Consider the following 57,671-nt stretch of genomic DNA (forward strand, 5'->3'; position numbering starts at 1 on the left):
CCGATGCCGCCAGGTACGGTGACGACCGGCGCTCGCCGCTGGTGCAGCGCGAAGCCGCGCAGGCGCTGGACGAAAGCGCGCTGGTCGCCAGCGAACCGGTCACGGTAGTGCTGAGCCAGAAGGGCTGGATCCGCGCGGCCAAGGGTCACGACGTCGATGCGGAGGGCTTGTCCTATCGTGAAGGCGACAGCCTGCTTGCCGCCGTGAAGACCCGTACCACGCAACAGATCGCGGTGATCGACTCCACCGGCCGCAGCTACTCCACGCCCGCGCACACCTTGCCTTCGGCGCGCGGTAATGGCGAACCGCTGACCGGCCGCTTCACGCCACCGGCCGGTGCCCGCTTCGATGCGGTCACCGCTGGCGACAACGACACGCGCCTGGTGCTTGCCACCGATTTCGGCTATGGCTTCGTGACTCGTTTCGAAGCGCTCACCGGTCGCAACAAGGCCGGCAAGCAGATCATCGCGCTGGGCGATGGCGCCCGCGTGCTGATACCCCAAGTGAGCGCCGATCCGGCGCGCGACCGGATCGTGGTGGTGACCACCGAAGGTCACCTGCTGATGTTCTCGGTGGCCGAGTTGCCCGAGTTGGACAAAGGCAAGGGCAATAAGCTGATCGAGATTCCGAAAGCCAAGCTGAGCAGCGGTGACGAGCGCGTGGCAGGCATCGCGGTGGTTACCGAGGGCAAGGGCGAGATCTCCCTGTTCGCCGGCCAGCGCAAGCTCACATTGCGCTGGTCCGACCTGGTCGAGTACGGCGGCAACCGCGCTACCCGCGGCGGCGTATTGCCGCGCGGCCTGCGCCGCGTTGAGCGCATCGAGACGACGGGCTAGCGGAATCAACATGGGTGAGGCGCACGTGCGCCTCGCCGCCGTGCTTGCGCTTTGCTCTCCACCAACCGGCAAGGTTGAAAGGAACTTCGGCCGGCCGCAGCTCATCCAATGGCCATGTCCACGGCAACACCTGGTCGTGCGTTATGCATCTCGCCGACCCGCTTCACGTCCCCGGAGCATCTATGAACAGACGAGCCATCACCGCCCTGGCGACGAGCCTGCTGGCTACCGCGGCATGGGCGCAAACGGCCGGTCAGCCGTTGAACCTCAAGCTGCCGGCCAATGGCAACTATTCGGCGACAAGCGCCAGCGCTGCGCAGCCGGCGCACTCGTCCACCAGCGTGCCCAACCCGAGCGCGGTAACGATCAATGGTGCCCGTCCGGCCACCGGCCCTGCGCCCGGCGTCTACTACGGCGACACCAGCGGCGCGCGCGGCAATGCCGAAACCGCATCGACAGCTTGCGACGATTCCACCTACAACAAGCCGCAAGTGCATGGCGACGTTGGCATGGGCGTCGTCAGCGGCAGCCATATCGGCACCGGCACCTACAATTCGGGCGACGTCAGCGTGACGCAGAACATGGGCAGCTGCGACCATCCTACTGGCAGCATGGGCATCTCCATCGGCGTCAGCCGCTTCGGCGGCTTCAACGGACACTGACGAAACCGCACGCTTTCGCGCTACGCAAGCTGCGAAAGCGCCTGGAAAGCCTCGCCCCACAGACTGTCGGACCGCTCCGCCCTCCCGTCTGCCGCAGAGGCTTCCGTGATCCAAAACGTCGAATTCCGCTTCGAGGGCGGCCGCTGCGGCGTCCTGCTTATCCACGGGCTGACCGGTACACCCACCGAGATGCGCCTGGTAGGCAAGGGCCTGAGCCGTGCCGGCTTTAGCGTGTACGGCATGCAGTTGGCAGGCCATTGCGGCGATGTACCGGACTTGCTCGCCACCGGCTGGAAAGACTGGTACGCCAGCGTGGAGGCGGCGGCGGAAACGTTCCGGCATGAAGTCGACCACCTGTTCGTGGCCGGCCTTTCGATGGGCGCGATCCTGGCACTGAAGCTCGCCGCCGAACGACCCGAATGGATCCGCGGCGTGGGCGTCTATGGCGCCACGTTCCGCTACGACGGCTGGGCCATTCCGTGGTATGGCCGGTTTTCCTTCCTGCTGCCGTTCCTGCATCGCTTCGGCATCGGCAAGCACCGCATGGTGCACGAGAACGAACCCTATGGCTTGCGCGACGAACGGCTGCGTGCGCAGATCAGCGGCCTGATGCTCGGTGGCGATAGTGCCGCGGCCGGCCTGCCGGGTAATCCGTGGCCGTCGCTGGCCGAGATGTATGACATGGCCAGAGTGGTGCGGCGCGAGCTGCCCAAGGTGACCGCGCCGTGCCTGGTCGCACACGCCACCGAGGACGATGTGGCCAGCGTTGAAAATGCCCACCTGGTGGCACGCTCGGTATCCGGTCCGGTCGACATGCTGTTGCTGGAAGACAGCTACCATATGATCACCATCGATCGCGAACGCCGCACGCTGATCCATCGCTCCGCCGAATTCTTCTCCCGGATCGCCGCCAGTTGCGCGCCCAGTGCGCGTGCCGTGGCCTGACCCTCGCAAATCACGCCGTGTCCCCGCTCATCACCACGCTGTGGCTGGTCAACGTGACGCTCGATACCGGCGGCCAGCTGGCCTTCAAGGCTGCGGCCAGCGACCAGCGTGCCGGCGATGGGCTGGCGCGCTGGCGCTATATGGCAAGGCGGCCCTGGATCTGGCTGGGCATCATGGCCTATGTGGTGCATCTGCTGTCGTGGATTGCCTTTCTTTCGCTGGTGGATCTTTCCCAGGGCGTCCTGCTGGCTTCGATCAATATCGTGGTGATCATGCTGGCCGGGCGCCTGCTGTTCCGCGAGCGACTGACGCCGCTGCGGGTCGCCGGCATCCTGCTGGTCAGCGCGGGAGTCGCCATGGTGGGGGCGAGCGGATGAGCGGCTCGCCGCGCGGCTGGCGCTTTTATTTTTTCGGCTTCGGGCTATTGCTGGCGTTCGACACCGTCGTGCAACTGAGTTTCAAGCTGACCGGCGAACACGCATTTCCACCCGAGGCAAGCTGGTCCTGGGTCGCGCGCGTGTTCGCCCATCCGTGGATCTACATCGCACTGATCGGCTACGTCGGCAACTTCATCACCTGGATGAGCCTGCTCAAGCATGCACCGATCGGGCCGGCGTTCGCCGCCACGCACCTGGACGTGATCAGCGTGATGCTCGCCTCGGCATGGCTGTTCCACGAAGCGCTGACGCCGATGCGACTGCTCGGTGCCGGCGTGATTCTGCTGGGCATCACATGCCTGGCCTTCGCCGAGGACGGAGCGCATCCGGAACACGACGCGCCGACTGAAGCCAAAGGCGCGCTGGGCGTCGCTGCCGGCGACTGAACAATTCGCGTACTGCCAGGTTCACGTATCACAGGCCACGCTGTTTGCCGTTAACGGTGCGCACGGAATGGTTGCGCGCAATACGCCAGTCCGGCGAAGAGCGCCACGGGATGATGCCTCCGGGCTGCGCTGTTCTTCATCTGGACAATATCCAGGCGCTTCGTCAGGCTTGTGGCGACAACGGGGGAAGGCTCATGAGCAAGGTGCAGCAGGAAGTAACCCAGATCATCAGCAAGCAGGCGAAGATCGATCTCGAAACCATCAGGCCCGAATCCACGCTCAAGGATCTCGGCGTCGCTTCGCTGGATGCCATCGAGGTGATCTTCGACATCGAGGAACACTTCAATATCAACTTGCCCAACGAAGACACCGATTTCGATCACGGCACGGTCGGACACCTGGTGGAAGCGGTGGAGCGCCAGCTCGCGCAAAAGCCCGCCAACGGCTGAACGCATGCGTCGCATCGCGATCACCGGCATGGGCGGCATCTGCGCGCTGGGCCACAATGCCACCGATATCTGGCGCGCAATGGCCGAAGGCCGCAGCGGTATCGGTCCGGTTCGTCGTTTTGACACCAGCTCGCTGCGCACCGAGCCGATCGCCGCCGAAATCAAGGATTTCGAACCGCGCGCCCATATCGATGAAGCGCGCCTGCCATTCCTGGATCCGCTCAGCCAATACGCCCTGGTCGCGGCAGAAGAAGCCATCGGCCAATCCGGACTGGACTTCCGCAACGAACGCGCCGCACGCACGGCAGTAGTGATCGGAGTCGGCGTGGCCGGTGAAGAAACCCGCGAGGGGCTCTATCGAAAGCTGTATGGCGAACAGAACGGACGCTTTCATCCGCTCGGGATCGTGCGCATCATGGGCAATGCGCCGCCCAGCCAGATCAGCATGGTGCACGGCATTACCGGCCCCACGTTCACCGTGGCCAGCGCCTGCGCCTCATCCAATCACGCATTTGCGCAAGCGGCCTTGATGATCCGCGCCGGATGGGTGGATGCCGCGGTCGTGGGCGGAACGGAAGCCTGTCTCACGCTCGGGCTGATGCATGCCTGGGAAGCGATGCGCGTGCTGGCACCCGATACCTGCCGTCCGTTCAGCGCCAACCGTCGCGGACTGGTGCTCGGCGAGGGCGCAGCCATGTTCGTGCTGGAGACGCTGGAAGGCGCGCAGGCGCGCGGCGCCACCATCCTGGCCGAACTGGCCGGCGTCGGCATGAGCGCCGATGCCGGTGACATTGCCGCGCCGTCCGATATCGGCGCGGCGGCGGCGATGCGGGCCGCCTTGCAGGATGGTGGAATGCACCCGGAGCAAATCGACTACATCAACGCGCACGGTACCGGTACCGTGGCCAACGACTGCACCGAAACGCGCGCCATCCACCATGTGTTCGGCGAACACGCGCGCCAGCTCGTCGTCACTTCCACCAAGCCGATGCATGGCCATGCGCTGGGCGCGGCAGGTGCGTTGGAAATGCTCGCGGTCATCGGTGCATTGCGCGAAGGCATCGTGCCACCGACCCTCAACTACCTCGGGCCCGACCCGGCCTGCGACCTGGACTACGCGCCGCACGCCGCGCGTGTCATGCCGGTGCACGCCGCGCTCAGCAATTCCTTTGCCTTCGGCGGCCTCAATGCGGTGCTGGCGGTGCGCCAAGTTTCGTAGTGCCGTTTGTGGACAACGCCTGGATCATCGCGGTCGCCGATGATCGAGGCGACTCATTTCCTGTTGGGCGCCGTGGCCCTCATAACCGTGTGAATGCCCATGACTGCATGCGTCCGTCCCGGTAGGGCATCACGCCATGGAACGGACGCGGGTCGCCATCGAACACCAGCGGCAGGAAGTGACGATCACCCTCCCACATCGGCAGTTCCATCAGTCGGTCCACGTCGACCCACTCCAGGGTACCTTCGGGATTCTCGGTGTACGGCTCGCCGATGAAAGCGTCAATGATGAAAATGAAGCCGAGCCAGTCTTCGCCCTGCTTGCCAAAGCCTGGCCAGTTGAGCGTGCCGCGCAGCTGCATGGACGCGCATTCGAGCCCTGCTTCTTCGCGGATTTCGCGGCGCATGCATGTGGCGATGTCCTCGCTGGGCTCCATTTTTCCACCCAGGCCGTTGTATTTGCCCAGGTGCTGGTCATCCGGCCGCGCATTGCGATGGATCATCAGTACCTTGCGACGATCCGGCGAAAGCACATAGCCAAGCGTGGCAACGATGGGGGTGTAGGGCATAAGGCAACGGGGCAGGCAAAACTGAAGTTTAAGGCAACACCGATCATGTATCGCCGGCGCTCCATCCGGTCTGTTCGCAGACCATAGGGCCCGCGGGTGCACTCGGCTTTGAGGAGCGAGGAAGGTATGTGGACAGGCAGTCCGGGCTCCAACGTGTTGAATTTCAAGTGGCGGGGTGAGGCTTGGAAGGCCCGTAGGCCGCGCCGCGCGGCCTGTGCGGGAGCGGCCAGGGATGGCCGCGTTTGAGCAGCAAAGAAGACGGCCAGTCTTCCCTGCGCCATGCACCGCACCCTGCGAGCCCTCCAGTCATCATGGCGACGGCGATACCTGGTCAGTGTTGCCTTCGGCGCCAAACCGGTGCCGGTGGTCTTGCATCTAGCGTGGCAAGGCGGCGACCATCCACGGATGTTGCCGTCTACGTTCACCCTTCGGTTGCGCCGCAAGCTGGCGCTGCACCTGTTCGCAGTGCTCATCGTGCTTGCGCCTTTGGTCGGCTGTAATGACCAGGCGCAGCCGATGGAAAGCCGCGAAGTGAGTTTCCAGGGCCAGGACTTCACGGTGGTAAGCCTGGACCTGCACCGCGAATCGCTCAGCCTGCACTGGAAAAATCCCGACACCGGCCAAGCCTTCAGCGATATCCAGAGCTTGCGCGAATGGGGAGCGGCCAACGGCAAACGCTTGATGTTCGCGGCCAATGCGGGCATCTATGATCAAGCGTTCGCGCCGCTGGGCCTGTACGTGGAGCACGGCAAGACCCAGGTACCGTTGAATCTTTTTCGCGGCAATCCGGCCGCCGGCAATTTTTCGATCCAGCCCAACGGCGTATTCGCGATCTATGCGGACGGCCACGCCGCGGTGCGCACCAGCGTGGATTTCAAGGCCGACAAGAAGCCCGCGGACTGGGCCACGCAATCGGGCCCGATGCTGGTGATCGACGGCCAGATCAACCCGCAATTCGTCAATGACTCCAGCAGCAGCAAATGGCGCAGCGGGGTATGCGCGCGCGAGCCTTACCAGGTGGTGTTCGCGGTGAGCGAATCGCCGGTGAACTTCCACACGTTCGCCCAGCTGTTCCGCGACAAACTCGGTTGCCGCAACGCGCTTTACCTGGATGGCAGCATTTCGCAGTTTTATATCGATGGCAGCGGTTACACCGGCGCCCCCACCTTCATGGTCAAGCCCTACGCGGGCATCTTCGCAGTGTTTGTCGACCAATGACCACGCAAGCTCGCTTTCGCTGGCTCCGGGCCCTCCTGATCCTGGTGCTGATCCTGGCGAGCGGCCTGTTTGCAACAGGCTGGTGGTTGCTGGCCGGCAGCCGCGCGCAGCTCGATGGCGAACTGCAGGTAGCCGGCCTGGGGCACGCTGTCACGATCAGGCGTGATGCACTGGGCACCGTCACCATCGACGGCCAGTCGCGCGATGACGTTACCTTTGCGCTCGGCTATGTGCATGCGCAGGAACGCTTCTTCCCGATGGACCTGATGCGCCGCATGGCGGCGGGCGAATTGTCCGAACTGGTCGGCCCGGCCGCGCTGGACACCGACCTCAACCATCGCCGCCATCGCCTGCGCGCGGTGGTCCAGGCCGCGTATGCGGCCTTGCCGCCCGACCAGCGGCACACGCTGGAGATCTACCGCGACGGCGTCAATGCGGGGCTCGCCCATCTGCGCGAGAAACCATGGGAATACCTGCTGCTGGACACGCAGCCGCAACCTTGGCGTCCGGAAGATACGCTGCTGGTGATCGCCGCGATGTACCTGGATCTCCAGGGTGATGGCCGCAATGAGCGTGAGCTGGATATCGCGCAGATGCGCGCCACCTTGCCCGGACCATTGGTCGATTTCCTGCTTTCGCCCGATCCGGTTTGGGAAGCGCCACTCACCGGCCACACCTCGCCTTCTCCGGTGATCCCGGCGGCGGACGTTTACGATCTGCGCCGCGCGGGCATGCAGGCCAGCGCTGAAAAAGTGGCCCGGGCGCCAACGCATTCGGTAGATATCGCCTATCCCGGCAGCAACAGCTTCGCGGTGGCTGGCACTATTTCCCGCTCAGGCTCGGCCATTCTCGCCAACGACATGCACTTGGGCCTGCGGGTGCCGAATATCTGGTCCCGGGCGCGCCTGCGCTACCCGGACCCCACGGCGCCCAAGGGCCAACGCGATGCCATCGGCGTGACCTTGCCGGGTACGCCGGCCTTGGTGGTGGGTTCGAACGGGCAGATCGCCTGGGGCTTCACCAACAGCTACGGCGATTGGATGGACTGGGTGCGCGTGCTGCGTGATCCGCATGATTCCAGCCGCTACAAAATACCCGGGGGCTGGGCCACGCTCGAAAAGCACGCGGAAGTGATCCGCATCAAGGGCTCGCCAGCGCACACGCTCGACGTCGAGGATACGCGCTGGGGACCGATCCTGGCCAAAGACACCGACGATACGCCGCTGGCGCTTGCATGGATCGCCGACCAGCCCCGCGCCTACAACCTCACCCTGATGCAACTGGAACATGCCTCCAGCACGTCCGCGGCGCTGGACCTGGGCGCCCAGTTGGGGATGCCGCCGCAGAATCTGGTGGTGGCCGACAGCGCGGGCCACATTGGCTGGACCATCGCCGGCAACAGCATTCCGTTGCGCGCGGACTTCGATCCGTCACAGCCGGCCGACTGGTCGCAGCCGGATACCGGCTGGACCGGCTGGGCGGCCGCCTCGCGCTATCCGCGCATCGAAAACCCCGCGGACGGGCGACTGTGGACCGCCAACAACCGTACCGCCGACGGCGACGAACTCGCCTTGCTGGGCGACGGCGGCCACGACCTCGGCGCACGCGCGCAGCAAATCCGCGACGACCTGCGCGCGCGCGCCGATTTCGGTCCCGCCAATCTGCTCGACATCCAGCTCGACGATCATGCGGTATTCCTCACTCGCTGGCAGCGGTTGCTGCAAACCACTTTGTCGCACACCGACGACGCGGCGCTCGATTCGTTGCGGCAGCTCACCGCAGCGTGGCGCAATGAAGCGGCGACCGACAGCGTGGATTACCGGCTCGTGCATGCGTTCCGCGACGAAGTGCATAAGCTGGTGCTCGCGCCGTTCGCTGCGCAAATCGAGCAGCGCTTCGCGGATTTCGAATGGCCCGGCCCCGGCAATCAGGAGGCGGCGGTGTGGGCGATGCTGCAGCAGCAGCCGGCCAACCTGCTCGATCCGGGCTATCGCGATTGGCATGCACTGCTGCTGCAGGCGGCGAAGAATGTCGCCGCGACACTGGGCAAGTCATCCGGCGGATTGGCCGCGCGCAACTGGGGCGAGATCAACCATGCCTCCATCGATCACCCGCTTGCGCGTGCCCTGCCTGCGTTCCTCGGCCGCTTTCTCGACATGCCGGACGACCCGTTGCCCGGCGACCACAACATGCCGCGCGTTGCCGCACCGGGTTTTGGCGCATCCGAACGTTTCGACGTATCGCCCGGACATGAAGATGAGGGCATCCTGGAAATGCCGGGCGGACAGAGCGACAACCCGCTATCGCCGTTCTACGGCGCCGGGCACGAGGATTGGGTCAAGGGCCGTCCCACCCGGCTGCTACCGGGCAGCGACCGGCATACGCTGACGCTGCTGCCGGCGACCTAGCCGGGCAGCGGAGCCGGGGATCCTGTGCGCCTGCTCAAGGGTGCGAAGGATCAATGCAACAACATGCGCTCGCAAACCGCCTGGTACAAATCCGGCAGGCGATCCAGTTCGGCCATTTCCACGCATTCGTCGACTTTGTGGATCGTGGCATTGACCGGTCCGAGCTCGACCACTTCCGCACCAAGCGGTGCGACAAAGCGACCATCGGACGTACCGCCGCCAGTACTCTGTTCCGGTTCCATACCGCACAGGTCGCGGCAGACCGCCACGACCACTTCCCGCAATCGTCCGCCGGCGGGAGTAAGGAACGGTTCGCCGGAAAGATTCCACTCGAGCGTGTAATCCAGGCCATGCTGGCTGAGGATGGCTTCGGTGCGTCGGCGAAGGTCCGCCTCGGTGCTTGCCGTGCTGTAGCGGAAATTGATCAACGCCGTGAGGGCGCCCGGAATCACGTTGGTCGCGCCGGTGCCTGCGTTGAGATTGGACACCTGGAAAGAGGTCGGCGGGAAATCGGCATTGCCATCGTCCCAGCGCTCCGCCGCCAATCCGCTCAGCGCGGGCGCAAAGGCATGGATCGGATTGAGCGCCTTCTCCGGATATGCCACATGGCCCTGTATCCCGCGCACGGTCAACGTGCCGGACAACGAACCCCGGCGGCCGACCCGGATCAGGTCGCCGAGTTTTGCCTTCGCGGAAGGTTCGCCCACCACGCACCAGCTGATGCGTTCGCCGATCTCGCGAAGATAGCCGGCGACGCGACGCACGCCATCGAGATTGGTCGGACCTTCCTCGTCACTGGTCAGCAGCAGGCCGACCCGGCCAGGATGGTCCGGATGGGCGATGACAAAGCGCTCGAGCGCAACCACCATCGCCGCCACCGCACCCTTCATGTCCGCGGCGCCACGGCCGTATAGACGGCCATCGCGCATGGTCGGCTCGAACGGCGGGCTCTGCCAGGCATCTTCCGGGCCGCTGGGCACTACATCCGTATGCCCGAGGAAAACCAGCAAGGGTCCTGCCCCGGGCGTGTTGTTCGCACCGTGCGTCGCCCAGAAATTGTCTACCTCGCCGTAGCGCAGGTGTTCGATGTGAAAGCCCAGGCGCGCCAGCCGCGCCCCGATCACCGGCAGGCAACCGGCGTCTTCCGGAGTGACCGAACGGCGGCGGATCAGGTCGATGGCAAGCTCGCTAACCTCGGACATGGCAGTCAGTGCCCGAACAGTTTTTTGAAGCCGTTATCGGTAAATCCCACGCTGACGGCACCGTCGGGTTGCACCACGACGGGCCGGCGGATCAGCGCGGGATATTCTTTCAGCAACAGCGTCCATTCCGGATCGCTGGCGGGGTTCTTGCGCTGCGGCAGCAGGTTGCGCCAGATGGTACCGGCCTTGTTGATCAGCTTTTCCCAGCCGCCCAGTTGCTGCGCCCAGCTTTTCAGCGTAGCGGGCGGCACTGGATTGGCGCGGTAATCGACGAACTCGTGCGCGACGTCGAAGCGGACAAGCCAGTTGCGCGCCTTCTTGCAGGTGTCGCAATTTGGAAGGCCATAAAGCATGGGCATTGTCATCAATGTCGATCCCTCTTCGGTTGCTGCCGGCGCAGCATCTGCACAACAAAAAAGAATGCGGCCGCCGCGGCGAGATGTTTGAGAGTATGCCCGCTGATGACGCCAGCAGTCGCCTGGAATAGGGCAAGGTCGAGTTTTTCGCACCCCAAAGCCACGGCGTAGCAGGCCAGCGCCAGCCACAGCCTGTGGCGTTGCGTCCAGGGCGTCGGCAGCAGTGCCAGCGCGAGCAGTATCAGCAGGATCGAGCCGCCCTGGGCAACCAGGTACGGCATGAGGTTGCCGCTGCATGCCCAATAGATCACGCTACCCAAGCCAAGCAGGGTCAGCACGATCAACGACCCGTCCGAACGCCAGCGCAAACGTTCGGCATAGGTGGCCGCGAGCAAAGGCATGAACACCACCGTCATCGGCAACCGATCCCATACCAGGCGGCCATCCGAAGGCGCCCAATGGTAGAAACCGGAGCCGAACGCGGTGAACACCAGGCCCAGGAACATCAGCGCGTAGGCATGGCGCGGCGCGGCATCCATGGCTCGCACCGCGGGTGTGCGCATTGCAAATAGCCCCGCCAGGCCCGCCACCAGAAACATGATATTCGACGCTACGTTGCCGTAATTGGGAATTCCCAGCCATGCGCGACGGTCGGCAAAATCATGGTAGCCCTGCGGTTGCGCGAAGGGCGGCAACACGAAGGCCAGCACAACCAGTACCGCCGCCAGCAAGGCTAATGCCCAGGCACGGCCGCGCATGGGTCTGGATGCGATTGCCATCAGCATTTCTCCGTGAAGACGGTTGATGGTCCTGGCGTTATCCGCATGGCCCTGCGCCGGCGTGCCTGGTTTCCAATCCATCTCCGGCACGCGGAACACCGGACCCGGGATGCGTGGCCTCAGTCACCGCTGCGCAAGAGTTCATTGATGCCGGTCTTGCTACGGGTTTTTTCATCGACCTGCTTGACGATGATCGCGGCGTAGAGACTATGGCTGCCATCCTTCGCCGGCAGGTTGCCCGCGACAACCACGCTGCCCGCAGGTACGCGGCCGTAGCTGATCTCGCCCGTGGCGCGGTTATAGATGCGCGTGGATTGGCCAAGGAATACGCCCATGCCGATCACGCTGCCTTTCTCTACCACCACACCCTCGACCACTTCGGAGCGCGCGCCGATAAAGCAGTTGTCTTCGATGATGGTGGGATTGGCCTGCAATGGTTCCAGCACGCCGCCGATGCCGACGCCGCCGGACAGGTGCACGCCGGCGCCGATCTGCGCGCAGGAACCCACCGTAGCCCAGGTATCGACCATGCTGCCTGCGCCAACGCAGGCACCGATGTTGACGTAGCTGGGCATCAATACAGCGTCTTTGGCGATATGTGCGCCACGGCGCACCAGCGCACCCGGTACCACGCGCGCACCCAACTCCTGCAGTTCCGCATCGTTGCCGTGCGCGAAGCGCAGCGGCACCTTATCGAACGCCGCTGCCGCACCGCCGTCGACCACGCGATTGGCGTGGATGCGAAAGTAAAGCAGTACGGCCTTTTTCAACCACTGGTTGACCACCCAATCGCCCTTGCCGTCGGGTACGGCCACGCGCTGCTCACCCGCTTCGAGCAGATCGAGCACTTGTTCCAGCGCCGGACGCAGGTGGGTTTCGATTTCGCTCTGGCTGAGGTCGTTGCGGCGCTCGAAGGCGTCGTTGATCAGGCTTTCGATAGATTGCATGGGAAGGCTCGTATTCGGATCAATGCTGAAGATTACGCATAGGTTCCGCCCTTCTCAAAGGAAAAGCGGAAGCAAGGTTCACATCAGCGCGAGTATGACGGGAAACGCAACGCCCGCCAGCAGGAGCAGGCTTATCAACACGCGCCGGCGCGTGTAGCGAAAGGCCATGTAGATGCCGATCACCGTCGACACGAACAAGGCGAACGACACGAAGGCGCAAAAAATCTTCAGCGGCAGCGGATTCCTCGCCTGCATCGGTGCTGCCAGCGGCCGCGCCGGCAGGGTTTCGGCGCCCGGGCTCGCGCCCTGCGCTGGCGTGGCAGCGCGACCGTCGCCCTCCATCGGCCGCGCCTTGTGTACCGGCACTACCGTCGTCTGCTTTTTATGCAACTGCGCAAACGTCACCAGCCATGCCGGCGGCTTATAGTCGCTGCCGCGGGAGGCTTCGTGCAGGCCGAACACCTGCAGGCCGCCGGTGAATGCGAAGAACAACAGGGCGGGCGCGATGAACACGCCGACGAAGAGATGGACTTGCCGGGCGATCTTGAGAAATGCATGGGACGCGGACATGGTTTTGCAGCCTTCTTGGCAGAGTCAGCCAAACGGAGAAAAGGGATGGACGATGACAGGCCGCTGACGCGGCCGCGCGGGAAATCATCCCCGGCCAGCCATGACATAGCCGCTTCGCATGCTCGGGCTATGCAGACAGGCTCTGTGGTCCGATCCGCTCCACCAAAGCCTGCCACAGACGCTGCTGCTGTGTCTCGCCCAGCGGCGCATTGCGGCGGTCGGTAAGTTGGAAAAAATCTTCGACGCGCTCGCCGAACGTGGCAATGCGGGCGTCATGCACACGCACTTCGCACGCCATCAGTACCTGCGCTACGGCGGCCAGCAGGCCCGGCCGGTCGCTGCATACGAGCGCCATCTGGGTGCGCCCGTCGGCGTGCTGGAAATCGATGCGCGGCATCATCTGGAAATGCTTGAGGTGCCGCGACATGCTGCGCCGCGGCGGCATGATCGGCGCCGGCTGCGCCAGTGCGCGATGCAGCCTTTGCTGGAGTTCTTCAGCGCGTTCCGGGCTGGCCGGTTTCTGGGTGTCCGCTTCCAGCAACAGGAAGGTGTCCATGGCCTTGCCATCGGGCGAGCTGAGCACGCGCGCTTCCATGACGGAAAAATGCAGGCGGTCGAGCATGGCGGTGACGTTCGCAAACAGGCCATCGCGATCGGGCACGTACACGAACAATTCGGTACTGCCGCGCACCGACAGTGGATTTACCGCAATCAACGGCAGCTTGCCCTGCCCGTGCAGGATCTCCGCGGTCTGCCAGGCAATCTGCTCGGGACGATGGCGCAGGAAACTCGCCATCGGGAACGTATCCCAGAGCCGGGCCACCGCCGCGGGATCGTCGCCGTCGCTTCCTAGTAACGCCAGCGCCTGCTCGCGGCAGGCCCGAGCCCGTGCGGCCGCCCCGGACGACGGCTTGGCATCGCGGCGCAGGGCATAGCGCGTGGAGGTATACAGATCTGCCAGCAAGCGGTCTTTCCAGGCGTTCCATAGGCGCGGACTGGTGCCGATGATGTCGGCAATGGTCAGCAGGTAAAGCTGGCCCAGGCGCTCGCGCCCACCGACGATGTCGGCAAAACGATGCACCACCTCCGGATCGGTGATGTCTTGCCGTTGCGCCGTGGTGCTCATCAGCAAATGCCAGCGCACCAGCCAGGCTACGCGCTCGATATCCTCTTGCGGCAAGCCGAGCTTGTGGCCGAACGCACGCGCATCTTCCTCGCCCAGCGTGGAGTGATCGCCGCCGCGCCCTTTCGCGATGTCATGGAACAGCGCCGCCAGCAACAGCACTTCCGGCCTGGGCAGGGTCGGCCAGACTTCGCAGGCCAGGGGAAATTCGGCCTGGGTCGCCGGATCGGCAAAACGCGCCACGTTGCGCAATACACGCAGGGTGTGTTCATCGACCGTGTAGACATGGAACAGGTCGTACTGCATGCGGCCGAATACCTTGCCGAACGCAGGCAGGATCGCGGCCAGCAGGCCATGGCGGTTCATGCGCCAGAGCGCGTCCACAGCCGGCGCGCCATGCCGTAGCAATTGCAGGAACGATGCCAGCACCTGCGCATCGTCCGCCAGCATTCCGTCCAGGGTCGCGGTGGCCTGGTGGATGCGGCGCATGGTATCGGCGGTGAAGCCGATCAGGCCCGCCTGGTCCAGGCGCGCGATGAAGATATCCACCAGCGCGGCCGGCCGCCGCATGAAAAGATTGGGATCGCGCACCGCCAGCCGCGCGCCGTAACGGATGAAGTCCAGGCCGACCGCCTGCGCTTCGCTCGGCGGCTCAAGCATTTCCACGAAGCGCTCGGCGATCTGGATGCCCAGGCGCTCGACTTGACTGGCGGCCCGGTAATAGCCCTGCATGAATTGTTCGACGCCGAGGTTTTTCTCGTGCTCGTCCTCGAAACCGAGGCGCGCGGCGATGCCTCGCTGGTAATCGAACAACAGGCGTTCTTCCGGCCGGCCGGCCTCAAGATGCAGCGCAAAACGATAACGGCGCAGCGTAGCCTCCGCTTGCAACAAGTTGTCGCATTCGGCGGGATCAAGCAGGCCTTCCGTCACCATGTCCGGGAAATCGGTCGCATGCGCCAGGCGCTTTCCCAGCCAGCGCAGCGAATCGAGCGTGCGCAGGCCACCGGGGCCGTCCTTGAGATTGGGTTCGAGGTTGTAGGCCGTGTCGTCGTAGCGCGCATGCCGCGCGTTGCGCTCGGCAAGGCGCGCGGCCAGATAATCGTGCGGCGGCCACATGGCTGGCGCATCGATGATGGCGCGCAGGCGCGCATCGAGTGCCGGATCGCCGGCCAGGCGCCGCGCATCGAGCAGGCTGGTGAACACGCTGGCTTCCGCCGCGGCCAATGCCTGGCACTGCATCGGATCGCGCACCGCGTGTCCCACCTTGAGGCCCGTATCCCACAGGGTCGCGAAACATTGTTCCAGCGCGCGCAGGCGCGAGGCATCCGGCTGCTCGACCAGCGCCAGCAAATCGATATCCGAATAAGGAAACAGCAAGCCGCGCCCGAAGCCGCCTATCGCGAACAACGCCGCGTCGTTGACGTCGCCCAGGCAAGCCGTCCATACGTGGGCCACGATGCGTGTGACCGAATCGCTGCGACGGCGCGCGAGATCGGTGGCGTCGACACCTTTGCGGAAGGCCACGGCAATGGCGCGATCCAGGTCGCCCAGCAATTGCCGCAAGGCACGCCGGGCGTCGCCGGATACGCCAGAGCGCGGTACCGCGACAGGCAGTCGCGGCAACGGTGGAAGTGAGGGGGAAGCCTGGGTCATGGGGCTTGCGTCGAGGCGCGGGTCAACGCGCCATCATGGCCATTGAAGGGTGGAGATCGAGTCGCGGGAACACCGGTCCACATGCTCTTTGCCCCTTTGCGAATCGCTCCTCAGGCATCCGGCCAGGGCGTGAGAATCTCGAAACCGTCGTCGGTGACCGCGATCGTGTGCTCCCACTGCGCCGACAGCGAGTGATCCTTGGTGACCACCGTCCAGCCATCCGGCAATTGCTTGGTCTGCGGTTTGCCGGCATTGATCATCGGCTCGACCGTGAAGGTCATGCCTTTCTGCAGCGCCACGCCGGTACCGGGCTTGCCGTAGTGCAGGACCTGCGGTTCATCGTGATAGACCTTGCCGATGCCATGGCCGCAATACTCGCGCACCACCGAGAAACCCGCCGCCTCGGCATGCTTCTGGATCGCATGGCCCACGTCGCCCAGGGTAGCGCCGGGACGCACCGCCTGGATGCCGCGCATCATCGCCTCGTGCGTGGTTTCGACCAGCCGCCTGGCCAGCACGCCAGGCGTGCCGACGTAATACATGCGGCTGGTATCGCCGTGCCAGCCATCCTTGATGACGGTAACGTCGAGATTGATGATATCGCCGTCCTTGAGCACCTTGCCCGGGCTTGGGATGCCGTGGCAAATCACATGGTTGACCGAGGTGCACAGGGTCTTGGGAAACCCGTGGTAGCCCACGTTCGCCGGGATCGCCTGCTGCACGTTCACGATGTGCTCGTAGGCGAGCCGGTCCAGCTCTTCGGTGGTAACGCCGGGCTTGACGTGTTCCTTGAGCATGGCGAGCACCTCGGCCGCCAACTGGCCGGCGACGCGCATTCCTTGGAGGTCTTGGGCGGATTTAAGGGTAATGGCCATGGTCCTGGATTCATGTGGCGGCAAAGTTTCCCGAAAAACCAGCAACTTGCCGCGAAGCGGTGGCCCCGGCTATACTTTCCGGGTTTTGCAGACCGCTTCCGGCCATCTGATGGCCCACACGGCGCAAAGCGAAGCGGGATTGTAACCGCGCCGCGGTACAAGCCCAACCAACGCCACACACGTATCGGCACCGTCTTCGGGGTGCTGCGCTGCCCTGCTCTTGCAGGCATTGCGGTCGAAGCCGGGATACGTGGAGGTCCCAACCCCCCGGGCCATTCGAAAAAGGCCCATCGCAGGAGTAACACCATGGCTCAAGTCACCATGCGTCAGATGCTGGAAGCTGGCGTGCATTTCGGTCACCAGACCCGCTACTGGAACCCGAAGATGGCCCCGTACATCTTTGGTGCGCGCGGCAAGATCCACATCATCAACCTCGAAAAGACCCTGCCGCTGTTCACCGACGCGATGAACTTCCTGTCGGGCCTGGCGCAAAAGCGCGGCACCGTGCTGTTCGTCGGCACCAAGCGCTCCGCCCGCGAGGCCCTGGCCGAGGAAGCCTCGCGCGCCGGCATGCCGTTCGTGACCGCCCGCTGGCTCGGCGGCATGCTCACCAACTTCCGCACCGTGAAGCAGTCCGTCGCCCGCCTGAAAGAACTGGAAGCGGCCGAGACCGATGGCAGCTTCGACAAGCTGGTCAAGCACGAAGTGCTGGCCCGCCGTCGCGAGCGCGCCAAGCTCGAGAATTCACTGGGCGGCATCAAGAACATGAACCGCCTGCCCGACGCGCTGTTCGTGGTCGATATCGGCCATGAAAACATCGCCGTGCTGGAAGCCAAGAAGCTGGGCATTCCGGTGATCGCCGTGGTCGATACCAACTACAACCCGGAACTGGTCGACTACGCCATCCCGGGCAATGACGACGCCATCCGCGCGATCCAGCTGTATGCCCGCGCCGCGGCCGACTCGATTCTGGAAGGCAAGGCTGCCTCGCCGGCCGCCGCCCAGGGCGACGCCAATGAATTCGTCGAGCTCGACGAAGAAGGCAACCCGGTCGCCAAGGACGAAGATCGTCGCGCCGCCGCCCCTCGCCGCAATGCGCCGGCCAAGAAGGGCGCACCGCGTGGCGACCGTGACGGTGGCCGCGGCGGTCGCGGTCGTGGCGGCCGTCCGCAGGAAACCGCTGACGCCGAGTAAGTCTTAACCGCAGCCGGGGCCGCCACATGGCCGGCCCCGACCGCCTCCAAGTTTCCCGAGGATCCCATGAGCAATATTTCCGCCCAACTGGTCAAGGAACTGCGCGAGCGTTCCGGCGCCGGCATGATGGAATGCAAGAAGGCACTGGTCGAGAACAATGGCGACATCGACGTCGCCATGGAATGGCTGCGTAAGTCAGGCCTGGCCAAAGCCGACAAGAAGGCTGGCCGCGTGGCCGCCGAAGGCCGCATCGTCACCGCCCAGGGCAACGGCAACGCCGTGCTGGTGGAAGTGAACTGCGAAACCGATTTCGTGACCAAGAACCCCGACTTCGTGAAGTTCAGCGACAACGTCGCGGACATCGCGCTGAAGTCCGGCGCCAAGGATGTCGACGCGCTGAAGTCGGCCGCCTACCCGGCCGGCGGCACCGTCGAGGAAGCCTCCAAGGCGCTGGTTGCCACCATCGGCGAGAACATCCAGGTTCGCCGCATGGCCCATGTGGCCAACGGCGGCGTGATCGGCAGCTACGTCCACGGCGGTCGCATCGGCGTGCTGGTGGCGTTGAAGGGCGGCTCCGAAGAACTCGCCAAGGGCATTGCCATGCATGTGGCGGCGATGAATCCCGCCTACGTGCGCGCCGAAGATGTGCCGGCCGATTTTCTCGCCAAGGAAAAGGACATTGCGCTCAGCCAGATGTCTGACAAGGAAAAGGCCAAGCCTGCTGAAATCCTTGAAAAGATCGTCGGCGGCAAGGTCAACAAGATCATTTCCGAAGTCACGTTGCTGGGCCAGCCTTACGTGCTGGATACCAACACCACGGTTGCCGAGGTGTTGAAGAAGGAAGGTGCCGACGTGATCTCGGTGGTTCGCCTGGCAGTAGGCGAAGGCATCGAGAAGGTGCAGGACGATTTCGCCGCCGAAGTGATGAAGCAGGCGGGCCTGGCGTAATTGCCAGAAGGCGCTTGTACGAAAGGGCCGCGGGAAACCGCGGCCCTTTTGCTTTTATGAGTTGCCGCTTACTGCCTTCGCGATAGGCGAAAGCGGAAGGACCATGGATCCGCTTCAGGTTCCTGGAGGCGCTTGTTTCGAAACGGAAGCAGTCCTGGGCTGCAGCAAATCCCATTTGTTGCCATAAAGATCCTCGAACACCGCCACCGTTCCATAGGGTTCTTCTCGCGGCCATTCGAGAAAACGCACGCCACGGCTGCGCATCGCCTCGTAACGCGCATGGAAGTCATCGACATGCAGGAACAGGAACACCCGCCCACCCGCCTGCTCCCCAACGCAAGCGTCCTGTTCGGCCGTATCTGCCAGGGCCAACAGCAAGCGCGTTTCGCGCGCCCCTGGCGGCGCAAGCAATACCCATCGCTTGCCGCCGCCCAGCGGCGTATCCTCGATCAGTTCGAAATCCAGGCATCCGGTATAGAACGCGATCGCCTCGTCATAATCGCGCACCAGCAATGCAATGGCGGCGATAGCGTGCTGCATGACCCACTCCTGGCGGTGACTACAAGGTGAAGCATAAAAGCATCGCGCACTGACGTCTGTGGTGCGCTCCGCTACAATGCCGCCGTTTTGCCTGGATGCTCGCCCGAACCCGGCAACCCGCATCCGGCGATGCGCCGCTCGCGTTCAGCCATACTCAGTGCCTGACCGGCGCTCGAAACCCGGCCCTGGCCGATTTTTCGGCATTTTTTCACACCACCCACCGGAGCCTCCATGAGCGACATAAAGTACCGACGCATCTTGCTCAAACTCTCCGGCGAAGCCCTGATGGGCGATGCCGACTATGGTATCGATCCCAAGGTGATCGGCCGGCTGGCCGACGAGATCATCGAGGTGCAGCTGACCGGCGTACAGATCGGCGTGGTGATCGGCGGCGGCAATATCTTCCGCGGCGCCGGACTGGCGGCTGCCGGCATGGACCGCGTCACCGGCGACCACATGGGCATGCTGGCGACCGTGATGAACGCGCTGGCCATGCAGGACGCGATCGAAAAGAGAGGCGGCTTCGCCCGGGTGATGAGCGCCATCCAGATCCACGAAGTGGCCGAGGATTTCATTCGTCGCCGGGCCATCCGGCATATCGAGAAAGGCCGCATCGCCCTGTTCGCGGCAGGCACCGGCAACCCGTTCTTTACCACCGATTCGGCGGCCGCGCTGCGCGCGGTCGAGGTAGGAGCGGACCTGCTGCTCAAGGCCACCAAGGTCGATGGCGTCTATACCGCCGATCCGGCCAAGCATCACGATGCGAAGCGCTTCGAGCAGCTGACCTATGATCAGGTGATCGAGCGCAAGCTGGCCGTGATGGATACGGCCGCCATCGCCCTGTGCCGCGACCATGGCATGCCGCTGCGCATCTACGACATGACCGTGCCCGGCAACCTGATGCGCATCATGCGCGGCGCGGCGATTGGAACGCTGGTCGGCGCGACCTGAGGCGTGGCCTGACGGCTGGATGGACGCCGGCCACATTGCTCGTCCATCCCTCCCCGCACCCCCCTGCTATACTTGGCGGCTTGCACGCCAACGGGTGATTCTTCAATGCTCAACGACATCAAACACGATGCCCAGACCCGCATGGGCAAGAGCATCGATGCCCTCAAGCACGACTTGTCCCGCCTGCGCACCGGCCGTGCCAGTACCTCGCTGGTGGATGGCATCAAGGTGCCCTACTACGGCTCGGACATGCCGTTGAACCAGGTCGCTTCGATATCGCTGGCGGACGGCCGCTCCATCGTCATCACGCCCTTCGAAAAGAATATGGTCGCCCCGATCGAGAAGGCGTTGCTGGGCTCCGACCTCGGCATCACGCCCACCACGGCCGGCACGGTCATTCGCCTGAACATGCCGCCGCTCACCGAGGAGCGCCGCCGCGAACTGGCCAAACACGTATCGCACGAAGGCGAAAACGCCAAGATCGCCATCCGCAACGTGCGCCGCGACGCCTTGCAACACGTCAAGGACCTGCTCAAGGAAAAGCAGATCACCGAAGACGAGGAGCGCCGTGCGGACGAAGAAATCCAGAAGATCACCGACCGCTTCGTCAAGGAAGTCGACACCGTAGCGAAAGCCAAGGAAGAAGAACTGATGGCCATGTAAGCCATCGCCACCAGGTCCGGCAGATCGGCGGGACACGATGCATTCCATACGCTTTCTGCCGGGGAGAAAGCAAAGGATGAGGGACTGACCTTGCATAATCGCCGCATCCAAGCGGGTTCCAGGCCAGACCGGCCAAGCCCGCCCCGCGCCTCGGCTTCCGCTCCGAAAAGGCGGGAGCATGATCGCAAATGGCCTTTTTTTGCTGACGATTACATTTTCTGCGTCCCTGCCGGCGAGGCGATCATCGTCGCCCTCGCTACCCTTCATTCATGACCACCAGCCCGAACAATTACGTACCACGCCACATCGGCATCGTGATGGATGGCAACGGCCGCTGGGCCAAGGCACGCCATCGTCCGCGCAGCTTCGGCCACAACGCCGGGCGCAAAGCCGTGCGCGAGGTAGTAGAAGGTTGCCTGCGCCATGGCGTGCAGGCGTTGACCTTGTTCGCATTCTCCAGCGAGAACTGGCAGCGTCCGGAAGAAGAAGTCGGCGCCTTGCTCGATTTGTTCGTGCGCGCGCTGGACAAGGAAGTGGACGAACTGCACGGCAACGGCGTGCGCCTGCGCTTCATTGGCGACCTGGATGCCTTCGAGAAGCCGCTGCAAAGACGGATGCTCGAGGCCATGCGGCGCACCGCCGGCAACGATAAGCTGCACATGAACATCGCGGTCAACTACGGCGGGCGCTGGGATATCGTGCAGGCGGCCCGCAAGGCCGCCATGGCGGTTGCGCGCGGCGACCTGGCCATCGAGGCCATCGACGAAGCAGCCTTCGATCGCTGGACCAGCTTGTCCGAGGTGCCGCCGCTGGATCTGTTCATCCGCACGGGCGGCGACCGGCGCGTCAGCAACTTTCTGCTGTGGCAGCTGGCCTATGCGGAACTGTATTTCACCGATACGCTGTGGCCGGATTTCAACCAGATCTCGCTACAGCACGCCATCAATGACTTTGCCCGCCGTGAACGCCGCTTTGGCCGCACCGGCGATCAGGTCGCCCAGGCCTGACCGCTACTGCTAAGGAACGCCCATGCTGCGACAGCGTGTTGTCACCGCCCTGCTTCTCGCTCCGCTAGTCATTCTGTTGGTCCTGCTGGTGCCGACGAACATCTTCGCGTGGCTGCTGGCAGCCACGTTCCTGGCCGCAGCGTGGGAATGGACACGGCTCGCGGGCATGAAAAGCCGCGTCTCGCGTGGCGTCCTGCTGGGTTTGAGCGCGGCACTGTTCGTCGCATTGTGGCTGTTGCGCGCCTCGGGTTGGGCATGGCCTGCGCTGATCGCTGCAGGCGTGGCCTGGTGGCTGCTGGTGTGCGTATGGCTGCGCCATTTCTCTTTCGGCGCATCGCCCACGCCTGAAAACCGCAACCTGAAATTGCTGGCCGGCATGTTCGTGATCTTTCCCGCGTGGGTCGCTGCCGTGGATATCCACGGCAGCCAACCCCACGGCCATATCTGGGCGTTCCTGGCGATGCTGCTGGTCTGGGCGGCCGACACCGGCGCCTATTTCGCCGGCCGCTTCTTTGGCAAGCGCAAGCTGGCTCCGCAAATCAGCCCTGGCAAGACCTGGGCCGGCGTCTACGGCGCGTTTGCCGCCAGCGCGCTGGTCATCGTGGTGGCGGGATGGCTACTAGGCGTGCACGACCTGCGCCTGGTCGGCTTGGTTGTCGTGGCCATCGTGGCGGTCGCCAGCTCCATCGTCGGCGACTTGCTGGAAAGCCTGATGAAGCGCCATGCCAACGTCAAGGATTCGGGCGCGCTGTTCCCAGGCCATGGCGGCCTTCTCGACCGCCTGGACAGCATCTTCGCGGCGCTGCCGGTTTTCGCGCTTGGCAAGCTGCTGCTGGGCCTGTGAACAAACCGATCATGGTCAAGCTTCGCCATCGGCATGCCACTGCGTCGGCCACCCTGGACAGGCCGGTACAAGTTGCCCTTCCCGCCTGGTCATGGCCTGTCCCGACGATCCGGCGTCAACGGAACTGCCAGCCCAAGCCGCGGTCGATATCCAGGCCCCGAGCGAACGCGACCGGACGGCCCGAGTGGTCGCCCGGCAGGTACTTCGCAACGCTTGCTGATAAGCTTTGAGTTCCCTAGAGACGTACCTGATTTAATGAATCCCTTTTTCGGCTCGGTGTTCTGGTTACTCGTCACGCTAGGCGTGCTGGTGACCTTTCACGAATTCGGACACTATTGGGTCGCACGCCGGTGCGGCGTGAAAGTGTTGCGCTTTTCCATCGGTTTCGGCCGCGCGATCTGGAAACACATCGGCCGGGATGGTACCGAATACCAGGTAGCGGCGATTCCGCTCGGTGGCTACGTCAAGATGCTCGATGCGCGCGAAGGAGAAGTCGACCCTGCGCTGCGCCATCAGGAATTCACCGCGCAACCGATCTGGAAACGCATCGCCATCGTCGCCGCAGGCCCGGGCTTCAATATCGTTTTCACTGTTGCCGCGTTCTGGTTGATGTTCGTGCTGGGGCGTACCGACTACGCTCCCATCGTTACCGCGGCGCCACAGAGCATGGCGGCGCAGGCGGGCATACAGCCGGGCGATCGACTGCTTTCGGTGGGTGGGGAAGCGGTCACCACCTGGAGCGGTTCGTTCGACATCATTGCCAACGCACTGCTCGGCCGCACGCCGCTGGCCGTGACCGTACGCGGCACCGACGGCATGCAGCGTGCGCTGGTACTACCGCTCGACCGCCTGCCGGCCGGCGAAGATGTAGGCCAATACATGGAGAAGCTGGGCTTGCAGCCGGCGCCCGCGCCGGCGATCGTCGCCACCGCGGTGCCGGGCGATCCTGCCTCCCGGGCGGGTCTGCAGTCGGGCGATCGGATCGTCAGCGTCGATGGCACGGCAGTGAAAAATTTCGACGAGCTCGGCAAGCAGATCGCGGCATCGGCAGTGAAATCGCCAAAGCTTGTGCTGGTCGTCGAGCGGAGCGGCAAGTCCATGCCTTTCTCGGTGACGGCTCGCATGGATTCAGAGGATGGCAGCGCCCCACGCTGGGTCATCGGCGTCACGCCACCCGCTGCGGAAATGGCCATCCAGCACTATGGGCCGTTCAAGGCACTGGCCCAATCGCTCGATCTCACCTGGCAGCGCACCACGGATACCTTCAGCATGGTCGGCAAGATGCTTACCGGCGAGGCATCCACCCGCAACATCTCCGGGATCGTCGGCATCGCCCAGGTCGCCAACGCGGCGGCCCAGATGGGGCTGGATCGCTTCCTCGAATTCCTCGGCCTGGTATCCCTCAGCCTGGCGATCATCAACCTGCTGCCGATACCAATCTTGGACGGCGGGCATTTGCTGTATTACCTTATCGAGCTGGTCAAAGGCAGCCCGGTCAGTGAGCGGACCATGATCGCGGGCCAGTACATAGGCATTGCCTTGCTAATCACCTTGATGGGGTTGACGTTTTACAACGACATCCATCGCATCATCCTGCCCTCGTGAGACGGATGCGCGCCGCTGACAACCGCTGGTTGGATGCTGGCCGTAGCTTCCCATCACGTGGCAACCCATCCGCAACGCGCGGCACCCGGAGTTCCTGCACCGGTCATGCCAGGCGCGAGCGCGGATGGCAACACGAGGCCGGCATGACGCCGGCCTTGAAAAAAAAATGCAGCGAGGCGGTCGCGTGACCGCTTCGTCCGAATAACACAACGGAATCGACGATGAAGCGTATCGCCGCCCTGATCCTGCTTGCCTCCCTTTCTACGAGCGCTTTTGCTCTCGAGCCATTCGTCATTTCCGATATCCGCATCGAGGGCCTGAGCCGCATCTCGGCCGGTACGGTGTTCAACTACCTGCAAATCAACAAAGGCGACCGCCTTACCAACGAGGAAGCCCAGCAGGCGATCCGCGCCCTGTACGGCACCAAGTTTTTCAGCGATGTCGAGCTGGAACGCGATGGCGACATCCTGGTGGTGAAAGTGGTGGAGCGTCCGTCCATCACCAAGCTGACCATTCGCGGCAACAGCGATATCAAGACCGACGACCTCAAGAAGGGCCTGAAGGATATCGGCCTTTCCGAAGGCGAGACCTTCGACCGCCTCGCGCTCGACCGCGTGCAGCAGGAGCTGATCCGCCAGTATTACAACCGCGGCAAGTACAACGTCTCGGTATTCCCGCACGTCACCCAGCTCGATCGCAACCGTGTCGCCATCGACATCGAGATCCGCGAGGGCAAGGTCGCCAAGGTCAAGGAAGTGAACATCGTCGGCAACACGGCGTTCACCGACAAGGAAATCGAGAAGGATTTCGAAACCGGCACCACCAACCTGCTGTCCTGGTATTCGAAGAACGACCAGTATTCGCAGGACAAGCTCACCGGCGACCTGAAGAAGCTGCAGTCCTTTTACATGGATCGCGGCTATGCGGACTTCGGCATCGATTCCACCCAGGTCACCATCGCCCCGGACAAGCGCGCGATGTACATCGCCGCCGACGTGATCCAGGGCGACATCTACCATATTTCCGATACCCACCTGCTCGGCCAGCTGATCCTGCCGGAAGACACCCTGCGCAAGCTGGTCTTCGTCAAGAACGGCGACCTGTTCAACCGCGCCGCGATCGAGGCAACCTCCAATTCGATCAAGGCGCTGCTCGCCAACATCGGCTATGCCTTCGCCAAGGTCAATTCGGTACCGAAGCTGGACAAGCAGAACCACACCGCCGACATCACCTGGTATATCCAGCCGGGTCCGCGCGTGTACGTGCGGCGCGTCATTTTCCAGGGCAATACGCGCACCGAAGACGATGTGATGCGCCGTGAAATGCGCCAGCTGGAAGGTTCCTGGTACTCGCAGGCGGCCATTGATCGCTCGAAGATCCGCCTGCAGCAGCTGGGCTTCTTCAAGACCGTCACCATCGACAAGCAGGTGGTGCCGGGCAGCGACGACGAGGTCGACCTGACGGTAAAGGTGGAAGAACAATCCGCCGGCAGCCTGACTTTCGGCGTAGGCTATTCGCAGTATTCCGGCATCATCCTGTCCAGCTCGGTCTCGCAAAACAATTTCCTCGGTACCGGCGACCGCTTCACCATCGGCGCGGAACGCAGCGACTACCTGACGCAGATCAACGCCGGCTACTACAACCCATACCTGACCGACAACCACATCGGCATCGGCTACAACGCCACCTTCTCCAAGGCGGACTACAGCGACCTCGGCAGCCAGTACGCCAGCTACTCCAACAGCACCAAGTCGTTCTCCACCACGCTGGGCTTTCCGGTCACCGACTTCGACAACCTGAGCGGCAGCCTGGGTATCGGCAGCACCAAGATCAACACGTATGCCGGCTACACGCCGCAGGTGCTGATCGATTACCAGAACGCGCTGGGGCACCAGACCGTGCATACCTGGACCGGCTCGCTGAGCTGGGTGCACGACACGCGCAACTCCTACTGGGCCCCCACCCACGGCGGCCAGCTGTCGGCCACGGTCAGCGCCGCGCTGCCCGGTTCCACAGTGCAGTATTGGACCTTCAACGGCGAGGCGAACCACTATTGGCCGGTCGGTGGCGGCTTCGTGCTGTACGTGGATGGCAAGGTCGCCTACGGCAATACCTATGGCAACAAGACCTACGAGTTCAGCACAGACGATGGGCAGTACCTGGCCGGGCAGAAGGTTGCCTTCCCGTTCTGGATGAACTTCTACGCGGGTGGCGTCACCGACCTGCGCGGCTTCCAGGACAATACCCTTGGTCCGCGTGTCTGTGCTGGCACCAATGCCAATGGCAGCCCGATCGTGGCAAACCCGAAGAGCGGCTATTGCGCAGACAGCACCTATTCCTACGCGCAACCGATCGGCGGTGCGTTCAAGGTGCTGGGCACGACCGAACTCTATCTGCCGCTGCCCTTCCTCAAGGACATCAACACCGCGCGCGTGTCACTGTTCCTGGACGTAGGCCAGGCCTACACGAACATCCAGAGCTTCAGCGCCAAGCAACTGGACGCCTCGGCCGGTGTCTCCCTGCATTGGCAGGCGCCGATCGGCCCGTTGATCATCAGCCTGGGCATGCCGTTCCGCACCCAGCCTGGCGACAGCGAATACGAAGAACGCATCCAGTTCACCTTCGGCAGCCAGTTCTGATCCCTTCGGCCAGGACGTTCCACCGAAAGCGCGGCCATGCCGCGCTTTCTTTTGGAGTCGAAAGATAATGCACGCCGCAGGAGCCCAGCCCCTACAATGCGGCGAACGTCGTGGAGCACCGGATGAGCACGATCCAATACAGCGTCGCCGAACTCGCCGAACGCTTTGCCCTGGAGTTCCAGGGCGATGGCGCACGCATCATCGACGGCGTCGGCACGCTAGCTGGTGCAGGTCCGAGCCAGCTCAGTTTCCTGTCTAACAATAAATACGCCGCGCAACTGGCCAGCACGCGCGCCGGCGTGGTCGTGCTGAATGGCGAAGCGGCCAGCACCTGCCCCACTGCAGCGCTCATCGCGCGTGATCCCTACGTGGCCTATGCCCATATCGCCGCGCTGTTCGAACGTCTTCCCGCAGCATCGCCCGGCGTGCATCCCAGTGCGGTGGTGGCGGCCGGCGCACGGGTAAGTCCCAGCGCAAGCATCGGCCCATGCTGCGTGATCGAAGAAGACGCGGTGATCGAAGCGGGCGCGGTGCTCGGTCCGCACTGCATCATCGGTTCCGAATGCATCGTCGGCGCGCAATCACGCCTGGTGGCCCGCGTCACGCTGGTGATGCGCGTAAGCCTGGGCAAGCGCGTGCTGGTACATCCCGGTGCGGTGATCGGCTCGGATGGATTCGGCCTCGCCTTCGACCGCGACCATTGGGTAAAGCTGCCGCAACTGGGCGGCGTCCGTATCGGCGACGATTGCGAAATCGGCGCCAATACCACCATCGATCGCGGAGCGCTGGACGACACCGTGCTTGAGGACGATGTACGACTGGATAACCAGATCCAGATCGCACACAACGTTTATATCGGGGCGCATACCGCGCTGGCCGGCTGCGCCGCCGTGGCCGGCAGTGCGAAAATCGGCCGCTATTGCATGATCGGCGGCAATGCAGGCGTGCTCGGCCATCTGGAAGTAGCCGACCGGGTTACCATTACGGCCAAGAGCCTGGTAACGCATTCGATCCGGGAGGCCGGCGAATATTCTTCCGGCGTGCCGCTGCAGGAAAACCGTCAGTGGCGCCGCAATGCCGCGCGCTTCAAGCACCTGGATGAGTATGCGCGCCGGCTTTCGGCGCTGGAAAAGGATAAGAACAATGACTGACAACACCGCTTCGATCACGCTACCGGTAGGCGTGGAGCAGATCCGGCAATTGCTGCCGCATCGCTATCCGTTCCTGCTGGTCGACCGGGTGATCGAGATCGTGCCCGAACAAAGTGTGGTGACGCTTAAAAACGTCACCATCAACGAACCGTTCTTCAACGGCCACTTCCCTGGCCATCCGGTGATGCCGGGCGTACTGCTGGTGGAAGCCATGGCCCAGTCGGCGGGCCTGCTGACGCAGATCAGCGCGCGCATGAAAGGCGGTTCGGCCAGTGCGTTGTTCTACTTGGCCAAGGTCGATAATGCCCGCTTCAATGCGCCCGTCGTGCCTGGCGACCAGTTGCGGATGGAAGTACGCCTCAAGCGCCTGCTGCGCAGCATGGGCCTGTTCGAAGCCCGCACGCTGGTCGACGGCAAGGAAGTGGCGAGCTGCGAACTGATGTGCGCGGCGAGGTCGGAGAAATGATTCACCCGACTGCGCAGGTCGATCCGACCGCCGTCATCGGCGCCAACGTCCGCATCGGCGCCTATACGGTCGTCGGCGCTGACGTGCATATCGGCGATGGCACCATCGTCGGACCGCACGTCGTCATCGACGGTCCGACCCGGATCGGGCGAGACAACCGCATCGCGCAATTCGCCTCGCTGGGCGGTGATCCGCAGGACATGAAATTCGGCGGCGAGCGCACCGAGCTTGTCATCGGCGACCGCAACCTTATCCGCGAGTTCGTCACCATCAACCGCGGCACCGTCGACGGCGGCGGCGTCACGCGCATCGGCAACGACAATTGGCTGCTTGCCTACGTGCACATCGCCCACGATTGCAACGTGGGCAACCATACGATCTTTTCCAACTATTCGGCCCTGGCCGGACACGTGGAAGTGGGTGACTGGACGGTCTTCGCCGGTTATTCGGGCGCGCACCAGTTCTGCAAGATCGGCGAGCATGCCTTCATCGCCATGGGTTGCCTGCTCGGTGCCGACGTGCCGCCGTTCCTGATGATGGCGAACGACCAGGGCGGACGCCCGCGTGGACTGAACACCACTGGCCTCAAGCGCCGCGGCTTCGAATCGGATCGCATCACCGCCATCAAGCGCGCGTACCGCACCCTCTACACCTCGGGTCTTTCCCTGAGCGAAGCACGCGAGCAATTGGTGGCGCAGGCGGCAGAGAGCGAGGATGTCCGCGCCATGCTGGAATTCCTGGACCGCAGCGAGCGGGGATTGGCGCGTTAAATCCACTACGGGCTTTGTCTGGCATGTCCAATGACTCGAACTGCCCCCTGATAGCGATCATCGCCGGCGAAGATTCCGGCGACCAGCTCGGCGCCGATCTGATCGGCGCATTGCGCCGCCGCTTTCCGGCGGCGCGATTCGCAGGCATCGGCGGAAACCGCATGCAACAGCAGGGTTTCGAATCCTGGTACGACATCCGTGAGCTTTCGCTGTTCGGCTTTGCCGAGGTCATCCGCCATTTGCCGCGACTGTTCAAGCTGCGCAAGGAACTGGTCGCGCGGCTTATCGCAGAACGGCCCATCGTGGTGGTCGGGATCGACGCGCCCGATTTCAATCTTGGCGTCGAGCGGCGCCTGAAACAGGCAGGCCTGCGTACCGTGCATTATGTCAGCCCGTCGATCTGGGCCTGGCGCGAGAATCGCACGGAAAAAATCGGCCAGAGCGCTCATCGCGTACTATGCCTGTTCCCGATGGAGCCGCCGATCTATGCACGGCACGGTATCGACGCACGCTTCGTCGGCCACCCCCTGGCCGACCGCTTCCCGCTGGTCTCCGATCGCATTCCCTCGCGCCGCACGCTACAGCTGCCGCTGGACGTACCGGTGCTCGCCGTGCTGCCCGGCAGCCGCCATTCCGAACTGGAACGGATGGGCGCCATCTTCCTGGATGCAGCGCGACGTGTCGCCGCCGCCGTACCCGGCCTGCGCATCGTCATACCGGCCGCCAACCCGCGCGCGCTCGCCACGCTCAAGGGCTTGCTCGCGCGCGGTCCGCATGGCGGCACGATGCCGATACTGCTCGACGGCCACGCGCACGACGCGATGCTGGCGGCCGATGTCGTGCTGCTCGCCTCCGGCACCGCAACACTGGAAGCCATGCTGGCCAAGCGACCGATGGTGGTGGGCTATCGCGTCTCGCCGTTGAGCTACCGCATCGCGCGCATGCTCAACATGCTCAAGACCGATGTCTACGCACTGCCCAACATCCTTGCCCGGGCCTGCGGCATGGGCGAGCGATCCCTGCTGGTTCCCGAGCTGATGCAAGACGATTGCGCGGCAGCCCCATTGGCGGATGCCACCCTCGAATTGTTCCGCGACAGCGAGCGCCGCGGCGACATCGTGGCGGCGTTCGAGCAACTGCACGAAGCCCTGCGCGGCAACCTGCATGGTCATGCCGGCGACCATGCCGCGGCCGCGATTGTTGAATTGCTCGACACGTCCGCTACGATACAGCGCTGAAAGAAGCGAACTCCGGTTTTCCATGAAGCTTGCTGCGGCCATCCGTCCCCTGCCCGCAACCGCTCCCCGAGTGGTCGACCGCATGCGCATCAAGCAGCGGGTGCTGGTCGCGGGTGTCGATGAAGCCGGTCGCGGGCCTCTGGCGGGCCCCGTCGTGATCGCCGCCGTGGTGCTGGATCCGCAGCGGCCGATCGACGGCCTGGACGATTCCAAAAAGCTCAGCGAAACCAAACGCGAGGCCCTGTATCCGCTGATCGTGGAGCGGGCACTGGCCCATTGCATCGTGATGATCGACACCGACGAAATCGATCGCATCAATATTTTCCAGGCGACCATGCTCGGCATGACGCGGGCGGTCACGGGCCTGGCACCCGCGGCTACCGAAGCGTGGATCGACGGCAACCATCTGCCGAAGAACCTGCCCTGCCCAGGCCGCGCCATCGTCGGCGGCGATGCGCTCGAACCGGCGATCAGTGCCGCATCGATCCTGGCCAAAGTCAGCCGCGATCGCCTGATGGTGGCCATGGACCGCCAGCACCCCGGCTACGGCTTCGCCGCGCACAAGGGTTATTCCACGCCTGAACACCTCTGTGCACTGCAACGACTGGGACCGTGCAGCCTGCACCGCCGCAGTTTTGCACCGGTCAGAATCCTGCTGGATCAAGGCCAGCTTTTCTGAACGCATCTTCGGTGGATAGCGCGTAGGGCACGCATCCTTTTCGTCGCGCCCTGGCCCGCGCCAGCTTGTCAATTCTTGCCCCCCTCCGACCGCACCGCTAGGCTGCGCTATTGCTTCGCGTGCGAGCCATGTCCCTCCGATTCGCTCATCTGCATCTGCACAGCGAGTATTCGCTGGTCGACTCGACCATCCGCATCAAGGCGCTGGTGGCTGCCTGTGTGCAGGCGGGCGCGCCCGCGGTGGCGCTTACCGACGAATGCAACATGTTCGCGCTGGTGAAGTTCTACAAGGCGTGCAACGCGGCCGGCATCAAGCCGATCGGCGGTTGCGACCTGTGGATCAGCGCGCCGGACGATCCGCGTCCATGGCGCCTCACCCTGCTGTGCCAGAACCATGCCGGCTACCTGAATCTTTCGCGGCTGGTTTCGCGTGCCTGGCGCGAAGGCCAGCACGGCGGCCGGGCGCTGGTCGATGCCGCATGGCTGGCCCCCGACGCCACGGCCGGCCTGATCGCCCTGCTGGGCCGCGAGAGCGAAGTCGGCCGCATGGCGGTCAACCAGGGCACCGAAGCGGCCAGCTCACGCCTGCGCACGCTGGCGCAACTGTTTCCTGACCGACTGTACCTGGAGCTCACTCGTTGTGGCCGCGAGGGCGAGGAGACCTGGAACAATGCCGCGCTGTTGCTGGCGACCGGAATGGATCTGCCGATCATCGCCAGCAACGACGTGCGCTTTCTCAAGCAGGATGATTTCGAAGCGCACGAAGCGCGCGTCTGCATCAACCAGGGGCGCGTGCTGGCCGATCCCAAGCGCCCGCGCGACTACAGCGACCAGCAATACCTGAAAACCGCCGAGGACATGGCGGCACTGTTCGCCGATATTCCCGAGGCGCTGGAAAACACCGTCGAACTGGCCAAGCGCTGCAATCTGGAAATGTCGTTCGGTACCTATTACCTGCCGAACTTTCCGGTACCCGAAGGCCACGACCTTGCCAGCTATATCCGCGAGCTCGCGCGCCAGGGCCTGCACGAACGGCTCGCCACCGCACCGTTGGCGCCCGGGCATACCCTGGCCGATTACCAGGCGCGCCTGGAACGCGAGCTGGATGTCATCATCGAGATGGGGTTTCCCGGCTACTTCCTGATCGTGGCGGACTTCATCAACTGGGGCAAGCAGAACGGCATCCCGGTGGGACCTGGCCGCGGCTCGGGCGCCGGCTCGCTGGTCGCATGGGTGCTGAAGATCACCGATCTGGATCCCTTGCAGTTCAATCTGCTGTTCGAACGCTTCCTCAATCCCGAGCGCGTGTCGATGCCGGACTTCGACATCGACTTCTGCATGGACCGCCGCGACGAGGTCATCGATTACGTCGCGCGCAAATACGGCCGCGATCATGTCAGCCAGATCATCACCTATGGCTCGATGGCGGCCAAGGCCGTGTTACGCGATTCCGGGCGCGTGCTGGGCATGGGCTATAACGCGGTCGATCGCATCGCGAAACTGATTCCGCCGCGGCCGCTCGATCTCACGCTTTCCGATGCGCTCGGCCGTTCGGAGAAATCGCAGAAAGAAACCGACCGCGTCGTCAAGGAGTTCTGCGAGCTGTACGCCCAGGATGAAGAAGCCAAATCGCTGATCGACCTGGCGCTGAAGCTGGAAAGCCTCACCCGCAATGCCGGCAAGCACGCCGGCGGCGTGGTGATCGGCCCCAAGCCGCTGACCGAATTCGCGCCGCTGTATTGCGAACCGGGCGGCGGTGGCGTAGTGACGCAATACGACAAGGACGACGTGGAAGCCGTCGGCCTGGTGAAGTTCGACTTCCTCGGCCTGCGCACGCTCACCATCATCGACTGGGCGGTGAAGGCGATCAACGCGCGCCGCGAACAGCACGCCGAGGCGCCGCTGGATATTGCCACGCTGCCGCTGGACGACGCCTACACCTACGACGAGGTGTTCAAGAAAGCGCAGACGGTGGCGATCTTTCAGTTCGAATCGGCTGGCATGCAGCGCATGCTCAAGGATGCCAAGGCGGACCGTTTCGAAGACATCATCGCGCTGGGCGCCCTGTACCGCCCCGGCCCGATGGACCTTATTCCCAGCTTCGTGGCGCGCAAGCACGGCCGCGAGGAAGTCAGCTACCCCGACCCGCGCGTCGAGCCCGTCCTGCAAGAGACCTACGGCATCATGGTCTACCAGGAGCAGGTGATGCAGATGGCGCAGATCGTGGGCGGCTATTCGCTCGGCGGCGCCGACTTGCTGCGTCGCGCGATGGGCAAGAAGAAAGTCGAGGAAATGGCCAAGGAACGCGCCAAGTTCCGCGAAGGCGCCGCCAGGGACGGGCTCAGCGGCGAGAAAGCCGACGCCATCTTCGACCTGATGGAAAAATTCGCCGGCTACGGCTTCAACAAGTCGCACGCCGCCGCTTACGCGCTGGTGTCGTACCAGACGGCATGGCTGAAGGCGCATTATCCGGCCGAGTTCATGGCCGCGACGATTTCCTCGGATATGGACAACACCGACAAGGTGGTGACCTTCCTCGACGAATCGCGCGCGATCGGCCTTACCGTGCTGCCGCCGGACGTCAACGCATCGGAATTCATGTTCGTCGCGGTCGAGCCGCGGGTGATCCGCTACGGCCTGGGTGCGATCAAGGGCGTAGGGCAAGGCGCCTGCGAATCGATTGCCGAGGAACGCCGCAACGGCGGCGGATACAAAGACCTGGCTGATTTCTGCCGGCGTGTCGATCCCAGCAAGCTCAACCGTCGCGTGCTGGAAGCGCTGATCCTGTCCGGTTCGCTGGACGCGCTCGCGCCCACCCGCGCCAGCTTGATGCTGCAATTGCCGGATGCGATCAAGGCTGCCGAACAGCATCTGCGTGACCGCCAGTCCGGCCAGAACGACATGTTCGGCGCCATCATGGGCGCCGCCGCCCCGGTCGTGCAGGTGGAACTGCCTACCGCGCCCGAGTGGCCGCTGGAACAGAAGCTGCAGGGCGAGCGCGATACGCTCGGGCATTACCTCTCCGGCCATCCCACCGATCCGTGGCGCGAGGAATTGGCCCAGCTTTCCACCTGTCCGCTGGGCGAGATCGCCGATCGCTACCAGCCGCCGCGGCCACGCAAGAACGATAACGACGACGGCAACCGTTTCCGGCGCGGCCCCGATACGCCCTGGACGGTCGCCGGCATGGTCACCGCCGTGCGCAAGCGTGGCGATAGCGATGCCTTCGTGCGGCTGGAAGATGGCACCGGCGCCATTGAGGTGAGCTTCTTCGGCGAGCTCTACCAGCAAGCCGCGCCGCTGCTGACGCGCGACGAACTGCTGGTGGTGGAAGGCGGCCTGCGTATCGACGATTTCTCCGGCGGCGGCTTTCAGCTGCGCGCCCGCAGCGTCTATACGCTGGGGGATGCCTGCCGTCGCTTCGCCCGCCTGCTGCGGGTCAAGGTCAACGGCATCGGCCCGGACTTCATCCCGCAGTTCCGGCAAGCCCTGGCCGGCCACCGCGGTGGCCGCGCCAGCGTGGTCCTCAGCGGCTACCACAACGCTATGGCCCAGGCCGACTTCGAACTGGGCGAGGACTGGCAGGTCAACGCCATTCCCGAGCTGCTGCGCACGGTGCGGGGCATGCCGGGGGTGATTGGCGCTGCGGTGAGAATCGTCAGGACGGGGAACGATTGAGCATTCGGTAACTGCGCCACATGTCACAACGCAAGTTCAGCTCGTTGCCAAAAAGCTCAAACGAAAACTTGGTGATCATGCATTTGCCGAGCCCTCAATAGCCGGGCTGCCCCGCCCTGCGTAGTACATCGCATTCGCGACGACTTCCCCTGGAAACCCTATTCTTTCAAGCAACCGTATGGCGTTACGCGCGGTTGCGGAGCCAGGCTTCAGCACGTAATCGAAATAGCCATCCATATCGGGATTTTCCTGGAAATGATAGAGCGCGCACCTGTCGCCAAGATAATCCTGCAATTCAACATCGTGCGTGGTAGCCAGCACTATCGCCTATTCACCAAGCGATTCCAGGACAGCGCGCGCTATCGCGATACGCTCCACTGTATTGGTACCGCTGAAGGGCTCGTCAATGGCCAGCATCTTGATGCCGCCATATGCGCGCTCACGGATAAATCCGTCGATTGTTTCAATTTCAGCGAAATAATGACTCTTGCCGGATTTGACGGAGTGCGCGCCATGGATCGATGCCATGACCGTCGAGCGAGGCACGGTGGCGGCTGTCGCCAGGCAGAAACCTACGGTTTGAGCAAGGATTGCATTGCTCGCAAGCATCTTGATGAAGGTGGTCTTGCCGGCCATGTTCGAACCCGTAACGAGCGCAGAACGTTGCTCCATGCGAACCGAATTGGCGACGCCATTCGGAAGTAGCGGATGACACCCATCCACGATGGACAAAATCCGGGTGTCAACGAGCGTGGGCAGGCAATAGCGGGGATATTGTTGCAGGCAGGAAGCCAACGCGATGCTGGCATCGATTTCCCCAACGAGCTTATAGGTTGCAGCGAGCCTCGACCGTATTTAAAAGAAGCGCTCGATCGTGCCGACACTGATCATCAAATCGATCAAAAATGCGAAATTCAATACCGCAAAGGCCAAGGAAAAAGGCGGCACTTTGGAGAGGCCAAACCAGAACAGTGCCTTGCGAACGACAGCGCGTTGTGGCGCCTCATCCTGCAATTGGGTCAATTGAGGCAATGATGGATATAGGGCGTGCATTTTCGCCAATTCATCCGCCACATTCAGCAGCGTACCGCAGTGCTTCATCGCCTCGGACTCGCGATGCTCCCGGGACGCATCGCGGAATATCATGCCCACGTTGATAAATACGGCTACAAGCCACCACCACGGAGATAGTTTGGAGAACATGAGCAACGCGAGCGATGTCAGCGACAACAGGCTCCATGCCCTTATAAACGCACGGTTTGGAGACCGTTCCCTGCGCTCACCAAACAGGATATCCGCCAGATCGGCGTTACTCTCGTCACTGAGTTTTGAAAGCGGCAATTGAAGTGCTTCGCGCAATACTTCGTTGCTGGCCATCTGCATGTAGATGGCATAGCGCTGCGCCAGCACTTCTGAATCGGCCACGTACTCCCTGAGTCTAGAGAATAGAACCTGACTTCCAACCGGCGTTACGGTGTTGTCCATTCGGCAGAATATTTCTTGAAATTCGAGATCCCGCCATGTTTTGTCGTCCACCCATCCGTGGAAAGACGCACCGTGCGCAAAATCGAAGTACCGGCTCGCCATGAAACCGTTTTTGTCGCTTGGAGCGCCCCAGCGAATGCGAAGCTTCCTTAGCAATTTTCGTTTCGGCGACAGGCAATCGAGCAGAAAGCTCCAATAGGCCTTTGCAACCGCCAGGATGGACCCGCCATTTGTTAATACAGACATAGAATCGTCGACATTTCGCTCGTGCTTGAGCGGGATTCACTATTTGGACCTGGTATGGCTACCTGCATGCCCGCCGTGCACTAGCGCCGTCAACAGCGATGAACAAGACAATGCAGCAAAAGCAGGATGTTGAGGCTGGTAACGGCCGGCCTGCGGTTTTCGCGGCTGGCAGCTGGAAGATGCGCCAATCCGGCGGGATCGGCTAACCGGCCTTCGACGTTTTTGAATGTCAGCGATGGCCACATCCGACTTGGCAACAGCCCCCACGCGGAGCTTTCCCCGTCGCGCACGCCCCATACGGCCCCGTTCCCGTGCCTTTGGCGGCCCCAGTATACTGAGCCGCTCTGTGCCACCCCAAGACCGGAATGAATCCCAATTTCCTCGACTTCGAACAGCCGATTGCCGATCTGGAAGCCAAGATCGAGGAACTGCGCTATGCCAGCAACGGGCAGGCGGTCAATATCGACGACGAAATCCGTCGCCTGCGGGAAAAGCTGAAGCTCAAGACCGCCGATATCTTCCGCAACCTGGATTCGTGGCAAACCACCCAGCTTTCGCGCCATCCCGCCCGGCCCTATACCCTCGACTACATCAGCGTGATGTGCGAGGAATTCCACGAACTGGCCGGTGACCGCGCCTACGCGGACGACAGCGCCATCGTCGGTGGCCTGGGCCGCATCAATGGCCGCTCGGTGGTGATCATTGGCCATCAGAAGGCCCGCGATACCAAGGGCAAGCTCAAGCGCAATTTCGGCATGCCGCGTCCGGAGGGCTACCGCAAGGCACTGCGCCTGATGAAGATGGCCGAACGTTTCAAATTGCCCCTGTTCACCTTCATCGACACCATGGGTGCCTACCCTGGCATCGGTGCCGAGGAACGCGGCCAGAGCGAAGCGATCGCGCGCAACCTGCTGGAAATGGCCGAGCTGAAAACGCCGATCATCTGCACCGTGATCGGCGAAGGCGGGTCCGGCGGCGCGCTGGCCATCGGCGTCGGCGACCGGACGCTGATGTTGCAATATTCCACCTATTCGGTCATCACCCCGGAAGGTTGCGCATCCATTCTGTGGAAGAGCGGCGAAAAGACCAAGGATGCCGCCGAGGCGCTGGGCATGACCGCGCCGCGCCTGCTGGAACTGGGCCTGATCGACAAGATGGTGCGCGAGCCACTGGGTGGCGCGCACCGCAACCCGCATTCCATGGCGATCCGCCTGAAGGCCGTGCTGCTGAACCAGCTCGACGAATTGGAGGCCTTGCCCATCGCCGAACTGCTGGAACAGCGGTATCGCCGCCTGCGCGGCTACGGCGCCTACCAGGAATAAGGCAACGCCCCTCGCTCCCGCCGGGAGCGCAAGTGCCTCGTATTACTGCTTGCGCGTTACCATCATGTCCACTTTCCAAGGACATGCCCATGGCCAACGATCAAGCCATCAAACTCGCCGTGCTGATCGACGCCGACAACGCCCAGCCGGCGATCGCCGAGGGCCTGCTGGCCGAGGTAGCCAAATACGGCACCGCGCACGTGAAGCGTGCCTATGGCGACTGGACCAGCAATCACCTCAAAGGCTGGAAAGATCAGCTGCTGACGCAATCGATCCAACCCATCCAGCAGTTCGGCTACACCAGCGGCAAGAACGCTACCGATTCGGCCATGATCATCGATGCGATGGATCTGCTGTATTCGGGCCGCTTCGACGGTTTCTGCATCGTCTCCAGCGACAGCGATTTCACGCGATTGGCGGCGCGCATCCGCGAATCGGGATTGATCGTCTATGGCTTCGGCGAGCGCAAGACGCCGGAGCCGTTTGTCGCCGCCTGCGACAAATTCATCTACAACGAAATCCTGGGCGCGAAACCGGATGAAGAGCAGCCGCTGAAACCGCGCACCACCGCACAGCTCAAGCAGGACAGCGGCCTGATCAACCTGCTGCGCAACGCTATCGATGCCGCCTCCGACGATGACGATGACGGCTGGGCCGGACTGGGCGGCGTCGGTTCCATCGTCACCAAGCAGCGTCCGAATTTCGATTCGCGCAGCTACGGCTACGGCAAGCTGAGTGAACTGATCGATGCGATCAAGCTGTTCGAGCTGGATCGCCGCAGCCCTGGCGACGGCCGCCCCAAGGCGATCTACGTGCGCAACAAAAAGAAACCGGCAGTTCGTGAATAGCAGCGCGCGTTTACGCGAAACCCTGCAACAGGCCCTGCACGCGCAACCGCAGGGGACGCTTTGCGTGGGCTACAGCGGCGGCCCGGACTCTACCGCGCTCCTGCATGCCCTTGCCAGTTTGCCCGAAGCGCGCGCGCGCGGGCTGCGCGCCATGCACGTGGACCACCAATTGCATCCGCAAAGCGCTCACTGGGCAGCCCATTGCCAGGCGTTCTGCGCAATGCTCGAGCTTGCCTGCGATGTCCACACGGCCAACATCGACCGGCTCGGCGGCATCGGTCTTGAAGCCGCGGCCCGGCACGGGCGTTACGCGGTATTCGCCGATCAGCTGGGTCCGGGGGAACGCCTGGTATTAGGCCACCACCAGGACGACCAAGTGGAAACCGTATTGTTGAAACTGCTGCGTGGCGCAGGACCGGAAGGACTCGGCGGCATGCGCGAACAGCGTCCGCTCGGCCAGGGCGTGGCGTGGCGGCCGCTGCTGGCGTTGCCTCGCCAAGTACTACGCGACTACGTCGATGCGCATGCACTATCCAGCATTCACGATCCTTCCAACCACGATACGAGGCTTGCACGCAATTACCTGCGCCATGAGATCGTGCCGCGGCTGAAAGCGCATTGGCCGCAGGTTGCGATATCGATCACGCACAGCGCCAAACTGAGCCGTGCCGCTGCCGATACCTTGCAACAGGAATGGCTGCCCGCATTGGAAACCCTGCGCGACAACGGCACCAACAGCCTGGACGCACGAGGCTGGCTGGCGTTGCCGCCAGCAGTGCGCGAGCCGTTGCTGGCGCACTGGTTGCACGCGCAGGGCTTGCCTGCGCCGACCACTTCGCAACGGCAGCAGATCGAGCGGCAATGCATGGCACAGCACGGCCAATTGCCATGCATTCGATGGCCCGGGGCGGAACTGCATGTATGGAAATACCGGCTATGGGCCATGGCACCGCGCAAGCAGCCCGCGACGCTCGCCGAACTATCCTGGCACGGCGAGCCGCTGGAACTGCCGGGCGGCGGCGCGCTGACCCTCGAACCTGCTGCGCGGCTTCCGATTGCCTTGACGGTACGCTGGCGACGCGGCGGCGAACGGATCAAGCCGGCTGGGGACCGGCACACTCGCGAGCTTCGTTCGCTGTTCCAGGCCGGAACGATTCCTCCATGGCAACGCGACGCCTGCCCGCTGTTGTATGAAGGAGACACGCTGATCGCCGTGGCCGACCGCTGGTTGAATGCACGCGCCGAAGCGATCTTTCACGAAGCTGGAGTCCGGCCGCATTGGCGACCCGGTTCCTCTCCCACCTGAAAGTTGGAGCGCATCACGATTTTTGCCTGGCTTCGCCATCCAAGCGCTGCGGCGCGGCCACGGCAGCGCCCGCAACGCGGCGATTGACGATAGCCATCAACACGAACGACACCAGCGTGGTGCACACCAGCACATCGCCCAGTACCTCGAAGTGCAGCAGCCTGCCATTGTCGACCTGTGCCACGACCATGCCGCCCAGCATCGCGGCAAAGCCGCCCGACATTTGCTGCAAGGAGGAACTGATCGACATGTAGGCACCGCGATCAGCCGGCCTGGGCAAGGCCGACATCAACGCCGACGAAGAAATCATGCGCGAAAAAATGCCAATCTGCAGCAGCGCACTCACCGTAATCAGCGTCCACAGCGGCACATTGGACAGGCGGGTATAGACCAGCACCATCACGATGGTCGCCGCACAGCCAAAGGCGAACACGCGGAACTTGCCGAATGCATCGCTGGCCCGTCCGATCAACGGCCCCATGATGGCCGAGACCAACCCGGTTATCAGATACACCAGCGTCAATTGCTCCACTGGAATACCGACGTTGTGCACGATGAACAACGTGGAATACGGCATCAGCATGAAGCCGCCCATGGTCAACAGCGCGGTGGTGGCAAATCCCACCAGGTACGGGCGCGTGGTCAACGTGTGCACCAGATGATGCAGCGGGCTTTTATCCGGACGCAGGGCCAAGTGCGCAGTGACCGGGCGCAGGCGGCCCAGGATCGCGCCGCCGATCACCGTGCATACCGCCACGATCATGAAAAACGGCGCGTTCCAGCCCCAGCGATTGGATAACGCCAGACTCAACGGCAAGCCCAGCACCGTGCTGGCCGCGAACGCCGACTGGATGAAACCCATCACACGCCCGCGCATCGACAACGGGAACAAGTCGGTAACGATGGCCATCGATGCGGCACCCACCACGCCCGCGAACATGCCCGTCACCATGCGCGCCAGCAGCAACATGGTGTAGCTGTGCGCCAGCGCGCAGAGCAAGGTACCGATCATGAAGCCCGCATAGAAGACCAGCAGCAGCTTCTTGCGGTCGAAGCGATCGGCAAATCCCGCGGCGAGAATGCCGGAAATCCCGGCGCTGAAGGCATAGGCCGAGACCACCAGGCCGAATTGCTCAGGGCTGATCTTCAAAGCTGGAACGACCATGGCACCGAGCGGGGCCAGCAGCATGAAGTCCAGCACGATCGTGAACTGCAAGAAAGCCAGCGCCGCCACCACGAATTTCTGGTAGCCGGAAAAGCGCATGCCGTCCAGCTTGGCGGTATGCAGCGACGGGGTATCGGTCACAAATAGCTCCTTGGCAATCGTTGCCGGGTATCGCAGGGAACAGCAGCATCGCAAGATATAACTTAGATATATCTAAATCAAGCGCTTTCGCGAAAACCTGCGCGCCCGTGCCACGCACATAACTTACGCCAGCAACTGCTTGCCGCGTCATATTGGCCGGCCTCGACGATTGATTCCCACCTTGCGCTGCGTTAGCGTTGCCGGCCATGGCCAAGCCCACTTCCGCCCCTGCCGAAACCGTACCGGTTGCCGACTTCGAGCATTCGCTCGACGAACTCGAACAGTTGGTCGCGCGCATGGAAGGGGGCGACATGAGCCTGGAAGATTCGCTCAGCGCGTTCGAGCGCGGCATCGGCCTCTACCGCCACTGCCAGCAAGCGCTCGACCAGGCCGAGTTGCGCGTGCGCCTTCTGCTCGATCCCGATGCTCCTGATACCGCCGAACCATTTGAACCCCAGAGCTGAGTTGGGCGTGGCCCTGCGGGCCTTGATCGCGCGCGCCGAACAAGCACTTGCCGACGCGCTACCGCCGGAAGATCAAGCTCCCGTCGATTTGCATCGTGCCATGCGCTATGCCGCGCTGGGCGGCGGCAAGCGCCTGCGTCCGCTGCTCACCTATGCCGCCGGCCATGCGCTGGGCTACGAAGGAGCCGAACTGGACGCACCGGCCTGCGCGGTGGAGCTGATCCATGCCTATTCGTTAGTGCACGACGACCTGCCGGCCATGGATGACGATGCCATGCGTCGCGGGCGTCCCACTTGCCACATCGTGTTCGGCGAAGCGATGGCGATCCTCGCCGGCGATGCGCTGCAGGCACTGGCCTTCGAAATCCTCGCCCGCGGCAACACTGCGCGCGGCATGGCCATGCTCGCTACGCTCGGTCACGCTTGCGGTGCCGAAGGCATGGCGGGCGGCCAGGCGCTCGACCTGACCGCGACCGGGCGCTCGCTGAGTTTGCGCGAGCTGGAACATATGCACGCCTGCAAGACCGGCGCGCTGATCCGCGCGGCGGTGCGACTCGGAGCGCTCACCGCCCATGCAGATACTCCGGCGCTGCAGGTGTTGGACGAATACGCCGCCGCGGTGGGCCTGGCCTTCCAGGTGCGCGACGACATTCTCGATGTTGAAGGCGCATCGGACGTCATCGGCAAAACCGCCGGCAAGGATGCCGCCGCCGGCAAACCGACCTTCCCCTCCGTCATCGGCCTGGATGCCTCGCGTGCGCGCCTGGCCGAGCTCACCGAAGCCGCACTCGATGCCATTGCGCCGTTCGGCGAACGCGGCGCATGGCTGGAAGAACTTGCTCACTTCGCCGCGCATCGCGTCCGCTGAGGCGGCAACAAAGCCCGCGAACAACGCGGGCTTTTCATAGCGCTGACAGCAAGCGTATCGCTCAGCTCACCAGGCGCAACGTGAATGGGTAGCGGTAGTGACCATCGGAACTTACCCGCACTGCCGCAACGATACAGAACACCAAGTCCACCACCCACAACACCGCCATCAGGAAGAAACCGATCAGGATGATCTGCAGAACCCAGCAGATGATCCATGCGATCAGGATCGTGAGCTGGAAATTGAGCGCCTCCTTCGCCTCGCCCGCCAGGTAGGTTTTGTCGGTCCTGTCCTTGTGGATCAACCACACGATCAACGGCACGATAACGCCGAGAACGATGCCGGAAAGATGCGTGATCATCGCCAGGTTGCGGTCGTTGGACGACACGATCGGTTCGCTTGGCGGCGTGAATGGACCGGACGGTATGCTCATAAAGCCTTCCCTCCTCGCATGGCAATGCCTTGCGCGCACTGTTCGCGCGCCGCGCATCGCTGTCAAGTGCCACTCGAAGCGGGGTTACTCGCCTGCGATCGTCATGCGATCCAGCAGGATCGAACCGGTCAGCAGATGTGAACGCTTGTCCACGTCACTGCCGACGGCGACGATGCCGGCAAGCATGTCGCGCAGATTGGCCGCGATGGTGATTTCTTCCACCGGATAGGCAATCTCCCCCTTGTCCACCCAGAAACCTGAGGCACCGCGCGAATAGTCGCCCGTGATGGTATTCACGCCCTGCCCCATCACTTCGGTGACCAGCAGGCCGGTGCCCAGGCGCTGGAGCATGCCGCGGAAATCCTCTGTCGCACCATCGACGCTGCCCGGTTCGACCACCAGGTTATGGATGCCGCCTGCGTTGCCGGTTGAAACCAGCCCAAGCTTGCGCGCGGAATAGCTGCCTAGGACATAACGCGCGAGCACGCCGCTTTCGATCAAGGCGCTATCGCGCGTGGCGACGCCTTCCGCGTCGAAGGCGCCCGAGCCCTGCCCGCGCATCAAATGGGGCCGTTCCACGATGGTGAGCCATGAAGGCATGACCTGCTTGCCGGCATGGTCGAGCAAAAAGCTGGCGCGCCGATACAGCGCGCCGCCGCTCACCGCTCCGATCAAATGGCCGATCAGGCCACGCGCCACTTCCGGCGCAAACAGCACCGGTGATTGCCGGGTCGACAGGCGACGCGCACCCATGCGCGCCAGCGTGCGTTCCGCAGCCTTGTCGCCGAGCATTTGTGCGCTGATGAAATCGTCCGCGCTGCGTGCGGTGTCATACCAGTAATCACGTTGCATGCCGGCTTCGTCGCCAGCGATCAGCGACAGCGACAATGAATGCCGCGTGCCACGCTCGCGTCCCACGAAACCGTGCGAATTGGCGTAGACGGACACGCTTTCGCCCATTTGCACGCTGGCGCCATCGGACTGGGAAATACCCGCATGCGCACGCCCGGCCGCTTCGATGTCCTGGCCCAGCGCGATTGCATCCGCCGTATCGATGGCCCATGGATGCCACAGGTCGAGATCCGGAAACTGGGTTGCCATGCGCGTGGCGTCAGCCAAGCCGGCGGCCGGATCCTCCTCGGTGTAACGGGCGATGGCGCAGGCCTGCTCCAGTGTGGCCTGGATCGAATCGGCATGCAGGTCCGCGGTGCTGGCCGAGCCCTTGCGCCGGCCAAAATATACGGTGAGGCCGAAGCCGCGATCACGTGTATGTTCGACCGTCTCCACCTCGCCCAGGCGCACGTTGACGTTGAGGCCCGTGTCGATGCTGGCCGATACCTCGGCCTGGCTGGCGCCTGCCGCACGGGCACGCCGGATCACGTCTTCGGCCAGCTGGGCCAGGCGGTCGAGTTCGCGCCGGCTGGCGTCCTGGCTGATCGCAACGTCACTCACGTGGGTTTCCTGCGGGGCTAATGGATACAATAGGCACACATGGGGCCGCCCCGACCCATTGCCAATGCTCGAATCCAGAAGGTTGCCACAGGAGCGGCCCATGTCCATAGCCACCGGCATTTATCGTCACTACAAAGGCCAGAGTTACCGTGTGCTCGGCACCGCCCGGCACAGCGAGACCATGGAACCACTGGTGGTATACCAGGCGCTGTATGGCGATTACGGTCTATGGGTGCGGCCCGCCGCCATGTTCGCCGAAACAGTCGAGCTGAATGGCGAGCCGATCCCGCGCTTCACGCTGGTCGAGCCCGCGCCCGGCGAAGCCGGCACTGGTCATTAACGGAAATTATCGTGAACCGCACGTACACCGACGAACCCGATCACGACTACGGCCCCACCCGCACGCAGCAACGCCGCGATGCGCTGGCCGTGCTGGCGTTCGCCACGCAATTGTGCGAGTTGCCGCCAAGCAAGCTCGCACGCGCTGGCCTGCCTGAAGATGTGCTGCGCGAGATCGAACAACTGCGCCGCATCACTTCGCACATCGCGCGCAAGCGGCAGCTTGGGTTCCTGGCCAAGGTCATGCGCCGCCACGATGACGATGCCTTCGAGGCGGCGCGCACGCTGCTCGGCGAGAACCGCGACCAGCAACGCAAGGAAACCGCGGCCATGCACCGGCTCGAAGCATGGCGCGAGCGATTGCTTGATCACGACGACGCCGTGCAGGCATTGATCGAGCAGTACCCGTCCATCGATCGCCAGCATTTGCGTTCACTGGTACGGCAGGCGCGCGCAGAGCGCGATGCGAACAAGGCCCCCCGCGCCTATCGCGAGATTTTCCAGCTCTTGAAACAGGTTTCCACCAACCCGGACGAGGACACCTCATCCATGCCTTAAGGGCGTCGCGCCCACGGTTCGACCACGCCGATGACCTGGCATGCATCGCCTGCTTGAATGGCATGGCGAACGCCCTGGACGATCTCGTCGTGATCGAGCCAGCGCGAATCCGGTCCCTCACATACGAAGCCAAGCACGAGCTGGTGATAGGACAGGGCCGGCATCGCGTCGTAAGCCATCCGCTGCTGCGCTAACGAAGCATTCGGGCTGGCCGACGCGCTGCCGAGTACATGGAAAAAATCCAACGGCTGGCCGTAAGCCGCCAACTGCGCAGCCAGGCGCAGCGCGATGGATGCGTCGTGAATCCATGCAAGCACCAGATCCGGCACGCCGGCTTCATCGATTCGCGCTTGAAGGGCCTGGCTGAATGCATGCCCGGCCCGGTAATCAACAGCCAGGGCAGCCACCTGCGTGGAAGATGCAAGACGCTCCTGCAACGATTGCAAGGAAGCGCTCGTGCGAGCCATCTGGGGATGCTCTGATCAATGCTACGCAGGTGGCATGATGTCCAGAAGGCTTGCAGGGTGTGTTGCGCGGCGCCGGGAAGACTGGCTGTCTTGCCAAGCCGCGCGGCGCAGCCTGCAAGCCTTCTGGACATCACCCCATCATTTTAAATTCAATACGTTGGGGCCGTGGCTGTCTGTCCGCATGCCTTCGGCCCGCCGTCTCGACAGACAGCCAGTCTGCCTTCGCCGACGGCCCTGTGGCCTGCGAACAGACAGCCACGGTGACACCTGCGTAGCATTGATCAGAGCATCCCTAGGTCGAGGCATCCGCTTGCGCGGCGATGGCGAGGGAAGCCTCGGCGAGCATGCCCGTCCCGCCAATGACCAACGCATGCCGCCAATGCATGGCGGGCGGGCCCGGCGGAGTCACGCCGCCAGATGACTCGATGCGTTCGCGCCACGCATCACGACGCGGTACCGCCTACCGTCATGCTGTCCACCCGCAGGGTCGGCTGGCCGACGCCCACCGGCACGCTCTGTCCGTCCTTGCCGCAGACGCCGATACCCTCGTCGAGGGCGAGATCGTTGCCGATCATCGATACCCGCGTCAGCACGTCCGGGCCGCTGCCGACCAGCGTGGCGCCCTTTACCGGCGCGGTGATCCTGCCATCCTCGATCAGGTAAGCCTCGCTGGCCGAGAACACGAATTTGCCATTGGTGATATCGACCTGGCCGCCGCCGAAATTCACGGCATACAGGCCCTTCTTCACCGAGCGGATGATTTCCTGCGGATCGTTCTGGCCGGCCAGCATGTAGGTGTTGGTCATGCGTGGCATGGGCAATTGCGCAAACGATTCGCGGCGGCCATTGCCGGTAGGCGCCATGCCCATCAGGCGAGCGTTGAGCTTGTCCTGCATGTAACCTTTGAGGATGCCGTCCTCGATCAGGGTGGTGCATTCGGTGGGCGTGCCTTCGTCGTCCACGCTGAGCGAGCCGCGGCGTCCCGCCAAGGTGCCGTCGTCGACCACGGTGACACCCGGCGCGGCAACGCGCTGGCCCATGCGACCGGCGAACGCGGAACTGCCCTTGCGGTTGAAATCGCCTTCCAGGCCGTGGCCGATCGCTTCATGCAGCAGCACGCCGGGCCAGCCTGGTCCAAGTACCACCGTCATCGTGCCTGCTGGCGCATCGACCGCATCGAGGTTGACCAGCGCCTGGCGCACGGCCTCATCGGCAAATGCCAGCGCGCGGCCGTTCTCCAGCAATTGGCGATATCCGTAACGGCCGCCGCCGCCCGCATAGCCCTGCTCGCGGCGGCCGTTCTGTTCGGCGATCACTTGCACGCTCAAGCGCACCAGCGGGCGCACATCCGCGGCCAGCGTACCGTCGGAGCCAGCCACCAGCACGGTATCGAGCGTGGCGTTCAAGCTGACGATGACCTGCTTGACGCGCGGATCGCGCGCGCGCGCATAGGCATCCACTTCGCGCAACACAGCGATCTTGTCGGGGTTGGGCAGGCTGTCCACCGGATCGATCGCCGGGTACAGCGGTTCGACTCCATGCAGCGCCAGCGGCTTGCCGGCGCCGTTGCCGCCCTGCGCAATGGCGCGGGCGGCCTTGGAAGCTTCCAGCAGCTGCGGCAGCACGATCTCATCGGAATAGGCAAAACCGGTCTTCTCGCCGCTGATCGCACGTACTCCCACGCCCTGCTCGATGGAATGGCTACCGTCCTTGACGATGCCCTCTTCCAGCACCCAGGACTCGCTACGCGAATGCTGGAAGTAGAGATCGGCCGCGTCGATGGACGGCCCCATCAGCTGGGTAAATATGCGATCGAGGTCGCCGGTGGCGAGCCCGCCGGGGGTGAGCAGGCGGCTCTCGGCCTGGGCGATGACTGAATTCATGAGGATAACCAGCTGGAATGGATCGATGGAGACCCATTTGGGGTCTGGTCAGCCAGTTTAAAACCCATGCGGACGTGGTCGATGTTGCGTGCCGGAGGGATTTCATCACGTATCCGCATCAGTTAACCCAATGGATCCGGCTTAGTGCTCCGCAGAGGAAGCCGGCGCTGGCGCAGATACGGCGGGTGCCGGCTGGCCCGTCGATGATGTGCCGGCCGGCGATGCCTGGGCCGATGCGCCGACCGAGGTGAACACGGGCTTATCCCAGCTGCCAGTGATGCGGTAGCGCTGGATGGCGACGTGGTTCAGCCCCCGACCCAGCACGGTCTGCACGGCCAGGCCCGCCGCCGCGCCGATCGGACCGCCCACCACCGCACCCACCACCGGCAAGCCGTTACCGATGTGTGGAATCATGATCATCTGCTGGTCGTAATCTTTCTTGCGCAACCCGGTGCGGCCGGTGATGCTGATTTCCGCGGCGGGCCCGTGGATTTTCAAATCGTTGGTGAAGGCATTGCCATCGCTCAGCTTGAAGTCGCCCTTGATCGAATCGAAGGCGAAGCCCTTGCCGAAAACGTCGTTGAAGTTGAACGAAAGCCGCCGCGGCAATTCCGCGATCGAGGCCAATCCAAAAAGACGCCCGACGCCCGGCGATGCTTTCGGGATACTGCCGTTGCTGACATCTACACCCAGCGTGCCGTCCATATTGCCCAACTCGAATGCCCACGGACCGCCGGGCCAGGTGGCATCGAGCTGTGCGTGCGTCTTGCCGCCCTCGAAAATGCCCTGATAGCCGAATGCGGTAAGCATCTCGCCAAGGTTGTTCGCGCCGAAGTCCACGCGCAGGTGTGTGCTGCTGTCGGCGGGCGTCCCGTTCCAGTCGCCACTCCCATTGATCTGCACGCTCTTCGATTGCGTCGACAGTTCATCGATATGCATGCCATGCGCAGTCGGCCAGGTTTCGAGCCGCGCCACGCCCAGCCTGGCCTCGTTCAGGCGCAGGTCGTGCACCCAGATATGCAGGGGCGGCATGCTGGAAGGGTCCATGCCGGTGTTGGCGGGATCGACCACAGGCGCCGGCACCGGCGTCGCGCCCGGCTGCGTGGCCGGGACGGTGGGCTGTTTAGGCCAGTACATGCGTTGCAGTCGCGCGGTGATGCCGCGTTTGGCCAGCCCTGTGGTCGGCACACTGAAGTGGCCGGCCGCGAGGGCGCTGTCCACGTCGAGCTCGAGCGTATCGGCCTTTGGCGCAGCGGCGATATGCATCTGCGCGAAGTCACGGCCAAACATTTCCGCATGCTCGGTGCTAACGTCGATGGTCTCCAGGCTCAGTCCGTTGCCGCCGGCACTGCCGCCAATCGACTGCTTCACCCAGCCGGTCACATCCAGTTCCGGCGCATCGCCGCGGATGCGCATGCCTTTGTCCGGAAGGCTGTCGGGCATCTGGTCACCGAACGCGAACGTCGCCGCCAGCGGAGATTGATCGCCTGCCGGCAACCGCAGCTGCCCACGCATGACCGAGCCCAACGCCACTTGCAGGGTGCTGCCGGCGGTCGGCACGCCCAGCGTGACATGCAACGGCATCGTGCTGTCGGCGGCTTTGTTCAAAGGCACTGGGAAATCGAGCGCCACGCCGGACAGCGGCGAATCGATGCTGAGTGATTGGACATCCGGACCACCGTTGCTGGCATGTGCGATCCGGTAGCCGATAGTGAAGGGGCCGCGGCCGCTAGCGACATCACCCAGCCATGCCAGTTGCGGATAACCCCGCAGCAACTCGGGCACGGTGTAATTGCCACCGAGCGATGCCGACATCACTGTGCCCGGATCGCCGGTGGCAGCGCCGATCGCAAGGTCGAGCTGCGAAGGCTCGCCACGAAATCCACCCGTCAACGGGCCAGCGTGAAACCCGTGCGCGTCGAAGGTGGCCGGGCCGCCGAGCTTGTCCAGTTGCAGGTTCCAGTCCGGAGCGCTGAGGTCGACATCCTTCAACTGCGCAGTGCCGTCGAGCAGGAAATCATGCATGGCGTTCATCGGCAATGACAGATGGAAGTCGAAACTGCCGCTGCCGCCGAGCTGGAGCCTGGAAAGCACATCCGCATGTTCGCGCGCGATCGGACTGTTGCCGACAAAGTTGAGCAAGTCGGCCGCGTTGCCGCCACCCTCGACATTGAGGTCGAGCATGGTATGCGCGAGTTCCGGAATGACGGCCACGGCCTTGTTTACCTTCACCCCCAGCGAATCGCCGCTGCTGGCCTCCACCAGCATGCCCATGTCGATGAAGTTGGCGACGGCCTGCACGTGCTCGGCCGCCGGCCAGCTCTTGGCGTAGTCGAGGGTGAGGTCGCTGATAGCCGCGCGCGCTTCGAAGCGTCCCTCGTTGTGATGGAACGGCCAGTCGGCGAGACTGCCGCGCACCAGCACCGAAGCATCGTCGATCTTGCCCGAAACCAGCGCCTGATCCAGCCAGGCGATGGCCGAAGGCGGCATCGAGTCTTTCGGCCAGAACAGCTTGGCGGCGGTGATATCCGCATGCGTCAGGGCGACGTAGAGATCCAGGAACGGCCGGCCTTCGGTATGCGGAAACGCGATCTCGCCCTGCGCATTGCCGCCGTAGCCATCGCCCTCGAAATCCAGGTCGGCGATGCCGACATGCAAGGCATCGTCGTCCTGCCAGAACGCGAGCTGGCCGCCCAACTGGCTCAACACGAATGGGTTGCGGAAGGTGTGCGGAAAGTCGATCGCGGAAGCCTGCGCAGGCAACTCCAGGGAAAAGGCCTCGGCATCGCCGCGCACTTCGCCGTGCAGGTGGTCCACGCCTGGCAGCTTGCCTACGGAGGCGATACCGAGATCGTCGAATGCAGCATCCAGCGACTGCAATCCCGACGTCGCGCCCCAGCGGATGGCCGCATGTTGCACTTGCCCGTGCGGCTGTCCGGTGCCCAGCCATTGTGCGAGACCTGGCGAAAGGCCCGGTTTCAAACCAAGCCACGGCAGCAACGGCGCCAGCTGCAGATGATCGGCCACCATATCGAGCGTTGCCTGGGGCGTGCCGAATTGGTCCAGTTTCGCACGTAGCACGCCGCCATCCTGGCCCACCCAGCGTACCGCATAGCCGTTATCGAGGCGGCTGAGTTCCGCAACGCCGCTCCACGCTGACGTACCCGCCCTGATGCCCGAGGGACTGGTGATCGATAAATCGTGCACATCGAACTGGAACAGATCTCGCACGATCTTGCCGTGCCGCCAATCCATCCACGCGGCCAGGTTACCGGTTCCGCTATCCACCGTGTAACCACCCAGGTCCGTGCCGGCAAGCATGCCGTGCAGGTCCGCGTGCTGCGTCGCGAACCAGAATTGTCCGCTGGCGCCGTCGTCACGGAAGCGGCCTGCTGCTTGCAGCTCGCCGGTCGCTCCGAGCCGATGCAGGCGTGCACCGAGGCGTATATGGTTGCCTTGGTGTGTCAGCCGCAATGGGTCAGCGAGCAAGGTGTAGTGCTCGCCCAGGCGCTGGTCATTGATATCCACGCGCAAGTCGTCCAGCCACAGCTCGACGGATAGACGGCCGAACGAAACATTCTGGCGTTCGGTACCACCGGCCACGCCGATGCCGTTGATATGCCAGCTGCCATCGGCGTCGCGGCTGAGGTCCAGCTCCAGGTTGCGTGCCTGCAGGTTCAGCAGGTGCCGGGAGGGAAACAGCCAGCCGCCGAAATCCAGTTTCAGATCCAGCTCCGGAACGTGCAGCGGGCTTCCGCCGGCAGGCGGCGCAACGGTAACGCCGCGCATGATGAAGCGGGGACCGGAAGCCTCCCAGCGACCCTGCAGCGAAGCGAAGCTGACCTGGCGCTGCAATGTGTTGCTGAGTTCTCTGGCAACCCATTGGGGATGTTTCGCCAGCAACGGCAGTAGCACTTGCGCGAGCGCCGCGACGATGGCGAGCGCGATGACCAGCACACCCGCTGTCCAGCCCAGCGCGCGCGCGATGCGGTGCACCCAGGTTGACCACCACGCGCTCACCAGCGACCTGCGGCGGACTTGACGCGATACTCGATCAGCGTTTCCTTAAAGCAAGACAACATCGAACTGTTCCTGCGAATAATGTTCCTCGGCCTGGAAGCGTATGCTTTTGGAGATGAACTCCTCCAATTCGGCGACGGCGCTGGACTCCTCTTCGAGGATGCGGCCGACAACCTTCGAACTGGCCATCACCAGCAGCTTCTGCGCATTGAATTGACGCACGGCACGGGTGATCTCACGGAAAATCTCGTAGGTCACCGTCTCGGCGGTTTTCACCGTGCCGCGTCCCATGCACGCCGGGCACGGTTCGCATAGCTGGCGTTCGAGGCTCTCGGTGGTGCGCTTGCGCGTCATTTCCACCAGGCCGAGCTGGGACATCGGATAAACCGTGGTCTTGGCATGATCGCGGGCCAATCCTTTTTCGAGCATGCGGATGACTTGCCGCTTGTGCTCTTCATCGGTCATGTCGATGAAGTCGATGATGATGATGCCGCCGAGGTTGCGCAGCCGCAGTTGGCGCGCCGCCGCCTGCGCGGCCTCCAGGTTGGTGCGGTAAACGGTTTCCTCCAGGTTGCGTGTACCGAGATAGCCGCCGGTATTGACGTCGATGGTGGTCATCGCCTCGGTCTGGTCGACGATCAGGTAGCCGCCGGATTTCAGCGGGACTTCCTTGCGCAGCGCACGCTGGATTTCGTCCTCCACGCCATACAGATCGAAGATCGGGCGCTCGCCGGCGTAATGCTCCACGCGATCATCCAGGCTCGGCATGAATTTGTGCACGAACTTGACGACCTTCTCGAAGGTTTCGCGCGAATCGACGCGCACCTTCTCGATATCGTCGTTGAGCAGGTCGCGGAGCGCGCGCAACGGCAGCGAAAGTTCTTCGTAGACGCGCTCGCCGACTTTCGCCTTCGCAATATTTTCCTGCACTACGCGCCAGACCTTGCCCAGATAGGTAACGTCGAAGGCGAGTGAATCGGCCGACTGCCCTTCGGCATTGGTGCGCACGATATAGCCGAGCCTGGGGTTACCGGGCATGTCCTCGCCGATCAGTGGCGTGAGCACGTCCTTCAGGCGCTGCCGTTCGTTGTCGTCCTCGATCCGCGTGGAGATACCCAGCGTGCGTGCGTGCGGCAGCAGCACCAGGTAACGGGAAGGTATCGAAAGATGGGTGGAAAGCCGGGCGCCCTTGGTACCGATCGGATCCTTCACTACCTGCACCACGATTTCCTGGCCCTCATGCACCAGTTCGCTGATCGACGGTATCTGCCCGTTGCCGTTGCCGTTGCCGTTGCCAGGCGCATGCACCTCGGCGCCCTCGGGCAGCGGCGGGCGCACGATATCCGAAGCATGCAGGAACGCGGCGCGTTCCAGGCCGACATCCACGAACACCGCCTGCATGCCCGGCATCACCCGCTGGACACGCCCCTTGTAGACATTGCCGACATAACCTCGCCGGGATGCCCGCTCGACATGCAGTTCTTGCAGCATGCCGTTTTCCACCACGCCGACCCGGGTCTCGCGCGGGGTCACATTGATCAGGATTTCTTCGCTCACCGATTTCCCCGAAGTTTGGGGGATGCTCGACTACAGGCCAGGGCATCCCAATGCCGTTCTTTATAGCGGCTGCATGTGAGACCTGTCGATGCGCGAGCGCACGGACTCCGTGCTGTACTGCTGCGTTCGGTAAAATAGTGGTATGTGTTCTGCCAAACTCCCGACCCAAGCCATACCGGGAAGCCCCGCGCCCGTCCTGCCCGACGTACTTCGTGCAGGCCTGCGGCTGGTGTTTTGTGGCACGGCCGCGGGCAAGCGCTCGGCCGCGGAGGGCGCCTACTACGCCCATCCCGGCAATATGTTCTGGCGCGCGCTCTTCCAGGCGGGACTCACTCCACGATTGCTCGCCCCACCGGAATATCCATTGCTGCCTGGCTTCGGCATTGGCCTCACCGACCTGGCCAAGCGCCATGCCGGCAACGATAACGAGCTGCCGCAAGACGCCTTCGACGTACCCGCGCTCCTTGCCAAGCTCCAGACATACACGCCCCGCGTGCTGGCGTTCACCAGCAAGCACGCGGCACGTGTCGTCTTGGGTGCAGGCATCGGCTATGGCCTGCAAGAACAGCTATGCGGCGAGACGCGGCTGTTCGTATTGCCATCGCCATCCGGACAAGCACGCGGACATTGGCAACTCGCACCATGGATGGCGCTGGCCGCATACCTGCGCGAATAAAAAAAACACAGGCAAGCTCGCAGACTATTTCAGCAAGAGACCCATCGAGAAGAGCTCCGTCGAGACAGCTTGCGATCGGTCAATACAAAAACGCAATTACATGCGGAAAAACGCATTGCCTCTGGCATATGGTTGCCGGCACGAAAATTGTCTAGGCTACTATCTTCCCGACTACCTCTATGCCAGCCTGTGTCGTGCTGCCCGCCTGACCGGCTGCCGGAAAAATCATCGGTATGTGGATTGTCAAAATCGCGCTTGAGCGACCGCTCACCTTCATCGTTCTGGCGTTGCTGCTCCTTATCCTCGGCCCCCTGGCGATTCTTCGTACACCGGTCGACATTTTCCCGAACATCGACATCCCGGTCGTGTCCGTGGTGTGGCAGTACACCGGGCTGCCCGCCCAGGACATGAACAACCGCATCGTGACCGGCTTCGAGCGCTCGCTCACCACCACGGTCAATGACGTCGAGCACACCGAAACGCAGTCGCTTAACGGCGTCGGCCTGGTGAAGGTGTTTTTCCAGCCTAACGTAAAGATCGACATGGCCGTCGCGCAGGTGACGGCCATCGCGCAGACGGTGCTCAAGCAAATGCCGCAAGGTGCGACGCCGCCGTTGATACTCGTTTACAACGCCTCGACCGTGCCGGTGCTGCAGTTCGCGCTGTCGTCGAGAGAATTATCGGAAACCACCATTTTCGATGACGCCAATCAGATCGTGCGCACGTTCGTGACCTCCGTGCGCGGCGCGGCGACGCCCTATCCCTATGGCGGCAAGCAGCGCCAGGTGCAAGTCGATATTAACCCGCAGGCACTGCTGGCGCATGGCCTGTCGCCCAGCAGCGTGGTTACCGCGATCGGCAATCAGAACCTGATCCTGCCCGCCGGCACCGAGAAAATCGGCGACACCGAATACAGCGTAACGTTGAATGGCAGCCCGCAGCAGATCGAGGAGTTGAACAACGCGCCCATCCGCACCGTCAACGGCATTACCACCTACATCCGCGACGTGGCGCACGTGCACGATGGTTCCCCGCCGCAGACCAACATCGTTCGCGTGAACGGCCAGCGGGCGGTGTTGATGTCGATCCTGAAGATCGGCGACGCCTCCACACTGGATATCGTGGACAGCCTGCAAGGCATGCTGCCGGCGATCCGCGCCGCGATTCCGAAGAACCTGCAGATCTATTCGCTCTCCGATCAATCGCTGTTCGTGCGCGCGGCCATTTCCGGCGTGATTCGCGAAGGCGTGATCGCCGCCGGCCTCACCGGCCTGATGATCCTGCTGTTCCTGGGCTCCTGGCGTTCGACGCTGATCATCGCGATCTCCATTCCGCTCTCCATTCTCGCTTCGATCATTGCGCTGTCGGCGCTGGGCGAAACGATCAACATCATGACACTGGGCGGCCTGGCGCTGGCCGTAGGTATTCTGGTCGACGACGCCACGGTGACGATCGAGAACATCAATTCGCACCTGGAGGAAGGCAAGGAGGTCTATGACGCGATCATGGAAGGTGCGCACCAGATCGCCGTGCCCGCCTTCGTGTCGACATTGTCGATCTGTATCGTATTCGTGCCGATCTTCTTTCTCGGCGGCGTCGCCAAGTATCTGTTCGCGCCGCTGGCCGAAGCGGTCGTGTTTGCGATGATGGCGTCCTATGTGCTGTCGCGAACGCTGGTTCCCACGCTGTCGCTGTACTGGCTGAAAAAGCACGATCACGATGCCAAGCCGAGCGGCATGCTGGGCCATTTCCAGCAGGGATTCGAGCATCGCTTTGAGCGTATCCGCGAGGGTTACCGCGGCGCGCTGGAGACCACCGAGCGTCATCGCGGCCTGTTTGCGATCCTGTTTTTCGCCGCTTGCGCGCTGTCGGTGGGGTTGCTGGTGCCCTGGCTTGGGCGCGACTTTTTCCCCGACGTGGACGGCGGCCAGATCAAGCTGCATTTCCGCGCGCCGACCGGTTTGCGCATCGAGGAAACCGCACGCCTGGCAGATGGCATCGAGGGCGTGATCCGGCAAACCATTCCGCAGAAGGAGCTGACCAGCATCGTCGATACGCTGGGCCTGCCCTATAGCGGCATCAATCTCTCGTACAGCAACACCGGCGTGATCGGCACGTCGGACGGCGACATTTTTGTCACGCTGAATGAAGACCACCATCCGACCATCAATTATGTCCGCAGCCTGCGCGCGCAGCTGAAACAGAAATATCCTGGCGTGGTGTTCTCGTTCCTGCCCGCGGATATCGTCGGGCAGATCCTCAATTTCGGCGCGCCGGCACCGATCGATGTGCAGGTCTCCAGCCACGATCCCAATGCTTCGGCGAAGATTGCCAAGGAACTTTACGGCGATCTGCTGCATGTGCCCGGGCTTGTCGATCTGCGCATCCAACAGGCGCTCAACCTGCCGCAGATCAACGTCAATATCGATCGCACGCGCGCAAGCCTGGTGGGACTGACTACCGAAGACGTGGCGAGCAACCTGCTCACCGCGCTGGCCGGCTCGTCGCAGGTCAATCCCACCTACTGGGTGGATCCGAAAACCGGCATCAGCTATACCGTCGCCACGCAGGCGCCGCAGTACCGCATCGACACGCTGCAGGAATTGAAGAATCTTCCTATTACCAGTACCGCCAGCACGCCGGCCGGCAGCAGTTCGTCCGGCGGTTCGGTGAGCCAGACATTGCAGAACCTGGCAAGCTTCGCGCGCAACGATGGCCCCGCCGTGGTAACGCACTACAGCACGCGCCCCACCATGGATCTGTATGCGTCGGTGGACCAAACCGACCTGGGCAGTGTGGCCCGCGACGTACAGCGCATCGTGGACGCGCATTCGAAGCATCTGCCACGTGACGTCAATATCGACGTGCGTGGCCAGGTGCAGACCATGCAAGCTTCCTACAAGGGCCTGATCGGTGGACTCGCCTTCGCGATCGTGCTGGTCTACCTGCTGATCGTGGTGAACTTCCAGAGCTGGCTGGATCCGCTGATCGTCATCGCCGCGCTGCCTGCGGCCCTGGCCGGGCTGGTATGGATGTTGTTCCTTACCGGGACGCCCTTGTCGGTGCCTGCACTGATGGGCGCGATCATGTGCATGGGCGTGGCGACCGCCAACTCCATCCTGGTGATCAGCTTTGCGCGCGAGCGGCTGGAGCACCATGACGATCCGGTCAAAGCTGCGATCGAGGCAGGATTCCAACGTTTTCGTCCCGTCTTGATGACGGCCCTGGCGATGATCATCGGCATGGTGCCGATGGCGCTGGGACTTGGCGAAGGTGGCGAGCAGAACGCGCCACTCGGCCGCGCAGTGATCGGTGGCTTGCTGCTGGCAACTGCGGCAACCCTCTTCTTCGTACCGACTTTCTTCAGTCTGCTGCACCGGCGCCGCAAGGCACGCCGCGATGCGGCTGCAGCGTGAGATATCGAACATGTCCAGTG

52 protein-coding genes (2 of these 52 running past the window's edge) are annotated in these 57,671 nt (G+C 63.3%); 33 read left to right on the forward strand and 19 right to left on the reverse strand.

Translation table 11 applies throughout. The features are described from left to right. From parC to ISP15_RS03550, 7 genes are all read left to right on the forward strand, one after another. On the forward strand, window positions 1-836 hold the final stretch of the coding sequence (parC, locus tag ISP15_RS03520) for a DNA topoisomerase IV subunit A (RefSeq protein ID WP_404545148.1). It extends 1,405 nt beyond the left edge of the window; the window shows 836 of its 2,241 coding nt (coding positions 1,406-2,241); the start codon falls outside the window, past its left edge; its stop codon occupies window positions 834-836. A gap of 182 nt (window positions 837-1,018) precedes the next feature. After that, window positions 1,019-1,498 (forward strand): hypothetical protein, encoded by a 480-nt coding sequence (locus tag ISP15_RS03525; RefSeq protein WP_404545150.1) that lies wholly within the window; start codon window positions 1,019-1,021, stop codon window positions 1,496-1,498. 105 nt (window positions 1,499-1,603) lie between these two features. After that, entirely contained in the window at window positions 1,604-2,443 is an 840-nt protein-coding gene (locus ISP15_RS03530; RefSeq protein ID WP_404545152.1) for an alpha/beta hydrolase, read from the forward strand. A gap of 17 nt (window positions 2,444-2,460) precedes the next feature. Next, window positions 2,461-2,820, forward strand: coding sequence for an EamA family transporter (locus ISP15_RS03535; RefSeq protein ID WP_404545154.1), 360 nt, complete (start codon window positions 2,461-2,463; stop codon window positions 2,818-2,820). Beyond that, window positions 2,817-3,266 carry an EamA family transporter gene (locus tag ISP15_RS03540; RefSeq protein WP_404545156.1) on the forward strand — a complete coding sequence of 150 codons (450 nt, stop codon included), beginning with the start codon at window positions 2,817-2,819 and terminating at the stop codon, window positions 3,264-3,266. Before ISP15_RS03535 ends, ISP15_RS03540 begins: the two co-directional genes overlap by 4 nt. Window positions 3,267-3,460: 194 nt before the next feature. Further along, window positions 3,461-3,715, forward strand: coding sequence for an acyl carrier protein (locus ISP15_RS03545; protein WP_404545158.1), 255 nt, complete (start codon window positions 3,461-3,463; stop codon window positions 3,713-3,715). Between the two features lie 4 nt (window positions 3,716-3,719). After that, complete coding sequence (locus tag ISP15_RS03550; RefSeq protein ID WP_404545161.1) at window positions 3,720-4,934, forward strand: beta-ketoacyl-[acyl-carrier-protein] synthase family protein; 1,215 nt, start codon at window positions 3,720-3,722, stop codon at window positions 4,932-4,934. Between the two features lie 79 nt (window positions 4,935-5,013). Here the strand turns inward: ISP15_RS03550 and ISP15_RS03555 are convergent, their stop codons facing one another. After that, window positions 5,014-5,502: an NUDIX hydrolase gene (locus ISP15_RS03555; protein WP_404545163.1), complete on the reverse strand. Its 489-nt coding sequence runs from the start codon at window positions 5,500-5,502 to the stop codon at window positions 5,014-5,016. A gap of 516 nt (window positions 5,503-6,018) precedes the next feature. Between ISP15_RS03555 and ISP15_RS03560 the strand changes: the two genes are divergently transcribed. Then, window positions 6,019-6,720, forward strand: coding sequence for a phosphodiester glycosidase family protein (locus ISP15_RS03560; RefSeq protein ID WP_404545348.1), 702 nt, complete (start codon window positions 6,019-6,021; stop codon window positions 6,718-6,720). Beyond that, a complete protein-coding gene (locus ISP15_RS03565) occupies window positions 6,717-9,128 on the forward strand; it encodes a penicillin acylase family protein (protein WP_404545164.1) in 2,412 nt (803 codons plus the stop codon). The genes ISP15_RS03560 and ISP15_RS03565 overlap by 4 nt, the downstream gene beginning before the upstream one ends. 50 nt (window positions 9,129-9,178) lie before the next feature. On the opposite strand, the gene dapE is transcribed toward ISP15_RS03565, so the two are convergent. The 7 genes from dapE to map form a co-directional block, all read right to left on the reverse strand. After that, window positions 9,179-10,330, reverse strand: a complete 1,152-nt coding sequence (dapE, locus tag ISP15_RS03570) for a succinyl-diaminopimelate desuccinylase (RefSeq protein ID WP_404545166.1) — start codon at window positions 10,328-10,330, stop codon at window positions 9,179-9,181. Between the two features lie 5 nt (window positions 10,331-10,335). Continuing rightward, window positions 10,336-10,689 (reverse strand): Spx/MgsR family RNA polymerase-binding regulatory protein, encoded by a 354-nt coding sequence (locus ISP15_RS03575; RefSeq protein ID WP_404545351.1) that lies wholly within the window; start codon window positions 10,687-10,689, stop codon window positions 10,336-10,338. Window positions 10,690-10,694: 5 nt separating this feature from the next. Beyond that, window positions 10,695-11,465, reverse strand: coding sequence for a hypothetical protein (locus ISP15_RS03580; RefSeq protein ID WP_404545168.1), 771 nt, complete (start codon window positions 11,463-11,465; stop codon window positions 10,695-10,697). A gap of 119 nt (window positions 11,466-11,584) precedes the next feature. Further along, window positions 11,585-12,412: a 2,3,4,5-tetrahydropyridine-2,6-dicarboxylate N-succinyltransferase gene (gene dapD / locus ISP15_RS03585; RefSeq protein ID WP_404545170.1), complete on the reverse strand. Its 828-nt coding sequence runs from the start codon at window positions 12,410-12,412 to the stop codon at window positions 11,585-11,587. Window positions 12,413-12,490: 78 nt separating this feature from the next. Continuing rightward, window positions 12,491-12,982 carry a PepSY domain-containing protein gene (locus ISP15_RS03590; RefSeq protein WP_404545171.1) on the reverse strand — a complete coding sequence of 164 codons (492 nt, stop codon included), beginning with the start codon at window positions 12,980-12,982 and terminating at the stop codon, window positions 12,491-12,493. A 127-nt stretch (window positions 12,983-13,109) separates the two neighbouring features. Continuing rightward, window positions 13,110-15,758, reverse strand: a complete 2,649-nt coding sequence (glnD, locus tag ISP15_RS03595) for a [protein-PII] uridylyltransferase (RefSeq protein WP_404545172.1) — start codon at window positions 15,756-15,758, stop codon at window positions 13,110-13,112. A 110-nt stretch (window positions 15,759-15,868) separates the two neighbouring features. Continuing rightward, window positions 15,869-16,633, reverse strand: a complete 765-nt coding sequence (gene map, locus ISP15_RS03600) for a type I methionyl aminopeptidase (protein ID WP_404545174.1) — start codon at window positions 16,631-16,633, stop codon at window positions 15,869-15,871. A gap of 306 nt (window positions 16,634-16,939) precedes the next feature. Here map and rpsB point away from each other — a divergent pair, with 306 nt between their 5' ends. Together rpsB and tsf are read left to right on the forward strand one after the other, a co-directional pair. Further along, on the forward strand, window positions 16,940-17,827 hold the full coding sequence (gene rpsB / locus ISP15_RS03605; protein ID WP_404545175.1) for a 30S ribosomal protein S2: 888 nt from the start codon (window positions 16,940-16,942) through the stop codon (window positions 17,825-17,827). 66 nt (window positions 17,828-17,893) lie between these two features. Then, a complete protein-coding gene (gene tsf / locus ISP15_RS03610; RefSeq protein ID WP_404545178.1) occupies window positions 17,894-18,775 on the forward strand; it encodes a translation elongation factor Ts in 882 nt (293 codons plus the stop codon). A gap of 114 nt (window positions 18,776-18,889) precedes the next feature. On the opposite strand, the gene ISP15_RS03615 is transcribed toward tsf, so the two are convergent. Further along, complete coding sequence (locus tag ISP15_RS03615; protein WP_404545179.1) at window positions 18,890-19,315, reverse strand: VOC family protein; 426 nt, start codon at window positions 19,313-19,315, stop codon at window positions 18,890-18,892. Window positions 19,316-19,546: 231 nt separating this feature from the next. Between ISP15_RS03615 and pyrH the strand changes: the two genes are divergently transcribed. The 12 genes from pyrH (at window position 19,547) to dnaE (ending at window position 35,005) form a co-directional block, all read left to right on the forward strand. Then, window positions 19,547-20,266 carry a UMP kinase gene (gene pyrH, locus ISP15_RS03620; protein ID WP_404545181.1) on the forward strand — a complete coding sequence of 240 codons (720 nt, stop codon included), beginning with the start codon at window positions 19,547-19,549 and terminating at the stop codon, window positions 20,264-20,266. A gap of 105 nt (window positions 20,267-20,371) precedes the next feature. After that, window positions 20,372-20,929, forward strand: coding sequence for a ribosome recycling factor (frr, locus tag ISP15_RS03625; protein WP_404545182.1), 558 nt, complete (start codon window positions 20,372-20,374; stop codon window positions 20,927-20,929). A gap of 269 nt (window positions 20,930-21,198) precedes the next feature. Next, entirely contained in the window at window positions 21,199-21,936 is a 738-nt protein-coding gene (gene uppS / locus ISP15_RS03630; protein WP_404545185.1) for a polyprenyl diphosphate synthase, read from the forward strand. A gap of 22 nt (window positions 21,937-21,958) precedes the next feature. Continuing rightward, a complete protein-coding gene (locus tag ISP15_RS03635; protein ID WP_404545188.1) occupies window positions 21,959-22,780 on the forward strand; it encodes a phosphatidate cytidylyltransferase in 822 nt (273 codons plus the stop codon). A 255-nt stretch (window positions 22,781-23,035) separates the two neighbouring features. After that, complete coding sequence (gene rseP / locus ISP15_RS03640) at window positions 23,036-24,385, forward strand: RIP metalloprotease RseP (RefSeq protein ID WP_404545189.1); 1,350 nt, start codon at window positions 23,036-23,038, stop codon at window positions 24,383-24,385. Window positions 24,386-24,606: 221 nt separating this feature from the next. Beyond that, window positions 24,607-27,024 (forward strand): outer membrane protein assembly factor BamA, encoded by a 2,418-nt coding sequence (bamA, locus tag ISP15_RS03645; protein ID WP_404545192.1) that lies wholly within the window; start codon window positions 24,607-24,609, stop codon window positions 27,022-27,024. Window positions 27,025-27,146: 122 nt separating this feature from the next. After that, the gene (gene lpxD / locus ISP15_RS03650; RefSeq protein ID WP_404545195.1) at window positions 27,147-28,175 is read left to right on the forward strand and encodes a UDP-3-O-(3-hydroxymyristoyl)glucosamine N-acyltransferase; all 1,029 of its coding nucleotides are present in this window, start codon (window positions 27,147-27,149) and stop codon (window positions 28,173-28,175) included. Continuing rightward, window positions 28,168-28,641, forward strand: coding sequence for a 3-hydroxyacyl-ACP dehydratase FabZ (fabZ, locus tag ISP15_RS03655; protein ID WP_404545197.1), 474 nt, complete (start codon window positions 28,168-28,170; stop codon window positions 28,639-28,641). Before lpxD ends, fabZ begins: the two co-directional genes overlap by 8 nt. Next, complete coding sequence (gene lpxA, locus ISP15_RS03660) at window positions 28,638-29,411, forward strand: acyl-ACP--UDP-N-acetylglucosamine O-acyltransferase (RefSeq protein WP_404545199.1); 774 nt, start codon at window positions 28,638-28,640, stop codon at window positions 29,409-29,411. The genes fabZ and lpxA overlap by 4 nt, the downstream gene beginning before the upstream one ends. A gap of 23 nt (window positions 29,412-29,434) precedes the next feature. Next, on the forward strand, window positions 29,435-30,649 hold the full coding sequence (lpxB, locus tag ISP15_RS03665; RefSeq protein ID WP_404545202.1) for a lipid-A-disaccharide synthase: 1,215 nt from the start codon (window positions 29,435-29,437) through the stop codon (window positions 30,647-30,649). Window positions 30,650-30,731: 82 nt separating this feature from the next. Further along, a complete protein-coding gene (rnhB, locus tag ISP15_RS03670) occupies window positions 30,732-31,328 on the forward strand; it encodes a ribonuclease HII (protein WP_404545355.1) in 597 nt (198 codons plus the stop codon). 128 nt (window positions 31,329-31,456) lie between these two features. Beyond that, the gene (gene dnaE, locus ISP15_RS03675) at window positions 31,457-35,005 is read left to right on the forward strand and encodes a DNA polymerase III subunit alpha (RefSeq protein WP_404545204.1); all 3,549 of its coding nucleotides are present in this window, start codon (window positions 31,457-31,459) and stop codon (window positions 35,003-35,005) included. 75 nt (window positions 35,006-35,080) lie between these two features. On the opposite strand, the gene ISP15_RS03680 is transcribed toward dnaE, so the two are convergent. The 3 genes from ISP15_RS03680 to ISP15_RS03690 all read right to left on the reverse strand — a co-directional run bounded on the left by ISP15_RS03680 (window position 35,081) and on the right by ISP15_RS03690 (window position 36,736). After that, complete coding sequence (locus tag ISP15_RS03680) at window positions 35,081-35,326, reverse strand: P-loop NTPase family protein (protein WP_404545206.1); 246 nt, start codon at window positions 35,324-35,326, stop codon at window positions 35,081-35,083. 6 nt (window positions 35,327-35,332) lie between these two features. Next, window positions 35,333-35,677, reverse strand: coding sequence for a MutS-related protein (locus tag ISP15_RS03685; protein ID WP_404545207.1), 345 nt, complete (start codon window positions 35,675-35,677; stop codon window positions 35,333-35,335). Between the two features lie 183 nt (window positions 35,678-35,860). Then, window positions 35,861-36,736 (reverse strand): hypothetical protein, encoded by an 876-nt coding sequence (locus tag ISP15_RS03690; protein ID WP_404545209.1) that lies wholly within the window; start codon window positions 36,734-36,736, stop codon window positions 35,861-35,863. A 365-nt stretch (window positions 36,737-37,101) separates the two neighbouring features. Here ISP15_RS03690 and ISP15_RS03695 point away from each other — a divergent pair, with 365 nt between their 5' ends. The 3 genes from ISP15_RS03695 to tilS all read left to right on the forward strand — a co-directional run bounded on the left by ISP15_RS03695 (window position 37,102) and on the right by tilS (window position 40,212). After that, window positions 37,102-38,058, forward strand: coding sequence for an acetyl-CoA carboxylase carboxyltransferase subunit alpha (locus ISP15_RS03695; protein WP_404545212.1), 957 nt, complete (start codon window positions 37,102-37,104; stop codon window positions 38,056-38,058). 89 nt (window positions 38,059-38,147) lie between these two features. Next, the gene (locus ISP15_RS03700; RefSeq protein WP_404545213.1) at window positions 38,148-38,906 is read left to right on the forward strand and encodes an NYN domain-containing protein; all 759 of its coding nucleotides are present in this window, start codon (window positions 38,148-38,150) and stop codon (window positions 38,904-38,906) included. Next, window positions 38,899-40,212, forward strand: coding sequence for a tRNA lysidine(34) synthetase TilS (gene tilS / locus ISP15_RS03705; RefSeq protein WP_404545216.1), 1,314 nt, complete (start codon window positions 38,899-38,901; stop codon window positions 40,210-40,212). The genes ISP15_RS03700 and tilS overlap by 8 nt, the downstream gene beginning before the upstream one ends. A gap of 13 nt (window positions 40,213-40,225) precedes the next feature. Here tilS and ISP15_RS03710 read toward each other — a convergent pair whose 3' ends face one another. Beyond that, window positions 40,226-41,518: an MFS transporter gene (locus tag ISP15_RS03710; protein WP_404545219.1), complete on the reverse strand. Its 1,293-nt coding sequence runs from the start codon at window positions 41,516-41,518 to the stop codon at window positions 40,226-40,228. A 206-nt stretch (window positions 41,519-41,724) separates the two neighbouring features. Here ISP15_RS03710 and ISP15_RS03715 point away from each other — a divergent pair, with 206 nt between their 5' ends. After that, window positions 41,725-41,982 (forward strand): exodeoxyribonuclease VII small subunit, encoded by a 258-nt coding sequence (locus tag ISP15_RS03715; RefSeq protein WP_404545222.1) that lies wholly within the window; start codon window positions 41,725-41,727, stop codon window positions 41,980-41,982. Then, window positions 41,966-42,850, forward strand: a complete 885-nt coding sequence (locus ISP15_RS03720; protein ID WP_404545224.1) for a polyprenyl synthetase family protein — start codon at window positions 41,966-41,968, stop codon at window positions 42,848-42,850. Before ISP15_RS03715 ends, ISP15_RS03720 begins: the two co-directional genes overlap by 17 nt. Before the next feature lie 61 nt (window positions 42,851-42,911). On the opposite strand, the gene ISP15_RS03725 is transcribed toward ISP15_RS03720, so the two are convergent. After that, the gene (locus ISP15_RS03725; RefSeq protein ID WP_404545226.1) at window positions 42,912-43,283 is read right to left on the reverse strand and encodes a DUF4870 domain-containing protein; all 372 of its coding nucleotides are present in this window, start codon (window positions 43,281-43,283) and stop codon (window positions 42,912-42,914) included. A gap of 84 nt (window positions 43,284-43,367) precedes the next feature. Beyond that, window positions 43,368-44,735: a metalloprotease PmbA gene (pmbA, locus tag ISP15_RS03730; RefSeq protein WP_404545228.1), complete on the reverse strand. Its 1,368-nt coding sequence runs from the start codon at window positions 44,733-44,735 to the stop codon at window positions 43,368-43,370. Between the two features lie 100 nt (window positions 44,736-44,835). Here pmbA and ISP15_RS03735 point away from each other — a divergent pair, with 100 nt between their 5' ends. Next, window positions 44,836-45,075 carry a DUF1653 domain-containing protein gene (locus tag ISP15_RS03735; RefSeq protein ID WP_404545231.1) on the forward strand — a complete coding sequence of 80 codons (240 nt, stop codon included), beginning with the start codon at window positions 44,836-44,838 and terminating at the stop codon, window positions 45,073-45,075. Window positions 45,076-45,086: 11 nt separating this feature from the next. Beyond that, window positions 45,087-45,632, forward strand: coding sequence for a ribosome biogenesis factor YjgA (yjgA, locus tag ISP15_RS03740; RefSeq protein WP_404545232.1), 546 nt, complete (start codon window positions 45,087-45,089; stop codon window positions 45,630-45,632). Here the strand turns inward: yjgA and ISP15_RS03745 are convergent. The 4 genes from ISP15_RS03745 to rng form a co-directional block, all read right to left on the reverse strand. Then, window positions 45,629-46,099, reverse strand: coding sequence for a Rossmann-fold NAD(P)-binding domain-containing protein (locus ISP15_RS03745; RefSeq protein WP_404545234.1), 471 nt, complete (start codon window positions 46,097-46,099; stop codon window positions 45,629-45,631). The genes yjgA and ISP15_RS03745 overlap by 4 nt on opposite strands. A 443-nt stretch (window positions 46,100-46,542) precedes the next feature. Further along, a complete protein-coding gene (tldD, locus tag ISP15_RS03750) occupies window positions 46,543-47,982 on the reverse strand; it encodes a metalloprotease TldD (protein ID WP_404545236.1) in 1,440 nt (479 codons plus the stop codon). Between the two features lie 141 nt (window positions 47,983-48,123). Beyond that, window positions 48,124-52,002 (reverse strand): YhdP family protein, encoded by a 3,879-nt coding sequence (locus tag ISP15_RS03755; protein ID WP_404545238.1) that lies wholly within the window; start codon window positions 52,000-52,002, stop codon window positions 48,124-48,126. Between the two features lie 45 nt (window positions 52,003-52,047). Further along, window positions 52,048-53,559, reverse strand: a complete 1,512-nt coding sequence (rng, locus tag ISP15_RS03760; protein WP_404545240.1) for a ribonuclease G — start codon at window positions 53,557-53,559, stop codon at window positions 52,048-52,050. Between the two features lie 142 nt (window positions 53,560-53,701). On the opposite strand from rng, the gene ISP15_RS03765 reads away from it, so the two are divergent. The 3 genes from ISP15_RS03765 to ISP15_RS03775 form a co-directional block, all read left to right on the forward strand. Beyond that, on the forward strand, window positions 53,702-54,235 hold the full coding sequence (locus tag ISP15_RS03765) for a mismatch-specific DNA-glycosylase (protein ID WP_404545241.1): 534 nt from the start codon (window positions 53,702-53,704) through the stop codon (window positions 54,233-54,235). A 233-nt stretch (window positions 54,236-54,468) separates the two neighbouring features. Then, window positions 54,469-57,651 carry an efflux RND transporter permease subunit gene (locus ISP15_RS03770; RefSeq protein WP_404545243.1) on the forward strand — a complete coding sequence of 1,061 codons (3,183 nt, stop codon included), beginning with the start codon at window positions 54,469-54,471 and terminating at the stop codon, window positions 57,649-57,651. Between the two features lie 10 nt (window positions 57,652-57,661). Beyond that, window positions 57,662-57,671, forward strand: partial view of an efflux RND transporter periplasmic adaptor subunit gene (locus ISP15_RS03775; RefSeq protein ID WP_404545245.1) — the beginning only. 1,172 nt of this gene lie beyond the right edge of the window; 10 of the gene's 1,182 nt are visible here — the first part of the coding sequence; it begins with the start codon at window positions 57,662-57,664; the stop codon falls past the right edge of the window.

This window comes from Dyella jejuensis (assembly GCF_044904675.1).
Classification (GTDB): Bacteria; Pseudomonadota; Gammaproteobacteria; order Xanthomonadales; family Rhodanobacteraceae; genus Dyella_B; species Dyella_B jejuensis.

Coding starts and splice junctions, on each gene's coding strand:
- ISP15_RS03560 (WP_404545348.1), top strand. CDS start 6,019: ATGGAAAGCCGCGAAGTGAGTTTCCAGGGCCAGGACTTCACGGTGGTA.
- tsf (WP_404545178.1), top strand. CDS start 17,894: ATGAGCAATATTTCCGCCCAACTGGTCAAGGAACTGCGCGAGCGTTCC.
- glnD (WP_404545172.1), bottom strand. CDS start 15,758: ATGACCCAGGCTTCCCCCTCACTTCCACCGTTGCCGCGACTGCCTGTC.
- ISP15_RS03685 (WP_404545207.1), bottom strand. CDS start 35,677: ATGGAGCAACGTTCTGCGCTCGTTACGGGTTCGAACATGGCCGGCAAG.
- ISP15_RS03635 (WP_404545188.1), top strand. CDS start 21,959: ATGCTGCGACAGCGTGTTGTCACCGCCCTGCTTCTCGCTCCGCTAGTC.
- tldD (WP_404545236.1), bottom strand. CDS start 47,982: ATGAATTCAGTCATCGCCCAGGCCGAGAGCCGCCTGCTCACCCCCGGC.
- dapE (WP_404545166.1), bottom strand. CDS start 10,330: ATGTCCGAGGTTAGCGAGCTTGCCATCGACCTGATCCGCCGCCGTTCG.
- ISP15_RS03545 (WP_404545158.1), top strand. CDS start 3,461: ATGAGCAAGGTGCAGCAGGAAGTAACCCAGATCATCAGCAAGCAGGCG.
- uppS (WP_404545185.1), top strand. CDS start 21,199: ATGACCACCAGCCCGAACAATTACGTACCACGCCACATCGGCATCGTG.
- ISP15_RS03700 (WP_404545213.1), top strand. CDS start 38,148: ATGGCCAACGATCAAGCCATCAAACTCGCCGTGCTGATCGACGCCGAC.
- rseP (WP_404545189.1), top strand. CDS start 23,036: ATGAATCCCTTTTTCGGCTCGGTGTTCTGGTTACTCGTCACGCTAGGC.
- ISP15_RS03555 (WP_404545163.1), bottom strand. CDS start 5,502: ATGCCCTACACCCCCATCGTTGCCACGCTTGGCTATGTGCTTTCGCCG.
- ISP15_RS03590 (WP_404545171.1), bottom strand. CDS start 12,982: ATGTCCGCGTCCCATGCATTTCTCAAGATCGCCCGGCAAGTCCATCTC.
- ISP15_RS03575 (WP_404545351.1), bottom strand. CDS start 10,689: ATGCCCATGCTTTATGGCCTTCCAAATTGCGACACCTGCAAGAAGGCG.
- ISP15_RS03695 (WP_404545212.1), top strand. CDS start 37,102: ATGAATCCCAATTTCCTCGACTTCGAACAGCCGATTGCCGATCTGGAA.
- ISP15_RS03580 (WP_404545168.1), bottom strand. CDS start 11,465: ATGGCAATCGCATCCAGACCCATGCGCGGCCGTGCCTGGGCATTAGCC.
- dapD (WP_404545170.1), bottom strand. CDS start 12,412: ATGCAATCTATCGAAAGCCTGATCAACGACGCCTTCGAGCGCCGCAAC.
- ISP15_RS03770 (WP_404545243.1), top strand. CDS start 54,469: ATGTGGATTGTCAAAATCGCGCTTGAGCGACCGCTCACCTTCATCGTT.
- rpsB (WP_404545175.1), top strand. CDS start 16,940: ATGGCTCAAGTCACCATGCGTCAGATGCTGGAAGCTGGCGTGCATTTC.
- ISP15_RS03725 (WP_404545226.1), bottom strand. CDS start 43,283: ATGAGCATACCGTCCGGTCCATTCACGCCGCCAAGCGAACCGATCGTG.
- lpxA (WP_404545199.1), top strand. CDS start 28,638: ATGATTCACCCGACTGCGCAGGTCGATCCGACCGCCGTCATCGGCGCC.
- pyrH (WP_404545181.1), top strand. CDS start 19,547: ATGAGCGACATAAAGTACCGACGCATCTTGCTCAAACTCTCCGGCGAA.
- ISP15_RS03525 (WP_404545150.1), top strand. CDS start 1,019: ATGAACAGACGAGCCATCACCGCCCTGGCGACGAGCCTGCTGGCTACC.
- lpxD (WP_404545195.1), top strand. CDS start 27,147: ATGAGCACGATCCAATACAGCGTCGCCGAACTCGCCGAACGCTTTGCC.
- ISP15_RS03765 (WP_404545241.1), top strand. CDS start 53,702: ATGTGTTCTGCCAAACTCCCGACCCAAGCCATACCGGGAAGCCCCGCG.
- ISP15_RS03565 (WP_404545164.1), top strand. CDS start 6,717: ATGACCACGCAAGCTCGCTTTCGCTGGCTCCGGGCCCTCCTGATCCTG.
- ISP15_RS03690 (WP_404545209.1), bottom strand. CDS start 36,736: ATGTCTGTATTAACAAATGGCGGGTCCATCCTGGCGGTTGCAAAGGCC.
- bamA (WP_404545192.1), top strand. CDS start 24,607: ATGAAGCGTATCGCCGCCCTGATCCTGCTTGCCTCCCTTTCTACGAGC.
- ISP15_RS03615 (WP_404545179.1), bottom strand. CDS start 19,315: ATGCAGCACGCTATCGCCGCCATTGCATTGCTGGTGCGCGATTATGAC.
- ISP15_RS03550 (WP_404545161.1), top strand. CDS start 3,720: ATGCGTCGCATCGCGATCACCGGCATGGGCGGCATCTGCGCGCTGGGC.
- ISP15_RS03540 (WP_404545156.1), top strand. CDS start 2,817: ATGAGCGGCTCGCCGCGCGGCTGGCGCTTTTATTTTTTCGGCTTCGGG.
- ISP15_RS03745 (WP_404545234.1), bottom strand. CDS start 46,099: ATGGCTCGCACGAGCGCTTCCTTGCAATCGTTGCAGGAGCGTCTTGCA.
- map (WP_404545174.1), bottom strand. CDS start 16,633: ATGGCCATTACCCTTAAATCCGCCCAAGACCTCCAAGGAATGCGCGTC.
- frr (WP_404545182.1), top strand. CDS start 20,372: ATGCTCAACGACATCAAACACGATGCCCAGACCCGCATGGGCAAGAGC.
- rnhB (WP_404545355.1), top strand. CDS start 30,732: ATGCGCATCAAGCAGCGGGTGCTGGTCGCGGGTGTCGATGAAGCCGGT.
- lpxB (WP_404545202.1), top strand. CDS start 29,435: ATGTCCAATGACTCGAACTGCCCCCTGATAGCGATCATCGCCGGCGAA.
- ISP15_RS03715 (WP_404545222.1), top strand. CDS start 41,725: ATGGCCAAGCCCACTTCCGCCCCTGCCGAAACCGTACCGGTTGCCGAC.
- fabZ (WP_404545197.1), top strand. CDS start 28,168: ATGACTGACAACACCGCTTCGATCACGCTACCGGTAGGCGTGGAGCAG.
- ISP15_RS03735 (WP_404545231.1), top strand. CDS start 44,836: ATGTCCATAGCCACCGGCATTTATCGTCACTACAAAGGCCAGAGTTAC.
- dnaE (WP_404545204.1), top strand. CDS start 31,457: ATGTCCCTCCGATTCGCTCATCTGCATCTGCACAGCGAGTATTCGCTG.